The organism is Rhodopseudomonas palustris (assembly GCF_013415845.1).
Lineage (GTDB): Bacteria > Pseudomonadota > Alphaproteobacteria > Rhizobiales > Xanthobacteraceae > Rhodopseudomonas > Rhodopseudomonas palustris_F.
On the sequence record NZ_CP058907.1, the window covers coordinates 4,662,286 to 4,718,797 of the forward strand.

54 protein-coding genes (2 of these 54 running past the window's edge) are annotated in these 56,512 nt (G+C 65.5%); 27 read left to right on the forward strand and 27 right to left on the reverse strand.

Going from position 1 to position 56,512, the window contains the following annotated elements:
* The 6 genes in view from nuoG to HZF03_RS21320 are tightly spaced (each overlapping or abutting the next) and all read right to left on the reverse strand, a layout consistent with a single transcriptional unit that may run on beyond the window.
* Positions 1–2,234, reverse strand: partial view of an NADH-quinone oxidoreductase subunit NuoG gene (nuoG, locus tag HZF03_RS21295; protein ID WP_119018960.1) — the 5' portion only. The gene continues 400 nt to the left of window position 1, outside the view; the window shows 2,234 of its 2,634 coding nt (coding positions 1–2,234); the start codon lies at positions 2,232–2,234; its stop codon lies beyond the left edge, outside the window.
* The gene (locus tag HZF03_RS21300; protein WP_119018961.1) at positions 2,231–3,517 is read right to left on the reverse strand and encodes a complex I 51 kDa subunit family protein; all 1,287 of its coding nucleotides are present in this window, start codon (positions 3,515–3,517) and stop codon (positions 2,231–2,233) included. The genes nuoG and HZF03_RS21300 overlap by 4 nt, the downstream gene beginning before the upstream one ends.
* A complete protein-coding gene (gene nuoE / locus HZF03_RS21305; protein ID WP_011159796.1) occupies positions 3,514–4,002 on the reverse strand; it encodes an NADH-quinone oxidoreductase subunit NuoE in 489 nt (162 codons plus the stop codon). Before nuoE ends, HZF03_RS21300 begins: the two co-directional genes overlap by 4 nt.
* Positions 3,999–5,744: an NADH-quinone oxidoreductase subunit C/D gene (gene nuoC / locus HZF03_RS21310; RefSeq protein WP_119018962.1), complete on the reverse strand. Its 1,746-nt coding sequence runs from the start codon at positions 5,742–5,744 to the stop codon at positions 3,999–4,001. The genes nuoE and nuoC overlap by 4 nt, the downstream gene beginning before the upstream one ends.
* Positions 5,741–6,367: a NuoB/complex I 20 kDa subunit family protein gene (locus tag HZF03_RS21315; protein WP_119018963.1), complete on the reverse strand. Its 627-nt coding sequence runs from the start codon at positions 6,365–6,367 to the stop codon at positions 5,741–5,743. Before HZF03_RS21315 ends, nuoC begins: the two co-directional genes overlap by 4 nt.
* The gene (locus HZF03_RS21320; protein WP_011159799.1) at positions 6,364–6,753 is read right to left on the reverse strand and encodes an NADH-quinone oxidoreductase subunit A; all 390 of its coding nucleotides are present in this window, start codon (positions 6,751–6,753) and stop codon (positions 6,364–6,366) included. The genes HZF03_RS21315 and HZF03_RS21320 overlap by 4 nt, the downstream gene beginning before the upstream one ends.
* A gap of 444 nt (positions 6,754–7,197) precedes the next feature.
* Here HZF03_RS21320 and HZF03_RS21325 point away from each other — a divergent pair, with 444 nt between their 5' ends.
* The 4 genes from HZF03_RS21325 to HZF03_RS21340 all read left to right on the forward strand — a co-directional run bounded on the left by HZF03_RS21325 (position 7,198) and on the right by HZF03_RS21340 (position 13,324).
* Complete coding sequence (locus tag HZF03_RS21325) at positions 7,198–8,997, forward strand: glucan ABC transporter ATP-binding protein/ permease (RefSeq protein ID WP_119018964.1); 1,800 nt, start codon at positions 7,198–7,200, stop codon at positions 8,995–8,997.
* A gap of 169 nt (positions 8,998–9,166) precedes the next feature.
* Positions 9,167–10,633, forward strand: a complete 1,467-nt coding sequence (locus HZF03_RS21330; protein WP_119018965.1) for a D-alanyl-D-alanine carboxypeptidase family protein — start codon at positions 9,167–9,169, stop codon at positions 10,631–10,633.
* Between the two features lie 271 nt (positions 10,634–10,904).
* Positions 10,905–12,596: a long-chain fatty acid--CoA ligase gene (locus tag HZF03_RS21335; protein ID WP_119018966.1), complete on the forward strand. Its 1,692-nt coding sequence runs from the start codon at positions 10,905–10,907 to the stop codon at positions 12,594–12,596.
* A 242-nt stretch (positions 12,597–12,838) separates the two neighbouring features.
* Positions 12,839–13,324: a peroxiredoxin gene (locus HZF03_RS21340; RefSeq protein WP_119018967.1), complete on the forward strand. Its 486-nt coding sequence runs from the start codon at positions 12,839–12,841 to the stop codon at positions 13,322–13,324.
* A 150-nt stretch (positions 13,325–13,474) separates the two neighbouring features.
* Here the strand turns inward: HZF03_RS21340 and rnhA are convergent, their stop codons facing one another.
* From rnhA to ispH, 3 genes are all read right to left on the reverse strand, one after another.
* A complete protein-coding gene (rnhA, locus tag HZF03_RS21345) occupies positions 13,475–13,942 on the reverse strand; it encodes a ribonuclease HI (protein ID WP_011159804.1) in 468 nt (155 codons plus the stop codon).
* The gene (locus HZF03_RS21350; protein ID WP_012497493.1) at positions 13,939–14,922 is read right to left on the reverse strand and encodes a homoserine kinase; all 984 of its coding nucleotides are present in this window, start codon (positions 14,920–14,922) and stop codon (positions 13,939–13,941) included. The genes rnhA and HZF03_RS21350 overlap by 4 nt, the downstream gene beginning before the upstream one ends.
* A 101-nt stretch (positions 14,923–15,023) precedes the next feature.
* Entirely contained in the window at positions 15,024–15,986 is a 963-nt protein-coding gene (gene ispH, locus HZF03_RS21355) for a 4-hydroxy-3-methylbut-2-enyl diphosphate reductase (RefSeq protein WP_011159806.1), read from the reverse strand.
* A 259-nt stretch (positions 15,987–16,245) separates the two neighbouring features.
* On the opposite strand from ispH, the gene HZF03_RS21360 reads away from it, so the two are divergent.
* Positions 16,246–16,962, forward strand: coding sequence for a DUF1013 domain-containing protein (locus tag HZF03_RS21360; RefSeq protein WP_012497495.1), 717 nt, complete (start codon positions 16,246–16,248; stop codon positions 16,960–16,962).
* A gap of 257 nt (positions 16,963–17,219) precedes the next feature.
* Here HZF03_RS21360 and HZF03_RS21365 read toward each other — a convergent pair whose 3' ends face one another.
* Both HZF03_RS21365 and HZF03_RS21370 read right to left on the reverse strand, forming a co-directional pair.
* Positions 17,220–17,597, reverse strand: a complete 378-nt coding sequence (locus HZF03_RS21365) for a hypothetical protein (protein ID WP_119018968.1) — start codon at positions 17,595–17,597, stop codon at positions 17,220–17,222.
* A 586-nt stretch (positions 17,598–18,183) separates the two neighbouring features.
* Entirely contained in the window at positions 18,184–19,137 is a 954-nt protein-coding gene (locus tag HZF03_RS21370; RefSeq protein WP_119018969.1) for a hypothetical protein, read from the reverse strand.
* A gap of 353 nt (positions 19,138–19,490) precedes the next feature.
* Between HZF03_RS21370 and HZF03_RS21375 the strand changes: the two genes are divergently transcribed.
* From HZF03_RS21375 to HZF03_RS21390, 4 genes are all read left to right on the forward strand, one after another.
* Complete coding sequence (locus HZF03_RS21375; RefSeq protein WP_119018970.1) at positions 19,491–19,730, forward strand: hypothetical protein; 240 nt, start codon at positions 19,491–19,493, stop codon at positions 19,728–19,730.
* Positions 19,731–20,520: 790 nt separating this feature from the next.
* The gene (locus tag HZF03_RS21380) at positions 20,521–21,069 is read left to right on the forward strand and encodes a DNA alkylation repair protein (protein WP_234906864.1); all 549 of its coding nucleotides are present in this window, start codon (positions 20,521–20,523) and stop codon (positions 21,067–21,069) included.
* 205 nt (positions 21,070–21,274) lie between these two features.
* Positions 21,275–21,700, forward strand: a complete 426-nt coding sequence (locus tag HZF03_RS24405; RefSeq protein WP_119018972.1) for a hypothetical protein — start codon at positions 21,275–21,277, stop codon at positions 21,698–21,700.
* Between the two features lie 495 nt (positions 21,701–22,195).
* Entirely contained in the window at positions 22,196–22,456 is a 261-nt protein-coding gene (locus tag HZF03_RS21390; protein ID WP_234832270.1) for a hypothetical protein, read from the forward strand.
* A gap of 15 nt (positions 22,457–22,471) precedes the next feature.
* On the opposite strand, the gene HZF03_RS21395 is transcribed toward HZF03_RS21390, so the two are convergent.
* Positions 22,472–23,470 carry an AraC family transcriptional regulator gene (locus tag HZF03_RS21395; protein WP_119018974.1) on the reverse strand — a complete coding sequence of 333 codons (999 nt, stop codon included), beginning with the start codon at positions 23,468–23,470 and terminating at the stop codon, positions 22,472–22,474.
* Positions 23,471–23,987: 517 nt separating this feature from the next.
* Between HZF03_RS21395 and HZF03_RS21400 the strand changes: the two genes are divergently transcribed.
* Positions 23,988–25,166: a TadE/TadG family type IV pilus assembly protein gene (locus HZF03_RS21400; protein WP_119018975.1), complete on the forward strand. Its 1,179-nt coding sequence runs from the start codon at positions 23,988–23,990 to the stop codon at positions 25,164–25,166.
* Between the two features lie 189 nt (positions 25,167–25,355).
* Positions 25,356–25,829 carry a BLUF domain-containing protein gene (locus HZF03_RS21405; protein WP_104512901.1) on the forward strand — a complete coding sequence of 158 codons (474 nt, stop codon included), beginning with the start codon at positions 25,356–25,358 and terminating at the stop codon, positions 25,827–25,829.
* A gap of 12 nt (positions 25,830–25,841) precedes the next feature.
* Here HZF03_RS21405 and HZF03_RS21410 read toward each other — a convergent pair whose 3' ends face one another.
* Complete coding sequence (locus tag HZF03_RS21410; protein WP_234832271.1) at positions 25,842–26,744, reverse strand: LysR family transcriptional regulator; 903 nt, start codon at positions 26,742–26,744, stop codon at positions 25,842–25,844.
* 95 nt (positions 26,745–26,839) lie between these two features.
* Between HZF03_RS21410 and HZF03_RS21415 the strand changes: the two genes are divergently transcribed.
* From HZF03_RS21415 to HZF03_RS21425, 3 genes are all read left to right on the forward strand, one after another.
* Positions 26,840–27,481, forward strand: coding sequence for a YceI family protein (locus HZF03_RS21415; protein ID WP_119018976.1), 642 nt, complete (start codon positions 26,840–26,842; stop codon positions 27,479–27,481).
* A gap of 72 nt (positions 27,482–27,553) precedes the next feature.
* Positions 27,554–28,144, forward strand: coding sequence for a malonic semialdehyde reductase (locus HZF03_RS21420; RefSeq protein ID WP_119018977.1), 591 nt, complete (start codon positions 27,554–27,556; stop codon positions 28,142–28,144).
* 42 nt (positions 28,145–28,186) lie between these two features.
* Positions 28,187–28,990: a DODA-type extradiol aromatic ring-opening family dioxygenase gene (locus tag HZF03_RS21425; protein ID WP_119018978.1), complete on the forward strand. Its 804-nt coding sequence runs from the start codon at positions 28,187–28,189 to the stop codon at positions 28,988–28,990.
* A gap of 241 nt (positions 28,991–29,231) precedes the next feature.
* On the opposite strand, the gene HZF03_RS21430 is transcribed toward HZF03_RS21425, so the two are convergent.
* Positions 29,232–29,864, reverse strand: coding sequence for a class I SAM-dependent methyltransferase (locus tag HZF03_RS21430; protein ID WP_119018979.1), 633 nt, complete (start codon positions 29,862–29,864; stop codon positions 29,232–29,234).
* A gap of 82 nt (positions 29,865–29,946) precedes the next feature.
* Between HZF03_RS21430 and HZF03_RS21435 the strand changes: the two genes are divergently transcribed.
* From HZF03_RS21435 to HZF03_RS21465, 7 genes are all read left to right on the forward strand, one after another.
* Entirely contained in the window at positions 29,947–30,774 is an 828-nt protein-coding gene (locus HZF03_RS21435; RefSeq protein WP_234832272.1) for a type III effector HopAG1, read from the forward strand.
* Complete coding sequence (locus tag HZF03_RS21440) at positions 30,774–31,331, forward strand: cyclin-dependent kinase inhibitor 3 family protein (protein ID WP_119018980.1); 558 nt, start codon at positions 30,774–30,776, stop codon at positions 31,329–31,331. The genes HZF03_RS21435 and HZF03_RS21440 overlap by 1 nt, the downstream gene beginning before the upstream one ends.
* A gap of 132 nt (positions 31,332–31,463) precedes the next feature.
* Entirely contained in the window at positions 31,464–31,913 is a 450-nt protein-coding gene (locus HZF03_RS21445) for a phosphate-starvation-inducible protein PsiE (RefSeq protein ID WP_119018981.1), read from the forward strand.
* Positions 31,914–32,248: 335 nt separating this feature from the next.
* On the forward strand, positions 32,249–32,404 hold the full coding sequence (gene pufB, locus HZF03_RS21450; protein WP_011157052.1) for a light-harvesting antenna LH1, beta subunit: 156 nt from the start codon (positions 32,249–32,251) through the stop codon (positions 32,402–32,404).
* Between the two features lie 12 nt (positions 32,405–32,416).
* A complete protein-coding gene (locus tag HZF03_RS21455) occupies positions 32,417–32,617 on the forward strand; it encodes a light-harvesting protein (protein ID WP_011159826.1) in 201 nt (66 codons plus the stop codon).
* A 468-nt stretch (positions 32,618–33,085) separates the two neighbouring features.
* Positions 33,086–33,304 (forward strand): hypothetical protein, encoded by a 219-nt coding sequence (locus tag HZF03_RS21460; protein ID WP_011159827.1) that lies wholly within the window; start codon positions 33,086–33,088, stop codon positions 33,302–33,304.
* Between the two features lie 779 nt (positions 33,305–34,083).
* On the forward strand, positions 34,084–35,043 hold the full coding sequence (locus tag HZF03_RS21465) for an IS110 family RNA-guided transposase (protein ID WP_119018982.1): 960 nt from the start codon (positions 34,084–34,086) through the stop codon (positions 35,041–35,043).
* 129 nt (positions 35,044–35,172) lie between these two features.
* Here the strand turns inward: HZF03_RS21465 and HZF03_RS21470 are convergent, their stop codons facing one another.
* From HZF03_RS21470 to HZF03_RS21480, 3 genes are all read right to left on the reverse strand, one after another.
* Positions 35,173–36,777: a hypothetical protein gene (locus HZF03_RS21470; RefSeq protein WP_119018983.1), complete on the reverse strand. Its 1,605-nt coding sequence runs from the start codon at positions 36,775–36,777 to the stop codon at positions 35,173–35,175.
* A gap of 37 nt (positions 36,778–36,814) precedes the next feature.
* Positions 36,815–38,107 carry an adenylosuccinate synthase gene (locus tag HZF03_RS21475; protein ID WP_012497510.1) on the reverse strand — a complete coding sequence of 431 codons (1,293 nt, stop codon included), beginning with the start codon at positions 38,105–38,107 and terminating at the stop codon, positions 36,815–36,817.
* A 295-nt stretch (positions 38,108–38,402) separates the two neighbouring features.
* A complete protein-coding gene (locus HZF03_RS21480) occupies positions 38,403–38,714 on the reverse strand; it encodes a PilZ domain-containing protein (RefSeq protein ID WP_012497511.1) in 312 nt (103 codons plus the stop codon).
* A 390-nt stretch (positions 38,715–39,104) separates the two neighbouring features.
* Between HZF03_RS21480 and HZF03_RS21485 the strand changes: the two genes are divergently transcribed.
* The 3 genes from HZF03_RS21485 (at position 39,105) to HZF03_RS21495 (ending at position 41,927) form a co-directional block, all read left to right on the forward strand.
* Positions 39,105–39,929 carry an aldo/keto reductase gene (locus HZF03_RS21485; protein ID WP_119018984.1) on the forward strand — a complete coding sequence of 275 codons (825 nt, stop codon included), beginning with the start codon at positions 39,105–39,107 and terminating at the stop codon, positions 39,927–39,929.
* A 434-nt stretch (positions 39,930–40,363) separates the two neighbouring features.
* Positions 40,364–40,840 (forward strand): Cys-tRNA(Pro) deacylase, encoded by a 477-nt coding sequence (ybaK, locus tag HZF03_RS21490; RefSeq protein ID WP_107345882.1) that lies wholly within the window; start codon positions 40,364–40,366, stop codon positions 40,838–40,840.
* 157 nt (positions 40,841–40,997) lie between these two features.
* Positions 40,998–41,927: a DMT family transporter gene (locus HZF03_RS21495; RefSeq protein ID WP_119018985.1), complete on the forward strand. Its 930-nt coding sequence runs from the start codon at positions 40,998–41,000 to the stop codon at positions 41,925–41,927.
* Positions 41,928–41,939: 12 nt separating this feature from the next.
* On the opposite strand, the gene HZF03_RS21500 is transcribed toward HZF03_RS21495, so the two are convergent.
* Complete coding sequence (locus HZF03_RS21500) at positions 41,940–42,353, reverse strand: DUF1330 domain-containing protein (protein WP_119018990.1); 414 nt, start codon at positions 42,351–42,353, stop codon at positions 41,940–41,942.
* 232 nt (positions 42,354–42,585) lie between these two features.
* Here HZF03_RS21500 and HZF03_RS21505 point away from each other — a divergent pair, with 232 nt between their 5' ends.
* A complete protein-coding gene (locus tag HZF03_RS21505; RefSeq protein WP_119018986.1) occupies positions 42,586–43,491 on the forward strand; it encodes a DMT family transporter in 906 nt (301 codons plus the stop codon).
* A 15-nt stretch (positions 43,492–43,506) separates the two neighbouring features.
* On the opposite strand, the gene HZF03_RS21510 is transcribed toward HZF03_RS21505, so the two are convergent.
* A complete protein-coding gene (locus HZF03_RS21510) occupies positions 43,507–43,650 on the reverse strand; it encodes a hypothetical protein (RefSeq protein WP_165858145.1) in 144 nt (47 codons plus the stop codon).
* Between the two features lie 10 nt (positions 43,651–43,660).
* Here HZF03_RS21510 and HZF03_RS21515 point away from each other — a divergent pair, with 10 nt between their 5' ends.
* Positions 43,661–43,825: a hypothetical protein gene (locus HZF03_RS21515; RefSeq protein WP_165858146.1), complete on the forward strand. Its 165-nt coding sequence runs from the start codon at positions 43,661–43,663 to the stop codon at positions 43,823–43,825.
* Between the two features lie 136 nt (positions 43,826–43,961).
* Here the strand turns inward: HZF03_RS21515 and HZF03_RS21520 are convergent, their stop codons facing one another.
* Entirely contained in the window at positions 43,962–46,154 is a 2,193-nt protein-coding gene (locus tag HZF03_RS21520; RefSeq protein WP_119019053.1) for a methyl-accepting chemotaxis protein, read from the reverse strand.
* A 131-nt stretch (positions 46,155–46,285) separates the two neighbouring features.
* Entirely contained in the window at positions 46,286–47,257 is a 972-nt protein-coding gene (mbfA, locus tag HZF03_RS21525; protein WP_119019054.1) for an iron exporter MbfA, read from the reverse strand.
* A gap of 180 nt (positions 47,258–47,437) precedes the next feature.
* On the opposite strand from mbfA, the gene HZF03_RS21530 reads away from it, so the two are divergent.
* Positions 47,438–48,793, forward strand: a complete 1,356-nt coding sequence (locus tag HZF03_RS21530) for an esterase-like activity of phytase family protein (protein ID WP_012497518.1) — start codon at positions 47,438–47,440, stop codon at positions 48,791–48,793.
* Positions 48,794–48,988: 195 nt separating this feature from the next.
* Here HZF03_RS21530 and HZF03_RS21535 read toward each other — a convergent pair whose 3' ends face one another.
* The 6 genes from HZF03_RS21535 to HZF03_RS21560 all read right to left on the reverse strand — a co-directional run.
* A complete protein-coding gene (locus HZF03_RS21535; RefSeq protein WP_011159839.1) occupies positions 48,989–49,327 on the reverse strand; it encodes a hypothetical protein in 339 nt (112 codons plus the stop codon).
* An 83-nt stretch (positions 49,328–49,410) separates the two neighbouring features.
* Entirely contained in the window at positions 49,411–51,096 is a 1,686-nt protein-coding gene (locus tag HZF03_RS21540) for a methyl-accepting chemotaxis protein (RefSeq protein ID WP_119019055.1), read from the reverse strand.
* 206 nt (positions 51,097–51,302) lie between these two features.
* On the reverse strand, positions 51,303–52,988 hold the full coding sequence (locus HZF03_RS21545; protein WP_011159841.1) for a methyl-accepting chemotaxis protein: 1,686 nt from the start codon (positions 52,986–52,988) through the stop codon (positions 51,303–51,305).
* A 244-nt stretch (positions 52,989–53,232) separates the two neighbouring features.
* Entirely contained in the window at positions 53,233–54,822 is a 1,590-nt protein-coding gene (gene serA, locus HZF03_RS21550) for a phosphoglycerate dehydrogenase (RefSeq protein ID WP_011159842.1), read from the reverse strand.
* 169 nt (positions 54,823–54,991) lie between these two features.
* Positions 54,992–56,164, reverse strand: coding sequence for a phosphoserine transaminase (locus HZF03_RS21555; protein WP_119019056.1), 1,173 nt, complete (start codon positions 56,162–56,164; stop codon positions 54,992–54,994).
* A 237-nt stretch (positions 56,165–56,401) separates the two neighbouring features.
* Positions 56,402–56,512, reverse strand: partial view of a hypothetical protein gene (locus HZF03_RS21560; protein WP_080518848.1) — the 3' end only. The gene runs 276 nt beyond the window's last position; the window shows 111 of its 387 coding nt (coding positions 277–387); the start codon falls outside the window, past its right edge — the gene reads right to left on this strand; the stop codon is at positions 56,402–56,404.

The window sequence follows — 56,512 nt, forward strand, 5'->3', positions numbered from 1 at the left end:
CGCGTCACGTTGTTGGCCGAGTGCAGACCGGAGGTCTTGTAGCTGGTGATCAAAGGCGCCGGCACCGCGGTGCCGCGCGCGCCCTTGATACCGAAGGTCAGCGGCCCGTCCTGATCGACCGGAATCACCGCGTCGGCGAATTGCCCGGCGCGGTCGTCCGCGGTGCGGCCGGTATAGGGTCGCGGCGCGCGCGTGACCTTGCCGTCGGCCATTCCGAAATCTTCGCCAGGTGCGGCGTCAGCCACCGCCACGAGGTCGGGCCGTTCGACGATCAGATCGCCGATCAGCGCATCGAGCCCATGCCAGTCACCGGCGCCGAACGCATCCAGCCTGCGCCAGCTTGCCGGCGCGGACTCCTGTGGCGCCACCGCGGCGAAGAAGCGTTGTGCACGGCCTTCGTAGTTGACGAAGGTACCGGTCGCCTCGGTGAAAGGCGCCACCGGCAGGGCAACTGCGGCACGCGCCGTGGTCTCGTTAGCCATCGAGTCCAGTGCGACCACGCCCTTTGCGGCGGCAAACAGTCGCTCGACGCCGGCGCGCGGCGCGCGGTCGAACAGATCGTTCTCGAGCACGATCGCCGTCTTGGCACCGCCGCGTTCGAGCAGAGCAGCAGCGCTATCGAGGCCGTCGCCGCCGAGCAGCGCCAGACCGATGCTGTTGGCCTCCGGGGCCAGCAGCACGATCCGCGCCTTGACGCCGAGCGCGGCGACGATGCGCGCCGCCGCTTCGATGATCTCGGGCGACATCAACGCACAGCCGGCGACGATCAGCGGGCGCTCGCCGTTCGCCAGAATTTCAGCCACCCTTGCGGCTTCGGAATGCTCCTCGACCGCGTCGCCAGAGCCTGCGCCGAGCGCGGCCGCAACGCTGTCGCCGAATGCAGCGATGCCTTGCGGATCGAGCCGCAGCGACAGCGCGGCGAGATCGTCGAGCGCATCGGGCAGCGGCGTCGCCAGCACGATCGGCGAGCGGCGCCCCTCGCCGGCGGTGCGCACAGCCGGATCGAGGAAGGCGTGCACGCCCTTCTGCGCGGCGAGCTCGCGCTCGGCGCCACGTGCGGTCTGGCGCAGCGCCAAAGCGAGCCTTGGGGCGGTGCCGGTGAGATTTTCGCCGAGCACCAGCACAGCGTCGGCGTGCTCGACTTCGTGCAGCGACGCTATCTTGGCAGGCCCTGCGCGCAAGATTTCGACGATGCGACGCACCAGGCCGGCTTCGACATCGGAAACGCCGGCGAAGAACCGCTCCGGCCCGACCAAGCGCTGCAGCGCGTAGTTGGCCTCCAGCGAGGCGCGCGGCGAGCCGATCCCGATCGCGCCTTCGGCCACGATGGCATGGGCGGCGGAAGCGGCCTCGTGCTCGCTCGCAGGCGCACCTCCGATCAGCGGTTGCCGCAGCCGATGCTCGGAGACGACATGCAGCGGGCCGTAGCGGCCGCGATCGCAGATGAAATAGCCGTTGAGCGCGCCGTGGTAACGGTTCTGCACCCGCTTCACCCGGCCATCGCGCTGGTCGACCAGGATGTTGCAGCCGACCGAGCAATGCGGACAGATCGACGGCGTCGCCCGCATGTCCCATTTGCGCGAGTAATCCCGCGACCAGCCCTTGTCGTTAAACACGCCGGTCGGGCACACTTCGGCGAGATTGCCGGCGAACGGGCTTTCCAGCGGGCCGTCCTCGGCGCGGCCGAAGTACACGTTGTCGTGGGCACCGAACGCGTCGAGATCGCGCCCGCCCGCATAGTCCCGATAGAACCGGGTGCAGCGATAGCAGGCGATGCAGCGGTTCATCTCGTGCGTCACCAGCGGCCCGAGATCCTGGTTGCGATGGGTGCGCTTGGTGAATTTGTAGCGGCGGTCGATATGGCCGGTGGCGATCGTCATGTCCTGCAGATGGCAGGAGCCGGCCTCTTCGCACACCGGGCAATCATGCGGATGGTTGACCATCAGCCATTCGATCACCTGGGCGCGGAACGCCACGGCTTCCGGATCCGTCACCGACACCCGCTCGACGTCGGCAACCGGCGTCATGCAGCTCATGACGATGCGGCCTTCGGTGTCGTCCGGACCGTCATAGACCTTCACGGCACATTGCCGGCAGGCGCCGACCGAGCCGAGCGCGCCGTGCCAGCAGAAATACGGTACGTCGATGCCGTGGGTCAGGCACGCCGACAGCAGATCCTCGCCGTCCTTGGCTTCGATGACGCGGCCGTCGATCTCGATCTTTTTCTTGGTCATACGCGGCCCACCGGACAGAAGCCCTGCAGGTGGGCCGTGAAGATGTCGCCGAAGCGCTCGAGGCCACTGCGCAGCGGCGTCAGCGCGCCGGTATTGAGATCGCAGTAGCTGCGACCCGACGGGCCGGACAGCGCGACGTGCTGGTGCAGCACCTCGATATCGCCTTGCGTGCCCTTGCCGGCTTCGAGCGCATCGAGCAGCTTCGACACCCACGGCAGGCCGTCGCGACACGGCGTGCACAGCCCACAGCTCTCACGCGCGTAGAACCGCATGTGACGCCCGATCGCCGCCACTGGACAGGCGCGATCGTCGAGCACAATCAGCGCGCCGGTGCCGAGCGAACTGCCGGCCTTCTTGGTGCTCGTGAAATCGAGCGGCACGTCGAGTTCGGCCTTCTCGAAGAACGCCGTGGCGCCGCCGCCTGGCTGGAATGCCAGCAGCCCGCGACCATTGCGAATGCCGCCGGCACGATGCAGCAGCTCACGCGCGGTCGAGCCCATCGGCGCTTCGATCAGTTGCGGACGCTCGACGCAGCCGGAAATGCCATACAGCTTGGTACCGCCTTCGTCGGTGAATGACAGCGATCGGTACCACTCGGCGCCATTCTCGATGATCGACGGCACCGACGACAGCGTCTCGACGTTGTTGACGGTCGTCGGTCGCCCCCACAATCCGCTGACGGCCGGATAAGGCGGACGATGCCGCGGCACCGGACGTTCGCCCTCGATCGCAGCGATCAGCGCGGTCTCTTCGCCGACAATGTAGCGGCCGGCGGAGGCATGCACCCGCATCGTCAGGTCGAAGCCGGAGCCGAGAATGTCGCGGCCGAGCAGCCCGGCGGCTTCGGCTTCCGCAATCGCGCGGCTCAGCGCAGTGGCGGCGGCGCGATATTCGTCACGCACCAGGATGATCACTTCGGTGGCACCGATCGCATAGGCCGCGATGGTCGCGCCCTCGATCAGTTGATGCGGCAGCGCCTCCATCAACAGCCGGTCCTTGAACGAGCCGGGCTCGGTCTCATCGCCGTTGACGCAGAGATAGCGCGCGCCTGGACCGGCTCTCTCACTGCCGGTGCGCATGAAGCGCCATTTGTTGGCGGTCGGGAAGCCGGCGCCGCCGCGGCCGCGCAGGCCAGCAGCCTCGACCATCGCGATGATCGCTTCCGGGCTGTGCCGCTTGAGCGCGAGCGACAACGCCGCATAGCCGCCGAGCCCGCGCCAGGCAGCAAGGCTGTGCGGCTGACGGTCGGCGCGCGCGCGGCCGGTGAGCGGCTTGTCGCTCATGGCGTGCCTCCCACCGAGACGCCACCGATCAGGGCGTCGAGATCGTCCGGCGTCAGCGGGCCGACCAGCTTACGCTCCGGACCGACCAGCGCCACCGGGGCGCGATCGCAGCCACCAACGCAGCAGATGTTGATCAGCGTGAACTTGCCGTCCGGCGTGGTTTCGCCAAAGCCGATGCCGAGCTTGCTCATCACCGCGTCGCGCACCGCATCGCCGCCGCACAGATAGCAGCTCAGCCCGTCGCACAGCAGGATCACGGTGTCGCCAACCGGCGAGCGAAAGATCTGGCTGTAGAAGGTCGCGAGCGCGTCGATCTCGGCAGGCGTGACGCCGAGCACATCGGCTGCTTCCTTCAGATGCGCGTCGGACACCCAGCCTTCGGCTTCCTGCACCAGCTTCAGCGCTTCCACCATCGCGGCCTTCGCGCCGCCATGGGTGGCGGCCGCGTGCTGGATTGCGGTCTTGAGGGCGGGACTGAGGCTCATCGGTCGACGTCCGACATCACGTAATCGATGCTGCCGAGATAGGCGACGAGATCGGCCACCATCATGCCGGGGGCGACTGCGGAAATCATCTGCAGATGCGCGAATGACGGGGTGCGAATCCGGGTGCGATAGCTTGACGGCTCGCCGTCCGAAATCAGCGCGAACTGCGTCAGGCCGCGTACGGTCTCGACCTGGCCGGTGTATTCGCCCGGCGGCAGCACCGGTCCCCAGCTCGTGCTGACGAAGTGATGGATCATGGTCTCGATGTCGTGCAGCATCCGCTCGCGCGGCGGCGGTGTGGTCAGCGGATGATCGGCCTTGATCGGGCCGGACGGCATGTTGTCGACGCACTGCCGGATGATCTTCAGCGACTGCCGGATCTCTTCGACCCGCACCACCGTGCGGTCGTAGCAGTCGCCGGCGTGACCGACCGGAATCTCGAAGTCGAAATTCTCGAACCCCGCATAGGGCCGCGCCTTGCGCACGTCCCAGGCATAGCCGGTGGCGCGCAGCCCCGGACCGGTGACGCCCCAGTCCAGCGCCATCGCGGTGTCGTAAGCCGCAATGCCCTTGGTGCGCGCGCGGAAAATCTCGTTGCGCAGCACCATGCCTTCGTAGTCGTCGAGCCGCGACGGCATCCAATCGAGAAATTCGCGGACCAGCCTGTCCCAGCCGTCCGGCAGATCCATCGACAGTCCGCCGATACGGAAGAAGCCGGGATGCATCCGCGCGCCGGTGATCGACTCGATCACCCGGTAGCCGCGCTCGCGGTCGGTGAACATGTAGAACACCGGCGACATCGCCCCGGTGTCCTGCGCCATGGTGCCGTAGAACAACAGGTGATTCATGATGCGGAACATTTCCGACAGCATGATCCGCACCGTCAGCGCGCGGTCCGGCACCTTGATGCCGCAGGCCTTTTCGACAGCCTGCAAGTACGGCATCTCGCCCATCACGCCGCCGAGATAATCGACGCGATCGGTGTAGGGCAGGAAGTTGTGCCAGGTCTGGCGCTCGGCCATCTTCTCAGCGCCGCGATGGTGGAAGCCGATATCGGGCCGCGCCGCGACGATCTCCTCGCCGTCGAGCGCCAGCACGATCCGGAACACGCCGTGGGTCGCCATCGAATGCGGCCCGTAGTTCAGGATCATCAGCTCGACGCCGTCGCGATGCGTCGGCAGGCCGAACTTCTCCGGATCGGCGGCGAGCGCGTGTTCCTTGGCGTCGAACAGCGACGCGGTCATGTTGAACAGCGGCCGCTCGGTGGCGCGACCCGGCTGGGTCTTGCGCATCGGGTGGCCTTCCCAGCCCGGCGGCAGCAGGATGCGCAGCGAATGCGGCTGGGCTTCGAACTCGACACCGAACATGTCGTAGGCTTCGCGCTCGTACCACGGCGCGTTGGGAAACACCGAGCCGATCGACTTCGCGCGCGGATATTCGGCATCGAGCGCGATCTTGATCCGGATGTCGGCATTGCGCTCGTGCGACATCAGATGGCTGGCGATGGTGATGCCGGACGGCGGCAGGCCTTCGCGATGCTTGCGCGCGGTCTCGTCGATCGCCCACAGGTCGACCAGCATCCTGAACGGCCGGTCGATCTCCTGCCTCAGGAAGCGATGCACGTCGATCGTCGCATCCGGCCGAATCCACACGGTCGGAGACCGATCGACAGTCATTTGCTCGCCCAGCACCGCATCCTTGAAGCGCGCGCTGAGCTCGGTGACGAGTTCGGATGCGCTCACAATGACTCCGGCGGATCGAGCAAGGTCTGCGCCATGCGTTCGTCGCGGCGCTGATCGCGCCGGCGCGGCGCATCGAAACCGAGGCCGGCGGTATTGCCGACGGTGACGCCGAGCGGACGCCGCTCGCTGCCGACCTGTTGCTGCAGCATGATCAGCGCGTCGAGCACCGCCTCGGGGCGCGGCGGGCAGCCGGGGATGTAGACGTCGACCGGAATGAAGCGGTCGACGCCCTGCACCACCGAATAGATGTCATACATGCCGCCCGAACAGGCGCAGGCGCCCATCGCGATCACCCAGCGCGGCGCGCGCATCTGCTCGTACAGACGCAGCAGCGGCGCAGCCATCTTGTGAAACACGGTGCCGGACACGACCAGGAGATCGGCCTGGCGCGGCGAAGCACGGATCACCTCGGCGCCGAACCGCGCCTGATCGTAGACCGGCGTCAGCACCGTGACCTGTTCGACGTAGCAGCACGACAGCCCAAAATTGAACGGCCACAGGCTGTGCTTGCGCGACCACGCGGTGAGATCTTCGAGCGTGGTGAACAGGCTCGACAGCGCCATATGTTCTTCGACTGAGCGCTGTTCGTCCGGCATGCCCGGATGTTGCGGCTTCATCGTCATCGGCGCTTGCCCTTGACCCAGTCGAGCGCTCCGTCGAGCCACAGATACACCAGCGCCAGCAGGAGCACGCCGATGAACACGGCGGCTTCGATCAGGCCGAGCCAGCCGGCGTCGCGCGCGGCGACCGCCCAGGCGAACAGGATCGCGGCTTCCATGTCGAAGATCACGAACAGCGCGGCGATCAGGAAGTACGGCGCGTTCAGCGGCCCCTGCTGCGGCTGTGCCGGCAGCACGCCGCCTTCGTAGGGCACGTCGGGCCGTGCACCGGAGCGCTTCTCGCGCAGCCAGGCCGCGACCACGATGATCGCCGCAACGATCCCGGCCGACAGCGCGACGTGGATAGCGAGTGCGGCGCCCGAATTGATCGGAAGGGTCAGATCACCCACCGGCAAGGCTCCAACAAACAGCGGAAGAGCGGATCACGAAGCGATCCGACGTGGGGTGTAGAAGTCGGGTTGTTAACGCATCGTCACCATGCCATCCGACCCGTCAAGGCTGGTTGACGCGGATCAACTCCGCGACCACGACAATGTGAGATTCCCGCTGTGATTTCCTGTACTTGGAACCCGGTAGAGGAGATCGGAAAGCCCCGCGGGGCAGTGCTTAGGCGGCTGTTGCCGACGCTTGCTTGGTCTCCGAATCGGGATCGTCCACCGTCTGCGGCACGTTGCCACGTTGAGCGACGATGGCCACACGGCGCGAACGCCGGTGATTGTCCGAGGCGCACCGCTTATCGGTCCGATCGACGGTGGCCCGTGGACGAATGCGCGAACACATTTCGCCCGAGGCTGAAATGATCTAACGATAATTGTTCCGTCCTGGGCTGGCCGATGTCGCTGTTTCATCTCTACACCCGCGTGCTGCAACTGCTCGGCAAGGAGGCGCGGCTCGGCTGGATTCTCGCCGTCGCCAATCTGCTGCTCGCCACCGCGCAATTCGCCGAGCCGATCCTGTTCGGCCGCATCGTTGACGTGATGAGCGGCAATCTCGCCACCGGCGCGCTGGTGCCGGAGACGCGTTCGCCCTGGCCGCTGCTCGGCGCGTGGGTCGGCTTTGGCCTGTTCACCATCATGTGCTCGGCGCTGGTCGCGCTGCAAGCCGACCGGCTGGCCCATCGACGACGCCAGGCGGTGCTGACCAGCTATTTCGAACACATCCTGCAACTGCCGATCAGCTTCCACACCGGCACCCACTCGGGCCGGCTGATGAAAGTAATGCTGCAAGGCACCGACGCGCTGTGGCGGATGTGGCTCGGCTTCTTCCGGGAGCACTTCGCCGCCATTCTGTCGCTGGTCGTGCTGCTGCCGCTGTCGCTCTATATCAACTGGCGGCTGGCGATCCTGTTGTTCGTGCTGTGCATCGTGTTCACGGTGCTGACCACGCTGGTGGTGCACAAGACCTACGGCATGCAGGGTGAAGTCGAGGCACAATACAGCGACCTGTCGGCGCGCGCCTCCGACGCGCTCGGCAATGTCGCGCTGGTGCAGAGCTTCGTTCGCGTCGACGCCGAGGTGCAGGGGCTGCGCAACGTCTCCGGCCGGCTGCTTGAGGCGCAGATGCCGGTGCTGTCGTGGTGGGCGCTGGTGACGGTGATCACCCGCGCCTCCACCACCATCACGGTGCTGTCGATCTTCGCGCTCGGCATCTATCTCAATCAGCAGGGCCTCACCAGCGTCGGTGAGATCGTGATGTTCGTCTCGTTCGCGACGCTGCTGATCCAGCGGCTCGAACAGGTGGTGAACTTCATCAATAACGTGCTGATGGAAGCGCCCCGCTTGCGCGAGTTTATCGCGGTGCTCGATACCGTGCCGGCGGTGCGCGACCGAGCGGACGCGATCGATTGCGGCCGGCTGTCCGGCCTGGTCGAATTCCAGAACGTGTCGTTCTCTTATGACGGAAAACGGCCGGCCATCGAGGATCTGAGCTTCACCGCCCTGCCCGGCGATACCATCGCGCTGGTCGGCGCCACCGGCGCCGGCAAGTCCACCGCGATCGCGCTGTTGCACCGTGCCTTCGATCCGCAGTCCGGCGTGATCAAGGTCGACGGCATGGACATCCGCGGTATCACGCTGGCCTCGCTGCGGCGGAACATCGGCGTCGTGTTTCAGGAAGCTCTGCTGTTCGACCGCTCGATCGCCGACAATCTGCGGGTCGGCAAGTCGGACGCCACGCCGGAAGAACTGCGCCTCGCCGCGGAACGCGCGCAGGCGCTGGAGTTCATCGAGCGCAGCGACCACAAATTCGACACCAACGCCGGCGAGCGCGGCCGCATGCTGTCCGGCGGCGAACGGCAGCGACTGTCGATCGCCCGCGCGCTGCTGAAGGATCCTCCGATCCTGATCCTCGACGAGGCCACCTCGGCGCTGGACGCGGTGACCGAAGCCAAACTCAACCTCGCGCTCGACGAGGTGATGAAAGGCCGCACCACCTTCGTGATCGCGCACCGGCTGTCCACCATCCGTGATGCCACACGTATTCTGGTGTTCGACAACGGCAAAGTGATCGAAAGCGGAACGTTCGATGAACTGGTGGCGCGCGGCGGCGCATTCGCGCAATTGGCACGGGCGCAGTTCATGGTGCAGGAGAACGCGCGCTCGGCGATGAGCTCGGCAGCCGACGCACAACTCTGATCGGTCGAATTTCAGCCCTTTTCGTCCCCGATTACCCGGGGCCAAGCCCTGTTCTGCGGGCGCGAGCCGGTATAGGGTCGGGTTTGCTGGGGCCACCGCCTGAAAACCCGAACTTCACCGTGCCGAGATCTCGTCGGCGCGACGGAACTCACAGGACCGGAATCGGAACGTGCCTTTCATCACTGCACAGCCTCGCCGCTCATCCTCGTTTTTGACCATCGTCGTGGCAGCGTTGTTGTCGCTGACCGTGCTGCCGCGCGTCGCGAACGCCGAAGCGCTACTGTTGATCGAGGCCGATACCGGCAAGGTGCTGCAGGCCGACAATGCTACCTACCCGTGGCATCCGGCGTCCGTCACCAAGCTGATGACGCTGTATGTGACACTGCAGGCGGTGAAGCAGGGCCGCCTCACCCCGGACACGCTGCTGACGGTGTCGCCGATCGCCTCGGCGCAATCGCCATCGAAGATGGGCTTCCGCGCCGGCACCCAGGTCACCGTCGACAACGCGCTGAAGATGATGATGGTGAAGTCGGCCAACGACATGGCCGTGGTGTTGGCCGAAGGCGTCGGCGGTTCGATCGACGGCTTCTCGGCGATGATGAACGATACCGCGGCGCGGCTCGGGATGACGCAGACCCACTACGTCAATCCCAACGGCCTGCCCGCCGACGAGCAGGTGACCTCGGCGCGCGACCTCGCGATCCTGGCCCGCGCCATCATCCGCGACCTGCCCGAATACGAATACTACGTCCACATTCCGGCGATCCGCTTCGGCAAGCGGGTGACGCGGAACTTCAACAAGCTGATCGGCCGCTATCCCGGCGCCGACGGATTCAAGACCGGATTTATCTGCGCCTCGGGCTACAACCTCGTGGCGAGCGCCACGCGTAATGGTCGCCGTCTGATCGCCGTAGTGCTCGGCGCCAATTCCGGTCAGGATCGCGCCGTGAAGGCCGCGCAACTCTTGGAGCGCGGGTTCTCGACCAACACGCTCGCCTGGCTGACGCCGTCGCTCGGCACCGTCGACAATCTGGCGCCGATCGCCGCCGCGCCCCCGGATCTGCGCGACGAAATGTGCGGGCCGAAGCGCAAGCGCCCGGCCAGCGACGAAGACGAAACCGTCGCCAATGCGCTGTCGGGCAATCCGGTGATGTCGATGTTCCAGCCGCCGGCGCTGCGGCCGGTCGACATGGTCGCCGCCGAACCCGAACCGACCCAGCCGGTGCTGGTCTATACCGGCCCGACCCGCACCGGTCCGGCGCTGATCGCGGCGGAGACCAGCGACGCCGAGCGGCAGGCCGTCAAGCCGGCCAAGAAGAAGAAAGCCCGGGTCGCGAAGAAAAACGACACCGCTTCAGAAGGTCAGGAAGCCAGCGTCGACCAGGCCGCGCCGAAGGGCACGAAGCCGCGTACCGCGGTGATCGTCGATACCAACAAGCCGGCTACCAAACCGGCTGCTGGCGCCAAGCCCACTGCGGGCAAGCCCACTGCGGGCAAGCACACCGGCGCCAAGCACGCCACGGCGAAGCCAGAAGCGGCCGCCGACAAGCCGGCTGCACCGACGAAGCCGAAGCCGAAGGCCGCTGCGAAGCCGGCATCGAACAGCGCCACCAGCGACGCCAAACCGAAATCCTGATCGCCTCGCAGCAGGCTTCATTGCCCTGTTGCTGCCGTAGGTTGATTCCATTGACCGCCGCCGCACTGCGGCGTGCGGCCGCTTGCGTTCGGAGTTGGCTTCGCTCAATACTCCGCGCAACGGGAGGTCGGACACGGTTATCGAGTACTTCTTTCGCAGCGCAGCAAACAACCTGCGGCGTCTTTCGGCGAATTCGCCGTGCCCGACCGATATGCAACAATCATAACGCACGGAGCGATGCGCTTCGGGCAGGCGACACGAGGAACACACCATGGAGCGGATCTGGCTCAAGCAATACCCGCCGGGAGTCCCGGCCGACATCGACGTGACGCAGTATCCCTCGCTGGTCGACCTGTTCGAGGAAAGCTTCCGTAAGTACGGCGACCGCAAGGCCTTCATCTGCATGGATAAGGCGATCACCTATCGCGAGCTCGACGAGATGTCGGTCGCGCTGGGCGCCTACCTGCAGGGCAAGGGTCTTCAGCAGGGCGCGCGCGTCGCGCTGATGATGCCGAACGTGCTGCAGTATCCGGTGGCGATCGCCGCGGTGTTGCGCGCCGGCTTCGCGGTGGTCAACGTCAACCCGCTGTACACGCCGCGCGAGCTCGAGCACCAGCTTAAGGATTCCGGCGCCGAAGCCATCATCGTGCTGGAGAACTTCGCCCACACCGTCGAGCAGGTGATCGCCCGCACCCCGGTCAAGCACATCATCGTCGGTGCGATGGGCGACATGCTCGGCTTCAAGGGCGTGATCGTCAATCTGGTGGTCCGCAAAGTGAAAAAGATGGTGCCGGCGTTTTCGCTTCCCGGTGCGGTCTCGTTCAACGACGCGGTCTCGGCCGGCCGCGGCCAGAAGTTCACCAAGCCGGCGATCGGTCCCGAGAGCGTCGCCTTCCTGCAATACACCGGCGGCACCACTGGCGTCTCCAAGGGCGCGACGCTGCTGCACCGCAACGTGGTGGCGAACGTGCTGCAGAACGACGCCTGGCTGCAGCCGGCGCTCGCCAAGCCGCCGCATGTCGACCAGCTGTTCATCGTCTGCGCGCTGCCGCTGTACCACATCTTCGCGCTGACCGCGTGCTACCTGCTCGGGATGCGCGCCGGCGGCGTCAACCTGCTGATCCCGAACCCGCGCGACATCCCGGGCTTCATCAAGGAACTGATGAAGTATCAGGTCAACAGCTTCCCGGCCGTCAACACGCTGTACAACGGCCTGCTCCACGCGCCGGGCTTCGACAAGGTCGACTTCTCCAAGCTGAAGATCTCCAACGGCGGCGGCATGGCAGTGCAACGTCCGGTCGCTGAAGCCTGGCTGAAGATGACCGGCTGCCCGATCGCCGAAGGCTACGGCCTGTCCGAGACCGCGCCGGTGCTGACCTGTAACCCCGCGACCGTCACCGAATTCAACGGCACTATCGGACTTCCGATGCCGTCGACCGAGCTCTCGATCCGCGATGAAGAGGGCAAGGAAGTGCCGTTCGGCACCGCGGGCGAGATCTGCGCCAAGGGTCCACAGGTGATGTCGGGCTACTGGAATCGTCCCGACGAGACCGCGCTGGTGATGACAGCCGATGGCTTCTTCCGCACCGGCGATATCGGCGTGATGTCGCCCGACGGCTTCACCAAGATCGTCGACCGCAAAAAGGATATGATCCTGGTCTCCGGCTTCAACGTCTATCCGAACGAGGTCGAGGAAGTGGTCGCCAGCCATCCCGGCGTGCTGGAATGCGCGGTGATCGGCGTCCCCGACTCGCGCACCGGCGAAGCCGTCAAGGCGTTCGTGGTGAAGAAGGACCCGGATGTCACCGCCGAGGACATCATCAAGTTCTGCCACCACGAACTGACCAACTACAAAGTGCCGCGGCAGATCGAATTCCGCACCACGCTGCCGAAGACCAATGTCGGCAAGATCCTGCGCCGCGAACTGCGCGACGAGAAGAAGAGCAACCAGGCGGCGGCGTAACGCCAGCCCTTCTCTTGCCCTCCACGTCATTCCGGGGCGCGGCCGAACGGCCGCGAACCCGGAATCTCGCAGTTACTGTGCCCGTGTCAGATTCCGGGTTCGCGCTACGCGCGCCCCGGAATGACGGCGTGACACGTTGAGCGCGCCGCCGCCGACCCGCACAAACACCTGCCCGATCCCGCAATATTGTCACTGTCATACCCGCGGGCTAGAAATCATCCGCACAACAGGGAGAGATACCGATGACGATCAAGGTTGGCGACCGCCTGCCCGACGCGCAGTTTCGGGTAATGACCGAAGACGGTGTGCAGGTGAAGACCACCGACGATATCTTCAAGGGCAAGAAGGTGGCGCTGTTCGCCGTTCCGGGCGCTTACACGGGAACCTGCCACAAGATGCATCTGCCGAGCATCTTCCTCAACGCCTATGCGATGAAGGACAAGGGCGTCGACACCATCGTGATCGTCTCGGTCAACGACGCCTTCGTGATGAGCGCCTGGAAGCGCGACACCGACCAGCGCAACGAAGCGATCTTCCTCGGCGACGGCAATGCCGACTTCACCAAGGCGATTGGCATGGAAATGGACGGCTCGGGCTTCGGCCTCGGCACCCGCTCGCTGCGCTATTCGATGGTGGTCGAAGACGGCGTGGTGAAGACCCTCAACCTCGAGCCGAATCCCGGCAAGGTCGAAGTCTCCGGCGGCGACACGCTGCTCGGGCAGTTGTGAACTGATAGCGGGCGCCCTTCGCCCCAACGACCAACGTCATCGCCCGGCTTGTCCGGGCGATCTCGTATTCCAGGGCGTTCGTGCTGAACTAACAGGCTCTCTGGGATACTGGATCACCCGCATGCGCGGGTGACGACGACGGTGAAGCGATTACTTCACCCGCGACTTCATCCGGTTCTCAGTGAGGCCATCCCGCGCCAATTGATCGGCGCGCTCGTTTTCGGCGTGGCCGGCGTGGCCTTTGACCCAGTGCCAGCGGATGCTGTGGGTCTTCAGCGCGGCGTCGAGGCGCTGCCAAAGATCGACGTTCTTCACCGGCTTCTTGTCGGCGGTCTTCCAGCCGTTGCGCTTCCAATTGTGAATCCAGCTGCCGATGCCGTTCTTCACATATTGGCTGTCGGTATAGAGATCGACGGAACACGGCCGCGTCAGCGCTTCGAGCGCCGAGATCGCCGCCAATAACTCCATCCGATTGTTGGTGGTGTGGGGCTCCCCGCCCTTCAGCTCTTTTTCGACGTCGCCGAATTTGAGGATGGCGCCCCAGCCGCCGGGGCCGGGATTCCCGGAGCAGGCGCCGTCGGTGTGGATGATCACCGGCTTCTGGTCGGCCTCGCTCACGCCACCGCCCCTGCGATCTCGACACCATAGTCGCGAATCCCGGCGACATTTTGCTGGAATCGCAGCTTGCGGACGTACTCCATCGGGTCCTTCGGCTTCACCAGCGCGCCTTCCGGCACGTTGAGCCAGTCGACCAGCCGGGTCAGCAGAAAGCGCAGCGCGGCGCCGCGGGCGAGCAGCGGCAGCGCGGCCTGCTCGGCGGCATCGAGCGGACGCTCGCGCGTGTAGGCGCTGAGCAGCGCCCTCGCCTTGGTGACGTTGAAGGCGTGGTCGGCCTCGAAGCACCAGGCGTTCAGGCAGATCGCCACGTCGTAGGCGAGTAGGTCGTTGCAGGCGAAGGTGAAGTCGATGATGCCCGAAACGTCGTCGCCGATGAAGAACACGTTGTCCGGGAACAGGTCGGCGTGGATCAGCCCCTGCGGCAGATCGGACGGCCACACCCCGCTTTCCAGATAGCTCAGTTCAGCGGCCAGAAAATCGCGCAGGCCCGGCTGCACCTCGTCGGCGCGCGCCTCGGCGGCGGCGAACAGCGGCCGCCAGCCGGCGACCGACAGCGCGTTCGCGCGCTTCATCGCAAAGTCGCGGCCGGCCAGATGCATCTTGGCGAGCGCCTGGCCGACGCCGGCGCAATGCACCACGCTCGGTTTGCGCGGCCACACCCCGTCGAGGAAGCTGATGATCGCCGCCGGACGGCCGGCGAGCGTCGCCAGCGTACGGCCTTCGCGATCGGCGACCGGCTGCGGGCAATTGATGCCGCTGTCCGCCAGATGCGTCATCAGCGACAAAAAGAACGGCAGATCGTCGCGGGCGACGCGCTTTTCATACAGCGTCAGGATGAAATAGCCGCGCGAGGTGTGCAGCAGGAAGTTGGAGTTCTCGACGCCTTCGGCGATGCCTTTGTAGGACAACAAGTCGCCGATGTCGTAGCGGCTCAGGAAATCCGCAAGCTCGTCGGCGGCGACGTCGGTATAGACCGCCATGGCGTGATCCGATCAGAAGGAAAAAAGCTGGCGGCTTCCTAGACCAAGACGGGGCGCGATGAAAGGGCACCCCGGGGGGAGGCCCCCGGGTCTTGCCGCGGTTATTCCGCGGCGTCGGGGCGCAGCACCCGCGGCACCGGGAAGAACTCGTTTTCTTCCGCCGCCGACACCGTCTCGACCGACAGGTCGAACCGCTCGGCGAAGGCGCCCATGATCTCCTCGACGATCACCTCGGGGGCGGAGGCCCCGGCGGTGAGGCCGAGCACCTTGATGCCCTCGAACTGGCTCCAGTCGAGATCCGAGGCGCGCTGCACCAGCACCGCGACCTTGCAGCCCTCGCGCTCGGCGACTTCGCGTAGCCGCTGCGAGTTCGACGAATTCGGCGCGCCGACCACGATCATGGCATCGACCACCGGCGCCACCTTCTTCACCGCCGCCTGGCGGTTGGTGGTGGCGTAGCAGATGTCTTCCTTGTGCGGCCCGGAGATGTTCGGGAAGCGCTCGCGCAGCACGGTGACGATGCCGGCGGTGTCGTCGATCGACAGCGTGGTCTGGGTGACGAAGGCGAGGTTGTTGGGGTCCTTCGGCTGATACGCCTCGGCATCGGCCGCGGTCTCGATCAGCGTCACCGCGCCGGCCGGGAGCTGGCCGAGGGTGCCGACCACTTCGGGGTGGTGGGAATGGCCGATCAGCAGGATCTCGCGGCCGCGCTTGAAATGGATCGCCGCCTCGCGGTGCACCTTGGTGACCAGCGGGCAGGTGGCGTCGATCGAGAAGAAATTCCGCGACAGCGCGTGTTCCGGCACCGATTTCGGCACGCCGTGGGCGGAGAACACCACCGGCGCCTTGGTGTCCGGAATCTCTTCCAGCTCCTCGACGAAGATCGCGCCCTTGGCGCGCAGGCTGTCGACCACGTATTTGTTATGGACGATCTCGTGCCGGACATAGACCGGGGCGCCGTACAGCGCGAGCGCCCGTTCGACGGTATCGATCGCCCGCACCACGCCGGCGCAGAACCCGCGCGGCGAGCACAACACGATTTTCAGCGGCGATTTGGCGAGCATTGGCAGCGATCCGGGGGCCTGGGCGCCGAGCAGAACCGGCGGAAAACGGGCGCACGCCAACGGCGTTGCGCAGCGGTCGAACGGGGTAGGAATTGGGCCGGGTTTGCGGCACTGTCAAGGCCGGATCACCTGCACTTTAGCAAGGCTCCTTGCGCGGCAAGCCCCGGACAGCATATATAAGCGGCAATTCCCGTCATCCTCGACGACCCGCCTTGCCTCAGGACGAATCCGGAGGGGCAAGGGACAAAGGAGATTTGCCATGAGCAACGCACCGCTGATGCCGAAGGCCACCGCCGTCTGGCTGCTCGACAACACGGCGTTGACGTTCGATCAGGTCGCCGACTTCACCAAGATGCACGTCTTGGAGGTCAAGGCGATCGCCGACGGCGACGCCGCCCAGGGCATCAAGGGCATGGACCCGATTTCGACCGGCCAGCTCACCCGCGACGAGATCGAAAAGGGCGAAGGCGATCCGGACTACCGCCTGAAGCTGGCCGAGAGCAAGGTGGTGCTGCCGCAGGCCGCCAAGAAGAAGGGCCCGCGCTACACCCCGGTGTCGCGCCGCCACGAGCGCCCGAGCGCGATCCTGTGGCTGGTGCGCAACCATCCGGAGCTGAAGGACGCGCAGATCATGCGCCTGGTCGGCACCACCAAGACCACGATCGCTTCGGTGCGCGACCGCACCCACTGGAACGCCGCGACCCTGACCCCGATGGACCCGGTGACGCTCGGCCTGTGCTCGCAGCTCGACCTCGACTTCGAGGTGCAGCGCGCCGCCAAGGAAAAGCCGATCGACCAGCAGTACGGCGGCGCCACCCTGCTGCCGGCCTCCGAGACCACCCGCAAGGAAGCCGAGTTCGAAGCGGCGACCTCCGGCAAGAGCCAGGAAGACCTCGACGTCGACGCGGTGTTCGCCAAGCTCAAGACCATCGGTGGCAAGAAGCACGACGACGAGGACGAAGAAGGCGGCTTCTGAGCCGCCGACCCTCACGGTCATCGCCCGCGCAGGCGGAGGATGACGGATCGAACGCGTTGCGGCTCCGCGGCCGGCATCAGCGCGAAGCGCCCTCCTCACCGTCATCGCCCGCGCAGGCGGGCGACCCAGTATTCCAGAGCGCACGTTGCTGATCGCGGACGCTCTGCAATACTCGATCCTCCGCCTGCGCGGAGGATGACGGACCGGCCGCGTTGCGGCTCCGCGGCCGGCATCAGCGCAAAGCGGCCTCCTCATCGTCATCGCCCGCTCCCCGCCTTGCGTCCACCGCGCATCCGCTCGCCGTGCTGCCGCCGCGCCAGCGCCTGATCGCGGCGGCGGCGCTGCAGGTTGGTGTACAGCGTGTCGATGATCTTCCACTGTGGCTCGGTCGGCGGGTCCATCGGCACGACGGCGCAGAGCATCGGCGTGCGGCAGCCGCGCGCCCGGCGGCAGTCCTTCACTGGGCAGCGCTTGTGCGCCTGCGCTTCATCTGCCAGCGCGCGCTGCAGCGCGCGGCGGGCCGCCAGCATGTCGATTTCGAGCCGAAGCTGCGCCCGCTCGGCGCTGGCTTGCTGCTCGAGCGTATCCAGCCGCGCGTGATCCCAGCTGAGGTGTTCGGTCGGCCAAGTCGGCATCGCTCCCTCCTGATGCTGATACCAGCGGGCGCGCGCGCATGCGGCGGCGTTGCCCGCAAAAGCCTTGCGTGAGTGGTGGGTTCAGGGGGCCTCCGGTCGGCCATCGGGCCGAGGGAGGTGGAGCGCCGAAAGACGCGCCTTTGGTAGTACCCGCGGCCTCATGCCTCGGATCGCCGAAGCGCGAGCGCCGCGGAAACGTCTTTCGACGCTCCACCGTGGCGACTTTTGGCTGAAGGACCGTGCTTCCGGGACACGGCGAGCTTGCGGGCTTTCCCCGGCCTCTACCGTACCCGTCCAGCCTCTGTCGCGGCGGCCGCTCGTAGTAGCGGCGGACGGCGACCCTCAGCCTCCCGGAGGTCCAGGGCGACGTCCACCCCACACCCGCAGGCGCCACACCCCGCCCCGCGACGACCAGCGTCCCGGCAACGCGCCCCTCGATGGGGCGGGATGAATAGGAATATAATCCGGGCGCGGAATGTTGTCAAACGACAAGTCGGGAGCGCCTAGCCCGTAGGCGATTAGCGCAGCGTCATCCGCCGTTTTCATTGCCCCCGCGCATCGGCGGGTTAGGCTTCGGTTAATTCGCCTACGTGCTTAGATACGGCGCGTATTCTGGATCAGCTTCCCATATTTGTTTGTGCCCGGAAGGAACAGAGAAGAACGGGAAACTCCATCTGACATCGCGCCCCTCAGCATGTGCCCGCAGCGTCAGGTCAAAAATAACAACCCCGTCCGTCGGAAATACGAACTCCGCCCTCTCGCGAATTTCGTCAAAATCCAAACAAGCGCTCAAGCCACGACATGGGTCGTACGAGGCGGGAGCAATCACTTCAACCGAAGCGAATCGCAAGCTCCGGAAACTCACTCCAGGAACCTGATGTATGTCACGCAGGTCATGGAGGTCATTTTCAACGATTAGGAGATTTTGGCGGCTAAGGCAGCAATTATCCAGAATAGCATCTGCAAGGAGACAGATCGCGCGGACATAGGCTCCCTGCTCCGCATGGCTCAAGGTCAGCGCCCGCTCCTTACTCACTATGCTGAGAGCATCGTCATCGACGGAAAACGCACCCGAATGGATCACCTTGTTGCGAAATGGCATAAGCACTTTGTAAAGCGCCCAGAACGCTTTTGAACCCGTAGTCCACGCCGAAAGAGCGAACGGTTCGCTCAGAGCGCCTCGACCTGCAATCTTTTCATAATCTATAACTTTCTCTTTGAACGCCCACGCCTTCGAACCGTTCGCTCGCAGTATCCATTCCACAATCAAATCGTGCATCTTGAAGGTCGACGCGAACGCCAGAGGCCGAAATTGCGAAAGCGCGGACCGCACAGCCTCAGCACTGATACTGGCGTAACCAAATGCTGCGACGGTTACAGGACGCAGTCCGTCGACGGTCTTTTCCTTGGAGAGATCAATCACCAACTTTGCGTGACTTTCCTCCGTTTGATCGAAAAGTTTCGTCCTGATAAATTCAAGCGCTCCTCGCTCATACGAAATCATCTCGGAAAGTAAACTAGCGTCTCCTGCAAACAACATGGTGAATACCCCTGAATGAATGCGAGATCAGTTGAATCGGCATTGGTCACGCAAATTTCCAGGATAGCTTGCCACATTCATCGCGCAACATCGATCGACAGCAAGTGTAGCCCGAAAGCGCTTAGCGACACCCGGGACCTGCGACGATCTCTGCATGAAGCCCGTAGGGCGGATTAGCGGCAGCGTAATCCGCCGTCTTCACTGGCGTCGCGCATCGGCGGGGTACGCCTTCCGCCCTACGTGCTGCGCTCGACACGGCGGCGAGATTTTTTCGACCGACATTTAACCCAACGTCGAGTTGCACCTCTGCTCCATCGCGTGCCAGCCTGAACCGATTGATTTGGAGTTTGAGCATGGCGGTATTTCTTAAGATCGTTTCAGGTGCCTACCTCATCCTGGTTTGGCTGTCGTTCTTCATCGGGCTGCAGGCGCCTTTGTCCCGCGAATTGCAGATGGCTCCGGGCGGCGCCACCATCCTGCTGTTCCTGATCGCAGTGCTGCTGTCGATCCCCGGTGTCGCGCTGTTCGCGTTCGGCCAATTGGTCGGCGACGTCAGGGCTATTCGCAATTCTTGCCGGCAGCCGCAGCAGTAACTCGGTCCCGCACGATACGTGAGCACCTACGATCTGCCGCGTCTCTATCGATCTTTCGGAACTCCTATCGAGGGCCAGCCCGTAGGGCGGATTAGCGAAGCGTAATTCGCCGTCTTCATTGGCGCCGCACATCGGCGGGTTACGCCTTCGGCTAACTCGCCCTACGCTCTGATCGCGTCGCGGCGGCGATCCTTGCCACAACGCCGAGATTCCGGGTTCGCTCGCCTCGCGAGCGCCCCGGAATGACCTGCTTAGCCTCGGTGTACAATCCTCTCTCCCCGTCATTCCGGGGCGCGCGGAGCGCGAGCCCGGAATCCATACTCACGAGGGATGCTGTGAGGGCGCGGCGTTGCATCGCGGCGGCAGAATACAAACGACGGTGGTTATGGATTCCGGGCCTGCGCGCCGGTGGCGCGCATCCCGGAATGACGCGGGGAGAGGACGTCGTTTCGCGATGCTCTGGACATGCGAACCGCCCGCCCCCCGTTGCTGCCCCGCATTGACAGTCCTCAGGGCGGATGAGCGCAGCGTCATCCGCCGTCTTCGTTGGCGTCGCGCATTGGCGGGTTACGCCTTCGGCTAACCCGCCCTACGTGCTCGGCGGCTGCAAGATATTGCACGACATCGCACCAAACGATTCAAAGCTCGGGCACATGGAAGGGCGGCCACGATCGCGGTAGTGTGCCGCGAAGCTCAAACCGAGACCACGATGCGGACCACAACGGCAATCATCGAACGGGCCAGGCGCACCGCGAACGGGTTCAAGGATCTCGAACTGGCGGCCGACGAGGTGATCGCGTCCGGCGATGCGGCAGGAGCGAAAGAGATCGCGCTGGAGCTGTTGCGATCCGAGGTCCATCAAGCCCGCTGTGTGGCAACGTTCATTCTCGGGCGTCTCGCGGCTGGCGATGGCGATGCGCTCGCCGTGCTGAAACAGCGCGTCAGTTTGGACGACGATTGGCGCGTGCAGGAGATTTTGGCCAAAGCGTTCGACCGGTTCTGCGCGGACACCGGCTATGAGGCCGCGCTGCCGACCATCCGGGAGTGGTTGTCGGCGACCTCCGCCAACACAAGGCGCGCCGTGACCGAGGGGCTGCGGATATGGACGGCGCGGCCTTACTTCCGCGCCCATCCCGAAGCCGCCGTCGCGCTGCTGTCGCCGCTGCGGAACGACGACAGCGAGTCCTTGCGCAAGTCGGTCGGCAACGCCCTGCGCGACATCAGCAAGAAGCACCCCGATCTGATCCGCAGCGAAGTCGCGACCTGGACTCTGGACCAGCAGGGCGTTCGACAAGTCCACAAGCTGGCCACGCGCCTCCTGACATCCCCTGCTGCATAAAGCCCGCCTTGGGCGCGGACGGCAGGATCAGTGCAGCGTCATCCGCCGCCTTGCCGGCGCGGCAATGCCATTACAGTTTGACTCAAATAGTTCCGATCCGCTGCACTGTCCGAGCAACGATCTTGTAGCACGATCCGATCGTACGCCTTTCGTAACGGATTGTCGGAATGATCGTGCCCTGCGTCAAGATTTGATCGGAGTTATTATGCGTCACGCCCTTCTTTGCCTTCTCCTCGGAGCCCTTTCCTTTTGCTCCAGCCTAGTTCGCGCCGAGCCGACTTCTTTGACATCTTTGCCGGGTGAATGGCTCCAGGTGGATTCAAACGCTGGCCACTGTGCTGATTGCCGCATCGTGATTGAAGAGAGCGGGAGCGATTTCACTGTCAAAGCGAACAACGGCTGGTCGGCTGTCGTTCGACAGAGCTTCGAAGGAAAGCCTTATGTGGCTGGAAAGGGAAGTTGGCGTCCGAATATCCGAGGCTTCTACGGAGGAAAGCAGTTCTATCTCAACCTCGGCATGAAGGATGACCATCTTCTCATGCTGATGACGGTGCCGCGCCCAGACGGCAGGACGAACAACATTAAATCGATATTCAAAAGACATGAAGTGTCTGACGGGAAGCAAACGTAGCCGTCGGACGGATAACCGCAGCGTGATCGGCCCTCTTCATTGACACCGCATATCGACGGGTGACGCCTTCGGCTAGCCTGCCCTACGTGCTCCTGTCCGCCGCAACTCACTGCCCGTATCGCCCTCACCCCAGCCCTCTCCCGCAAGCGGGAGAGGGGGCGCGCCGCGATATGGGGAGACGCCGGTTTCGCTTAGTTCGACCCATCTCCGAATCCTGATCGTGCAATCCTCTCTCCACGTCATTCCGGGGCGCGCGGAGCGCGAGCCCGGAATCCATACTCACGGGGGATGCGGTGAGGTCGCGGCGTTGCATCGCTGCGGCAAAATACAAACGGCGGTGGTTATGGATTCCGGGCCTGCGCGCAGGGGCGCGCATCCCGGAAATGACGCGGGGAGAGGACGGCGTGTCGCGAGACGCTGCAGGTGCGGAGCGCCCCTGCCCCGCGGCGCTGCCCCGCATTGACAGGGCTGCGGGGTGCGGCCGAGACTTCGGCCATGGTGTATTTCTGGCTTCTGATCGCGATCGTGGTCACCGGCGGCGTGGCGGCGATCGTCAACGACACCGCTTATGGCGGCGCGCTGTTCGACTCCTCGACGGTGGTCGGCGTCGCGATGCTGTCGGCGCTGACGCTGTTCGTCGGCCGCGGCATGCTGCGCGGGACCACCACCAGCCAATGGCTGAACCACGCCCTGATCTGGGCCGCGATCGTGCTCGCCGTGGCGGTGGCGTATCGGCTGTGGCCGATGCTGAGCTGAGGCGCTCCGGCGCGGCTATCGAACGCCGCGGAAACGGCGTCCCCTTGCCAGCGTATCTGACGGATTCTCGCCGAACGTCTTGCGATAATCCTTGGCGAAATGACCGAGATGCGGAAAGCCGCATTGCACCGCGATGGCGCCGACCGAGGCGTCGCCGCCGGCCTCCAGCAGCAGCTGCCGCACCCGCTCCATCCGAACCCGCTTGGCAAAGGCCATCGGCGAATAGCCGCGGGTGCGCTGAAACGCCTTGAACACGGTGCGGGCGCTCATGCCGGTCAGCTCCACCAGCTTCTCGATCGTGAGCGACTCGTTCCAATTGGCCTCGATGTACTCCTCGACCAGCTTGGCGTGGCGCGACGCGGCGTCCTTCTCGGCGACGCCGAGATAGCTGCTGAAATTGTGTTTACAGGCGTGCAGGAAGGCGACCGCGGTCGCCTGCTCGAGCTCGGCCAGATATTGCGACGGCAACGACACCTTGGTGGCGTTCAGCGTGCCGCCGAAGAACAGCGTCAGCTGGCGCAGATTTTCCGAGTGCGGATAGTCGTTGTCGGCCACCGGCTCGAATGCGAGCGGCGCATTCGGCTTGCCGCCAAGCAGCCCGGCGAGCGTCCGTTCCAGCGCACTGAGCCGGACGCCGAGAAACAGCTGTTCGAACTCGGCATCGAACTGATAGTCGCGCCCCTGACCGGGCGGACAAATGCACGACTGCCGGGCATTGGTGGCGACCCGCCGATTTCCGACCATGGTGATGGCGCTGCCGCTCAGCGCGAGCTGCAGGCCGACGAAATCGTCCGGCGGCAGCCGCAGCCGCGACGGCACGGTCGCCCAGCTATAGGCCATCTCGATATCGCTCAGCCGGACGAAATTGAGCCGCGCCCTGAAGCCGTCGCGATCCGAGACCTCGACCGAGGCATCGCCGAACACAGACTTGAGTGCGGATTCGAAATCGGTCGGATTGGAACCGCGCACCATGGGAAACCGATCGAGCGGCTCCCCGAGTAGATCAATCTTCATCGCTCAAACCAAACCCATCCTGGGAATATAGCGCATTCCTGCTCCGCAGGAGCGCCTCAACCGCGACCGAGCGACGCATATCAGGCCGCATCCGATGCAGCGATCGGACGAAGGATTCATTGCGGGAGGAAGGATCGCGGCCAGCGTGCCCAACAGCTTGCTACCGACTACCAGTCTCCGCCGCAGCACGACGGCGGGATGATTCGGACGCCTGCCGCGACGCTGATTCCGGTCGCGGGCGGCGACTGGATAACGGGGGCACTGGGTGAGAGAAACACGCGCCGATTGCTCACATCCGAGCAATCGAGTCAACGTAACTACGCGTGCAGTTTTCAAGTCCATCTCAATCATCGCGGGACTAACAGTCGCAATTCGTCGCATCCGCCGCCGAACTACCTGATCGGCGCTTGAATGTCATCCCGGCGGAACCTTAACTGCAACGCGCCTCGCGCGCAGTCAGCGCCACTCAGCAAGATGCGCCCCGCAACCGCACCGACCGACGAACAATTCCGCCATCATGAAACCCCGCTTCCTTCGCGACCGATCCGCCAACGTCGCAGTGATCTTCGCCATCGCGCTTATTCCCCTGCTGGGCGCCGTCGGCAGCGCGGTGGACTACACGATCGCGTCCAATCAGCGGATGAAGATGCAGACCGCACTCGACTCTGCGGTGCTGGCCGGCGTGCTGGAGCCGACCGACGCGGCGAAGATCGCGCGGGCGAACGCGGCCTTCACGGCGAACTTCCAGCCGAGCTGGTCGGCGGCGACCGCGAGCTTCACGGTGAACGGCGGCGAGCTCAGCGGCTCGGCGAACTCGACGGTGCCGACGCAGTTTCTCGGCGTGCTCGGCATCAAGACGATGACCATCGCGGCGCAGTCGGCGGCGGTTGCGACATCGAAGCGCAAGGTGTGCATCCTGCTGACGGCTTCGCCGGACGCTCAGGCGTTTCTGGTCAATTCCGGCGCCAAACTGACCGGACCAACCTGTGAGATCCACGTCGCCTCGACAGCCGGCGTCGCCGGCATGATCAATTCGGGCACGACGCTGGACGTCGGCAAGGTCTGCATCAAGGGAAGCGCGACGCAGAATGGCGGACCTTACCCGGTGGCGTCGACCGGCTGCGCGGCGATCGCCAATCCGTTCGTCGGCGCCTTGCCGCCGGTGTCGGCACCGGGCTGCAGCTTCACCAACCAGACCTACAGCGCCGGCAACGTCACGCTGTCGCCGGGCACCTATTGCGGATCGACCAATTTCAACGGGTCGGGAACGCTCACGCTCAGGCCGGGCCTGTACGTGATCAAGAACGGCGCGATGATCTTCAACTCCGGCTGGACCGTGTCCGGCACCGGCGTGACGTTCTATCTGGCCGACCAGAACGCCACGCTCACCTTCAACGGCAACGTCACCGCCAAGCTGTCGGCGCCGAGCAGCGGCAGCTATGCGGACATCCTGATGTTCGAGCCGGACGGGCTCAACCGCACCAACCTGCCGATCAACGGCACTGCCGGCAGCAGCTGGACCGGCATGATGTACTTGCCGAGCCGCGACGTCACCATCAACTCGGTGTCGAATGTCGTCGCCGACTCGGTGACCATGGTATTCGCCACGCTGACGCTGAACGCGACCAACTGGTCGATCCAACCCAGCCCCTCCGCCCCCGCCGCCACCCTGACCGGCGCGCGGCTGTCGCGATAGCCGGGCGGCCGAGAGCCGCAGCATCCGGGAGCTTTCAGCCAGTGGGCTTTCAGGCGCTGGCGCGCCGGCATGGCGGGAAGGAAGCGCCGAGGTGATTTGACGCCGCGCAAGGAAGCTTAAAGCACAGCCCTCCTCAATGGCGTGGGGAGGATTGGCTGATGGCTTGGCTCCGTCTAAACCAGCGCGGTGATGAGTGATTCTGCGCATTTATATCGATTGCTGTATGTCAGCGAGAATCGGATCGAGGGCGATGTCGCGCATGTCACCCGTGAGATCGAAGGCATCCTCGCCACCTCGCGCCGCAACAACGACGCGCTCGGCCTGACCGGCGCCCTGATCTTCAATTGCGGCTTCTTCGCCCAGGTGCTGGAAGGCCCGCGCGAGACCGTGGAGCGGATCTTCGAGGTGATCCGCCACGACCCGCGCCACAACAAAATCCAGGTGATGTCGGCCGCCGAGGTCGCGGACCGCGAATTCCCGAACTGGACCATGGCCTATATCGGCCGCTCCCCGAGCTGGGAGAAGGCGCTCGGCTGGATCAAGGACGACACCCACTTCGCCCCCGACGAACGCTGCGACCGGCTGTTCAAAATCGTCATGGAAATGGCCTACGACGCCGAACTGTCGCCCGACCGGACGTTCGCGGCGCCGGGCAAGAGCTGAGGGCGCGGCGCCTCACTCGCGCGGGCTCTGGGCGCGGAGGTAGTTCAGCATCCACTGGGCGGCGGGGCCGAGCGGGCGGCCGGCGAGGTGCGCGGCGGTCATCACCAGCCGCGCGGTGTGGTCTTCGAATTCGAGCGGCTGAATCAGCTTCAGCCGGCCGGCTTCGACATCGTCCGCCACCAGATGGGTCGGCATGCTGCCCCAGCCGAGCCCCGCCAGCAGCATCGCGTGCTTGGTGCCGAGATCGGCCAGCCGCCAGGTCTGCGTCGACAGCACGCCGTAGTCGCGCCCCTCGGTCAGCGCCGAGCGGTCGGTGAGCACGAGCTGCACGTAGCGGCGCAGCACGTCGGTCGGGATCGCGCCCTCGATCGCGGCGAGCGGATGATCCTGCGCCACCACCGGCAACAGCTGCACGGTGGACAGCGGATAGCGCTTCAGCTCGGGCTGATCGCTGAACGGCTCCGGCACCAGCCCGATCACGCAGGTGCCGTTCAGCACCAGTTCGGCCGAGGCGCCGAGCGACTGCACGAAGATCCGCGGCGGCACGGTGGGAAACGCGTCGGTGAAGGCGCGCAGCGCATCGACCATCCGCGGCATCGGAAACATCGAGTCCAGCACCAGCGTCAGTTCCGGCTCCAGGCCACCGGCGAGGCTGCGGGCCTGATCGCGGAACGCCGCCGCCTCCTCGGCGATCCGCCGCGCCCGCGCCAGCAGCGCGCGGCCGGCCTCGGTCAGCACCGGCCGATAGCCGGAGCGATCGAACAGCGCGACGCCGATCTGCTGCTCCAGCTTCTGCACCCCGTAGGTGACGGCCGACTGCGCCCGCCGCAGCTTGCGGGCGGCGCCGGAGAAGCTGCCTTCGTCCGCCACGGTGAGCAGCAGCTGGAGCTGGTCGAGGGTGAGGCCGTCATTCATCATCGAAATTTTAGATGAAGATCAGCAAAACTTCATCTCTTTCTTAGTCGGGCGGGCGCTCTTAAGTCAGGGGGAGAGCCAAACTGGAGGACGACATGATCCAACGACGCCTGCTGTTTCCGATCCTGGCCGCCGCCCTGGTGGCCGCGCCCGCCGTGTTCGCCGAGACCGCGCCGAAGGCCGCCAAGGCCCAGGCGGTGAAGACCGAGCCGGTGAAGGTCGAGAGCGGCACTTACGCGATCGACCCCGACCACACCCAGGTCGGCTTCGTGGTGTCGCATATGGGCTTCTCGGAATTCCGCGGCCGGTTCGGGGAGGTCTCCGGCACGCTGCAGCTCGACGGCGCCAATCCGGCCAAGAGCAGCTTCGACATCAAGCTGCCGACCGCCTCGGTGAACACCCCGGTCGACAAGCTGACCGAGGAGCTGAAGGCCGCCGACTGGCTCGACGCCAAGGCGCATCCGGAGATCGTGTTCAAGTCGCAGAACGTCACCGTCACCGGCCCGCGCCAGGCCAAGGTGACCGGCGAGTTGACGCTGCACGGCGTCACCAAGAAGGTGACGCTTGACGCCCGCCTGCACGGCGCCGGGGTCAATCCGCTGAACAAGAAGGTGACGGTCGGCTTCGATCTCACCGGCACGATCAAGCGCAGCGACTTCGGCGTGACGAAATATGTGCCGCTGATCAGCGACGAGGTCGGCCTGGAAATCAGCGCCGCTTTCGAAAAGCAGAACTGATCGTCGCCTCCCGCGCTCGCCGCATCCGGCGGCGGGCGCGCCTCCCCTCGCCTCAGATAAGAACCCCACCCCATGAGCTCGACGCTGCCCGATCCGCACCTCGACCAGCTGTTCGTCCAGGCCCGCACCCACAATGCCTGGACCTCCAAGCCGGTGACCGACGACACCATCCACGCGCTGTACGACCTTTTGAAATGGGCGCCGACCGCAGCCAACAGCAATCCGGGCCGCTTCGTGTTCGTGCGCAGCGCCGAGGCCAAGGCGCGGCTGCTGAAGAGCGTGGCGCCGGGCAATGTCGACAAGGTGAAGGCGGCGCCGTGCTGCGTGATCGTGGCCTACGACACCGAATTTCACGACCTGTTGCCGCAGCTGTTTCCCGCCCGCGACATGCGCAGCGGCTTCGTCGGCAAGCCGGAGCTGATCACCGAGACGGCGAAGCGCAACTCGGCGCTGCAGGGCGCCTACATGATCCTGGCCGCGCGCGCGCTGGGGCTCGATGCCGGCCCGATGTCCGGCTTCGACCACGCCGCGCTCGACGCCGAGTTCTTCCCCGACGGCCGCTGGAAGTCGAACTTCCTGTGCAACATCGGCTACGGCGACGCCGAGAAGCTGTTCCCGCGCAATCCGCGGCTCGCCTTCGAGGACGCCTGCCGCGTGCTGTGACGCGGCCGCTCAACACGATTTCAGATCAGGGAGATTGCGACGATGCCCCGTCAACCCACCATCTTCCTGTCGCACGGCGGCGGCCCCTGTTTCTGGATGGAGCCGCCGCGGCGGTTCGGCCCACACGCCTATGACGGCCTGCGCAGCTATCTGTCCGGCGTGCTCGCCTCGCTGCCGGCGCGGCCGCGCGCGATCCTGGCCGTATCCGGCCATTGGGAAGCCGCGCTGCCGACCGTCAGCACCTCGGCCGCTCCGCCGATGCTGTTCGATTACTACGGCTTTCCCGAACACACCTACCGGCTGAGCTATCCCGCGCCGGGCGATCCGGCGCTGGCGAGGCAGGTGCAAGAGCTGCTCGGCGAGGCCGGCATCGCCACCGCGAGCGATGCGGCGCGCGGCTTCGACCACGGCGTGTTCGTGCCGATGCTGATCATCGATCCGGCGGCGCAGATTCCGGTGGTGATGCTGTCGCTGCAGCAGGATCTCGATCCCGTGCAGCATCTGGCGATCGGCGCCGCGCTGGCTCCCTTGCGCGACGACAACGTGCTGATCATCGGCAGCGGCAACAGCTTCCACAACCTCTCGACCTTCTTCGACGGTCAGGAGGCCGAGTCGGTCGCGTTCGACGACTGGCTCACCGAAGCCGCAACCGCGCCCGAGGCCGCGACCCGTAACCAGCGCCTGACGCATTGGGCCAGCGCCCCCGGCGCCCGCGCCTGCCACCCGCGCGAAGAACACCTGATCCCGCTGATGGTCACCGCTGGCGCCGCCGGCTCCGACCCCGGCCGCCGCGTGTTCCACGACGCCATCGGCAACAAGCGAATTTCGGGCTACGCGTTCGGGTGACGCACCGAGTCATTCCGGGGCGCACGCATCAGCGCGTGAACCCGGAATCTCGACGTGCTCGTTCACGCGACCGCCGCACGCTTCGCGGCATCTTCCTTCGTAACAACTGCGAGATTCCGGGTCTGCGTGCTTTCGCACGCATCCCGGAATGACGGCGGGTGGAGAGGAGCACGCTTGGCTCCACCGAGTCATTCCGGGGCACGCGCGTCGGCGCGTGAACCCGGAGTGTCGATAGGGCGAACTACCCGCCGCCTGCCCCCCACACATGCACCCCCCACACGCCTTTGTGCGCGGGCGGGGTGCCGAGATAGCGCAGGGTCGGCATCTCGTCGAAGATCCGGCGTTCGCGCGGGTTCTTGTAGATCACGTAGTACTCGGCGCGGCGCAGCTTGAGCAGATTGTCGCGCACTCGCTGCATGATCTGGTGCGAGAACGGGTTGAACAGATACAGCACGAACGGCTCGTCCTGGAACGCGTAAGCGCCGGCGTCGCCGTGCACCACCGAGATAGTGTCGAAGCCGGCCGCTGCGGCGTTGGCCTTCGCGGTCTGCGCCAGCTCCTCGGCGAATTCGACGCCGATGCAGGATTTGAAGCCGAGCTCGGCGGCGACGATCAGCATCCGGCCCTTGCCGCAGCCGAGGTCGACGAAGCGATAGAGACGCGGATCGAGCCCGACAAACGCCAGCGCGTCGCTGAGCGCCGATGGATCGCTGGCCTGATAGCGCTCGCCGAAGCGGCGGCTGTCGTGGCTGATGGTGAGCCCGTGCAGCTCGACGGTGGAGCGGGTGTCGGTGCCGTATTTGGCATCCCAATCGATGGCAGTCCGCTGCGCGTCGCGCCCGGTCAGCAGGTCCAACAGCTTCGAGAACGACATCGCCTCGCCTCCCGGGTTCGTCAGCGTTTGGTCGATGTTGCGCAGGCCAGCGGCGGCGCTACGCTAATCGGCGGGCGACGCGATGTCGCTTGATTTCGCGCAAATCGCGGCGCGGGCGATCAACCTCGGGGAGTCGATGGCGGACAACAGCGATACTGCGCCGGGCCTGCGGAATGCGGACGGCTGGACGGCGATCGGCGGCCAGGCTGGCTCCAATGCCGGCGGCCTGTTCGCCGACCCGCACGGCCGCACCTGGTACGTCAAAACGCCGTCGAGCAACGATCATGCGCGGAGCGAGGTGCTGGCCAATCGGCTGTATCGGCTCGCCGGCACGAATGTCGCCGAGGTCGAGCTGGTGACGCGGAGCGGCAGCCTCGCGGTCGCAAGCGGGATGGTCCGCGGCGCCTCGCTCGGCGAAGCGCTGGCCTATCCGGAGAACGGCGTCGCCGCCGAGGTGTGCCGCGATTTCGCGGTCGATGCCTGGCTCGCCAATAGGGACGTGCTCGGCGTCGATCTCGACAACGTGCTGGTGACCCGCGACGGCGGCGTGGTGCGGATCGACCAGGGCGGCGCGCTGGCCTATCGCGCCCGCGGCGCGCGCAAGACCGACTTCGGCAGTGAGGTGATCGAGTTCGACACGCTGCGCGACGCCCGCACCAATGCGGTGGCGGCCAGCGTGTTCGGCGCGATGGCAAGACACGCACTCGCCGCTTCCGTCGCCAAGGTGGCACGGCTGACCGAGCCTGCAATCTCTGCGGTGGTCCGCGATGTGCTCGGCGACACCGACGACGCCCGCACGCTCACTGCGCTACTCTTGGCACGGCGCGACGACCTGATCCGCCGCGTTTCGGCGAGCGGCGCTGCGCCCGCGGTTGCCCGCGTCCGCGCGCTCGACACCATGGAGGAGTGATGGCGCCGCTGCGCACCAGCCAGACCCATCCGCTGCAGATCGCCGAAGTGCGCGCCGGGCCGGACCACGGCCGCATCGGCATCACCTTCTGCCCCGGCAAGCACGATCATTCGGCGCTGACCGGCGGCTGGGCCCGCGATCTTGCCGCCGACCTCAACGCGATCCAGGCCTGGGGCGCACGGCTGGTGATCACGCTGGTCGAGCCGCGCGAACTGGAGCTGCTGAAAGTGCCGGAGCTCGGCCTTGAGGTGGAGCGCCGCGCGATGCAGTGGCTGCATCTGCCGATCCCGGACTATCACCCGCCGACCGCGGAGTTCGAACGTCGCTGGGCAACCGAGGGCCGCCTGATCCGGCAGCGGCTGCGCGCCGGTGACGACGTCCTGGTGCATTGCAAGGGCGGGCTCGGCCGCGCCGGCATGATCGCGGCGCGGCTGCTGGTCGAACTCGGCGTGCCGCCGACCACCGCGATCGCGCAGGTGCGCGCCGCCCGCGGCCGCGGCGCGATCGAGACCAGCGCCCAGCAGGCGGTGGTCGAACGGGCACAACCGATTCCTTGATTGGCAGCGGCGGCGCGATCCGCCGCAGCGGCGTTTTTCCGCAGCGCGTGACCGTGTCAAAGACGCTTCACGCCCGATCCGCTAGATGCGCCGCTTCAAGGCGCAAGCCGCGCCGCAACCGGATCCTGCCGAATGAACGACCTGCCGCCGCCCACCCCGCCGATGCCGCTGATCCGCAAAGGCTTCCAACTGATCGAGAACGCCTTCCTGCTGCTGATCGGCACCTTCGCCGTGGTGGCGATGGCGCAGGAAGTCTACGAGACCGTGCTGAACGTCCGCGTCACGCTGAAAGAGCTGCTGCTGATGTTCATCTATGTCGAAGTGATCGCGATGGTCGCGGTGTACTATGAGAGCAAGAAGATCCCGATCACGCTGCCGATGTTCATCGCCATCACGGCGATCTCGCGACTGCTGATCCTGCAGGGCAAGGACCAGCCGCCGGCGAATCTGCTCTACGAGAGCGGCGCGATCCTGATTCTGGCGATCGCCTGCGCGGTGATTTCCTACCGCCCGCCCCGACATAGCCACCACGATCACGGGCACGCCAAGTCCGCTCATCCCGGGCAAGACCAGCAGATCTGACCGGCCGCGGAAGATGGCACCGTCTGTCCGTTCTGTACGATGGCCACTGTCCGGCATGAACCGGACAGGGGTCAGTGTCATGTCAAGTTGACAAGGGGCACTGTCACGATAATGTGACTGCGCGAGAGAACGCCGTGATCGGCACCGCCACTCCAGGTTGGAGCGGCACCGAAACGGAGGTCTCAACCGGAAGCGAATGGTCCGGATGACGCGCGACAGTCCTGAGGGGGGCCTCGCGAATTGGTCAGACGGACCAGACGACCCGGTCGCTGCTAGCGGCACTTTACGCGTGCGAACAGCACGCATTGATCGAAGTCTCTCAGGAGGTTTTTACAATGGCAGACGATCCGAACAAGGTCTGGCCGACCGGTCTGACGATCGCGGAATCGGAAGAGCTCCACAAGCATGTGATCGACGGCACGCGCATTTTCGGCGCGATCGCCATCGTCGCTCACTTCCTGGCGTATGTTTATTCGCCCTGGCTGCACTAAGGAGTAGATGCAATGAATCAAGGTCGTATTTGGACCGTTGTGAACCCGGGCGTCGGCCTGCCGCTGCTGCTCGGCAGCGTCACCGTCATCGCGATCCTGGTGCACTATGCTGTTCTCAGCAACACCACCTGGTTCCCGAAGTACTGGAACGGCGCCACCGTCGCCGCCCCGGCCGCTGCGCCGGCGCCGGCTGCTCCGGCCGCCAAGAAGTAAGCTTCTTACTTCTTCGAAGCTGACAAGACGCCCGTCGTGACCTCTCGTGCGGAGGTCCCGGCGGGTGTTTTGTATTTGGCGGCATCTTGAGGGCCGCAGCATGATGCGACGACAGGCTGATGACCGCTGCATGTCGCGACAGGCGCGCCTCCTCGCCGAGTCACGCACTCCGATTGCGCGTATGACGCACAACGCGAAGACTCGCGTCGGTTGAATTCACACGCTTCCGGCACTGCCGATCGAATCCGCGTCACCACACCGCGACATCGGGCTTGGATTTGGTCGAAATTGGAACGAGTCGAGGCTCGGGCCAAATTGCGTTCGTTATTGTGCCGCAATGGTTTTTGCGATTCATGACAGCGCCTTGGATCGCGGAAAAATCGTCCCCGTCATTGCAACTTCATCGCCGCTCCGCACTTGGGCCGCATTGGCCCGACATGGTGCCTGCCGTAACTGAAGGAGACGACGATGACTGCCAACGAACCGCCGAAGTTCGATCCCGAATACGTCGCGACGCTGCGCGAAGTGCTCGATATCGCGGTCGAGCAGATCGCGGCGGAGCACCGCACTCCGGCCACCAAAGCGATGATGGCGCAAATCATCGTGCAGAACGCCGCCCGCGGCGTCACCGACGCACACGAACTGGTCGACGACGCCGTCCGCGCCGGCTCGATCGGCGCGCCATAATCCAATCGTCACGCTTCATCCCCACGCGCCGCGGCCTTCGCGGCGCGTTTTGATTCGGAGGAACGCGATGGCACGCACAACGCCGCGCGTTCCTCATCAAGCCGTGTCATTCCGGGATGCGTGCGAAGCGCGCAGACCCGGAATCTAGAGATTGTAGCGAAGGAAGAAGCAGCGAGGTGCGCGGCGGCGCCACTCCATGCGACGTCGAGATTCCGGGTTCACGCGCTGATGCGCGTGCCCCGGAATGACTCAGCGGGGATAGGTCAGCCGCCGAATGCCACGCGCGTCCCTCACCACACACCGTCATTCCGGGATGCGTGCATCAGCACGCAGACCCGGAATCTCGCGGTTGTAGCGAAGGAAGAAGCAGCAAGGTGCGCGGCGGCGCCACGCCATGCGACGTCGAGATTCCGGGTTCGCTCGCTGACGCAAGCGCCCGGAATGACTCAGCGGGGGTCGTTCAGCCGCCGAACGCAACGCGCGTCCCTCACCACACACCGTCATTCCGGGATGCGTGCGTCAGCACGCAGACCCGGAACCTCGCGGTTGTAGCGAAGGAAGAAGCAGCGAGGTGCGCGGCCGGCGCCGCGCCATGCGACGTCGAGATTCCTGTATCTGCGAGGTGCTGGTGCATAGTCAGCGCGACGGAGGCTGCTCGGTAGATTCCCGGCCGATCATCTCGCCGTAACCCGGTGCGGGCGCCTCTGTCGGTGTTGCTTGATCGAACAGTCGCACGGGCATTGCCGTTGCGGTGATCGCCCGCATACAGGACCGATCCCATGACGATTGCAGTGCCGCTTGCGGTTGCGGCCGGCGTCGATGCCGGCCAACGTTTCCTCGATGTCGCGCTGGCTCCGTCGGGCCAGACCTTCCGGATGCCTAATCTGGCCGAGGGCATCGCCGAGATCATCGCCCGCCTCGAACGCTCCGGCGTCAGGCGGGTGGTTCTGGAGGCGATCGGCCCCTATGCCGAACCGCTTGTCAAAGCGCTTTCGGTCGCCGGATTCGAAGTCGGTATCGTCAATCCGCGCCGGATCAAGGCGTTCCGCGAGGCCGAAGGCGGTCGCGCCAAGACCGACAGGCTGGACGCGCGGCTGATTGCGCGCTTCGCTCTGATCATGCCCGAGACCCTGCGCCCCCTGCCCACCGACACCCAACTCGAGCTTAAAGCGTTGTCGCTCCGACGCCGCCAGCTCACCGAGATAATCGCGATAGAGAAGACCCGGATGAAGCAGGTCCGTGGCACGCTCCTGCTCGATAGTCATCGGGCCGCGATCACCGCGTTGTCGGCCCAGTGCCAAGCCATCGAGGCCGAACTCGCCAAGCGCATCGGCGACGACGCCGAACTCCGCCGCGTCCTTCACATCCTCAAATCGATCCCCGGCATCGGCGAACGGGTGGCTACGCTCCTCATTACCGACCTACCCGAACTCGGCCAGCGCGATCGCAAGGCCATCGCCAGCCTCGCAGGGCTCGCGCCCCACGTCAGCCAATCCGGCGCAGCGCCACCTCGCGCCGCCATCGCCGGCGGGCGTCCTTGCGTTCGCGCCGCCCTCTACATGGCCGCCCTGGTCGCCGCCCGCCACCACCCCAAGCTCCGCGACGACTACAACGCCCTTCGCCTGCAAGGAAAACCCGGAAAGGTCGCGCTCATCGCAATCGCCCGAAAACTGCTCGTCACAGCCAACGCACTCGTCAAAGCCGACACGCCATATCAAGGCAAGACGCTTGACACATGAGACAGTCGCCGGGTTCACGCGCTGATGCGCGTGCCCCGGAATGACTTGGGAAGGTCGGGAAAGTGCTCGAAGAGGGCGGAAGCGTGCCGGCGCCGCGCCGCTCAGGCGCGGGCACCGTGGCCGTTCTAACTACTCGCCCCAGGCCTTGAAGGCGTCGTTGAAGGCGCGTTCGCCGGGGCCGCCTTTTTCGATGGCGATGATGGCGCGGCGGCCGTTGCTATAGACGATCGGCACGTCGAACCAGGAGCGCTCCTTGAGGAGCTGCAGGTTGCGGGCGCGGTCGGCTTCGACATTGCTGAGGCCGACCAGGAAGAACCCGTCGGTGACCTTGACGGCGAGCCCGGCGAGCGGCGTGCCGCGCGACTGCTCGTTCGACTTCATCAGGATGCCCGGCACATTGGAGACGCCGCCGCCGGGGAAATCCGCGGGCAGGATGAAGGTCAATTCCGCGGTGTGGCTCGCCGGCAGCGAGGTGTCGGTGTTGCGGCGGAACGACATCGTCATCTTGAACGCCCGCTCGGGCACCTCGATGTCGGCGCGCACCGCGATGTCGGCGCCGCCCTTGGCGCTGGCGCCCTTCACCTGCTCGGTCTTCCACACCACCGTGCCGACGTACTGCTTACCCTTCGGATCGTTGGGATCCTCGTCGTACAGCACCACGCGCTGCGCCACCGGCGCAGCCTGCTCGGTCGAGGGCTGACCGACCCGGTCGGTGATCTTCGGCCGCTCGGTCGACGGCGCCGGCGTTGCAGGCGCCGCGGTCTGGGTCGAGGGCGAGCGCATCATCGACATCAGGCTCGACACCATGCCCGGTCCCCATACCAGACCGGCGCCGATCAGCATCGCCACCACGCCGATCACCAGCGCGGTGCGCAGCGGGAATTTCGACGGCTTGCGGCTCCCCTTCAGCTTCGGCTCGGCCTGCGCACGCGGGGCAGCCGGCGGCGGCGTGTAGCGCGCCGCCTCGTCAGGCGATTCGTCGTAGGAGTACGGCGCCTCCGGATCGGAGCGGTTCTCCATCGTCGGCTCAAGCCGGTCGAATTCCGGCGACGGCGCGACATTGGCGTAGGTCTTGCGCGCCGAGCGATTGGCCTGCGCGGCGGCGCGGCCGAGATCGTCAAGATCGGCGGTGACGTCGCGGAAGCCGCGCAGCCCCGGCGAATTGGCGGGCGGCGGCGGCTGGTTCGGCAGCGGGCCACGACGCGGCGGCGCGGCGGGACCACGGCCGGGCAGCGGCGGCTCCGGCGGAATCGGTGGCGGATCGACCCGCAGCGTGCGGGACGGCCTGGACTCGTCCGTGTCTTCGGCGGCAACCGGGTCTTCGGGATTGCGCGGACGCACCGAGGACGGCAGCTCCGGCTCCGGCATCGAATTCGGCGGAGCGCCGCGATTAACCTGTGGCGGCGGATCGCCCGGACGGCCGAGCGGACGGCTCGACGCACGCAGCGCATCGCCGGGACGCGGCGGGTCGCCCGGACGGCCGCGGCCCTTGAGCTCGGCGCGCGAGGCATCGCGGGCGCGCTGCGCGGCCTCGGACTCGACCTTGCGCACCGCCTCTTCGAGCGCCAGGCGCTCGCGGGTGATTTCGGATTCGGTGAGCGGCGGCTGCACGCCGCGCAATTGCGCGATCAGAGCCGCGCGCGCCCGCTCATAGATCGCGCGACGTTGCTCGCCCGGAGCGCTCGGATCCAGGCTCGAAATAGCGCGTGCGATCAGCGGATAGTAATCAGCCATCTCGACTCAATTTACGATGTCTTTCGGTAACATCTTATTAAGCCTCGAACGGGTTCTGCACCAGGATTGTGTCCTCGCGCTCCGGGCTGGTGGACAACAATGCCACCGGACAGCCGACCAGTTCCTCGATGCGGCGAACATATTTGATCGCCTGCGCCGGCAGCTCCGCCCAAGAGCGGGCATTCGCGGTCGGCTCCTTCCAGCCTTCGATGGTTTCGTAGATCGGCTCGACCCGCGCCTGGGCGCCCTCGCCGGCAGGCAGGTAATCGATTTCCTTGCCGTCGAGCTTATAGCCGACGCAGACCTCGACGCTGTCGAAGCCGTCGAGAATATCGAGCTTGGTGAGCGCCAGGCCGTGGATGCCGCAGGTCCGCACCGTCTGGCGCACCAGCACCGCGTCGAACCAGCCGCAGCGACGTTTGCGCCCGGTGTTGACGCCGAACTCCTTGCCGCGACGACCGATCTCTTCGCCGATCTCGTTGGTCAGCTCGGTCGGGAACGGACCGGCGCCAACGCGCGTGGTGTAGGCCTTGCAGATGCCAAGTACGTAGCCGACCGCGCCCGGGCCCATGCCGGTGCCGGTCGCCGCCTGCGCCGCGACGGTATTCGACGAGGTGACATACGGATAGGTGCCGTGGTCGACGTCGAGCAGCGCGCCTTGCGCGCCCTCGAACAGGATGCGCTTGCCTTCGCGGCGCTTGATGTCCAGCAGCCGCCACACCGACTCGGCGTAGGGCAGAAGATGCGGCGCCATCGCCGACAGATCGGCCAGGATCTGGCCGGCGTCGATCTCCGGCTGGCCGAGGCCACGGCGCAGCGCATTGTGATGCGCCAGCAGCCGTTCGATCTTGGTGGGCAGAGTGTCGAGGTCGGCGAGGTCCATCAGCCGGATCGCGCGGCGACCGACCTTGTCTTCATAGGCCGGGCCGATGCCGCGCTGGGTCGTGCCGATCGCGCCGGCCTTGGCGGCATTCTCGCGGGTGGCGTCGAGTTCGCGATGCAGCGGCAGAATCAGCGTGACGTTCTCGGCGATACGCAGATTCTCCGGCGAGATCGCGACGCCCTGGCCCTGCAGCTTCTTCACCTCATCGAGGAAGGCCTGCGGATCGAACACCACGCCGTTGCCGATCACCGCCAGCTTCGACGGCCGCAGCACGCCCGAGGGCAGCAGCGCCAGCTTGTAGGTCTGGCCGTTGATCACCAGGGTGTGGCCGGCATTGTGACCGCCCTGGAATCGCACCACGATGTCGGCCTGCTCCGAGAGCCAATCGACGATCTTTCCCTTGCCTTCGTCGCCCCACTGGGCGCCGACCACGACGACATTGGCCATTTCGAGAAGGTTCCCCTGCCACTCTATCGGATGAAGCACGATCGCGGCGCGCCGGTGGCGACGATGACGGATCGGGCTTGCGCGCCCAGGCAAACACGGCCGTGGCCGCTCGCATACGAGGCACGGCACCGGATAACGGATGCAGGCTTGCGACGCAAGCGAAACGCCTGCGCCACGGCGCTGCAACGCATTGTATCCCCTCTGAAATCCGTCACCATCCAAACCCGCCAAAGCGGGGCTGATGCGCTCGGCCGCGACGACCGTCGATCGACCCGGACGCAATACCGTTTTGGCGTCAAACGCTGGCCCGCTGGTTCGGCGCCCGCTTGGCCCCCTTGCGGAGGACGATGAAGCGGACCCCGATGGTATCGCCCTCGACCCGCACCAGCTCGCAGCGCCGATAGGCGGTGCCGTTCGGTGTCAGCACCAGGAAAAACTCGCGCAGATTCAACCCGGCCATCGATGTCTTCAGGATCAGCTTGGCGCCGGTCTGCGAGATGTCGGCGATGGCGCAATCGCGGCGCCAAGTGCCGTCGACCGCGATCATCACCGAATCCATCGCGGTTTCGAACCGGACACGCGGATCTTTGCGGTCGCCATAGGTCACGCTCGGCTCCGTGCAATTTCTGGCGCCGCAACGACGTTGTCGCGGCCAATCGTTTTGCTCTGAAATCCTCAAGTCGAACCCGCCGACGGCAGCCACTCGCGGGCTCGGCTTCGCGCAAGCAAAGCAGGCCCCTGGAACGATCACTCCCGTCGGTTGTGGCGAAGCGTAGTTCACAACCACTTCCAATTCGTAAAATGTGATGCATATGTTTCGCATTCGCATTCACGATGCGTTGACCTATCCGCTGTGCTGACGCGATCGGCTCCGGCACTGGCGGCCGCGCGGATTTTTGGTTCTGATCGGATCAGAACCGGGGCCTCGTCTGGAATTGATGTGTTTTGTTCACGCGAACCGGTGTCCACTTCGCGGCGGAACGCTCCAGGAGACCGCATGGACAGCATCAAGACTCAGGGACTCAACGTGCCCAAGCTCGGGCTCGGCACTTTCAAGCTGCAGGGCAAGGACTGCCACGAGGCGGTGCTGACCGCGCTCGGCCTCGGTTATCGCCATATCGACACCGCCGAGATGTACGCCAACGAGGATTTCGTCGGCGACGCGCTGGAAGACACCGACGTGCCGCGCGATCAGATTCATCTCACCACCAAAGTGTGGTGGACCAACCTCGCGCCGGACGCGATCCGCAAGGCGTTCGACCAGAGCCTGCGCAAGCTGAAGACCGACTACGTCGACTTCTATCTGATCCACTGGCCGGCGCCGGACATGAACCTCGGTGCCGCGCTGGAAACGCTGCTGAGGATCAAGGACCAAGGCGGCGCACGCGCGATCGGCGTCTGCAACTTCCCGGTGGCGCTGATGAAACAGGCAGTGGAGGAGATCGGCGCGCCGATCGCCTGCAATCAGGTCGAGTATCACGTGCTGCTCGGGCAGACCAAGCTGCTGCCTTATCTACAGAGCAAGAGCATTCCGCTCACCGGCTACGCGCCGCTGGCCCAGGGCCGGCTCGCCTCTTATCCCGAGCTGCAGGCGATCGCCGACAAGCACGGCGCCACTGCGGCGCAAGTGGCACTGGCCTGGCTGCTCGACCAGGAGGGCGTGATGGCGATCCCGAAAGCGCGCAGCGAAGCCAACCAGCGCAGCAATCTCGGCGCGCTGAAGATCAAGCTCGACTTCGACGACCGCGCCGTGATCGCCAAGCTGCCGAAGAACCAGCGCTTCGTCACCCCGGCGTTCTCGCCGAAGTGGGATGCGGAGTAAGCGGCGGGCTGATCGCTGCAACAGAGCCGGGCACGTATTAGCCCCTCGCCATTCCGGGGCGCTCACGCCAGCGAGCGAACCGGAATCCAGAAGTGCAAGTCCACTCTCCCCGCCCCACACCTCCAGATTCCGGGTTCACGCGCTGTCGCTCGCGCCCCGGAATGACGGTGTGAAGTAATAGCCGCCGTGGGTGTCGTCGCCCCAGATTCGTCATTCCGGGGCGCGCGCAAGCGCGAACCCGGAATCCGGAGATGCTGGCCGGACAGCCGTGCCCCATGGCCGCGAGAGTCCGGGTTCGCTCGCTGGCGTGCGAGCCCCGGAATGACGGTGCGGGGGACATGATGGCGTTGCATTGCGTCGGCTTGCGCGCAGTGACAATGTGCGCGCCGGCGCATGCTGGTGCGCCGTCCTGCTACCTGCCCCGAGTCCCCGCCATGTCGAAATCCACCCGCGCCACCCAGATGCTGGAGAAGCTCGGCGTCGCCTTCAAGCTGCACAGCTATGAGTACGATCCGAACGCCGAGGCGATCGGGCTTGCGGCGGCAGCGGCTGTAGGAGTGGAGCCGAAGCGGATGCTGAAGACGCTGATGGCCGAGCTCGATGGCAAGCCGGTGTGCGCGGTGATCGCGTCCGACAAGGAAGTCAGCATGAAGAAGCTGGCGGCCGCGCTCGGCGGCAAGAGCGCCAAGATGATGAAGCCGGCCGATGCCGAGCGGCTGACCGGCTATCACGTCGGCGGCATCTCGCCGTTCGGGCAGAAGAAGCGCGTGCCGGTGGCGATCGACGACGCCGCGCTCGCCGAAACCACCGTGTATCTCAACGGCGGCCAGCGCGGCCTGCAGATCGAGCTCGATCCCAACGCCGCCGTCACCGCGCTTGGCGCCGTGGCGCGCCCGATCGCAGCGGACTGACAGGCCGGTTCGCCGCCGCGCATGCTCGCGATGCGTGCAGGCTGCTTGTGATCTGTGCAAAAACCCGTATTGCTGGGCCAAATCTCAAAGGGAGGCGGCGTTCTGCTGATGCGGGCATGGCCGGGCGTGCGCGCCGCTTCCGAGCACCGGGCCTGCTATGACCACCACGACGCCGCCCGCTGAAGCGCCCCGCTTCGGCTGGATCTCAGACCAAGCCTATCTGCTGCTCAGCCTGACGTCGCTGTTCTGGGCCGGCAACGCCATTGTCGGCCGCGCCATCGCCGGCCACTTCCCGCCGGTGACGCTGTCGTTCCTGCGCTGGACCTGCGCGTTCCTGATCGTCGCGCCGTTCGCCTGGCGTCACCTGATCGCGGACTGGAAGGTGATCCGCCGACATCTGCCGCTGATGGTGTCGGTGTCGGTGATCGGCATCTCGACCTTCAACACGCTGCAATACACCGCGCTGCAGTACACCTCGGCGCTCAACGTGCTGCTGCTGCAATCCACCGCTCCGCTGTTCGTGGCGCTGTGGGCGCTGATCGTGCTGCGGATGCGGCTCACGCTGACCCAGGCGATCGGCATCGGGTCGTCGATGATCGGCGTGGTGGTGATCATCCTGCACGGCAACATCGCCGAACTCGCCGCGATCGATCTCAACCGCGGCGACGTGCTGTTCGTCTGCGCGCTGGCGAGCTTCGGGCTGTACACCACGCTGACCCAGAAGCGGCCGCCGATGCACGCGCTGTCGTTTCTCGGCTTCACCTTCGGCTGCGGCGCGCTGTTTTTGATTCCGCTCGAAATCTGGGAGCTCAGCACCAAGCCGCTGCCGGCAGTCGATTGGCGCAATCTCGGCGCGCTCGCTTATGTGGCGGTGTTCCCGTCGATCCTGGCCTATCTCTGCTACAACCGCGGCGTCCGGCTGATCGGCGCCAACCGCTCGGCACCGTTCTTCCATCTGGTGCCGTTGTTCGGCTCGGCGATGGCGATCCTGTTTCTCGGCGAGCAGCCGCACCTCTACCACGCCGTCGGCTACGCGCTGGTGCTGACCGGCGTGGTGATCGCGGCGCGCAAGCCGAAGACGGCGTGAGCGCCCCGGCGCTCACTTCACCGGGATGTGAAACTTGCTGAACGCCTCGCGGGTGCAGATGATCAGGTGGTCGGCGCAGGCGTTGCGCCGATGCGGCTCGCACTGGCTGAGATATGCCGGCGACCGCATCATCGCCATGAACGCCGCGACCGTCGGGTAATACACCAGCGAGACATAGTCCCAGGGCGCGGGATCGGAGCGCCCGAGCGCGATGCCCTTGGCGTTGCCGTTCCACAGCAGCATGCCGCCATGCTCCTTGATCAGCGCCACCTTCTGGGCGCTGTAGCGCAAGTAAGCATCCCAGCCGGTGCCGTCGCCGTCTCCGGACTGCTCGTTGAACCGCAGCAGGTTCACCATCACCACCGGACCCGGATCGTCCCGGTCGAGCGCCGTCAGCCCTTCGATGTTCAACTCGTCGATACTCATCTTCGCCCCACTCGATCCGTGCGCCAGCATGCGCGGATCGCCGGCGACGTGGTAGCCGATTCTTTGCCGCGGCCAACCGCGCCGCAGCAACGCTTCCACCCGCGCGGCGCATGGAACTCACCGCACGCGCAAACACTCGCGACGCATGCCAGCAATCCGCCGCGCGCCTCTTTTGCGCCGACGTGAATTCAGGCACGAAGACCAAAATGGTTCCCTTGCCCTGGCCCTCGATTTGATCGCCTGGTCCCGCTCCGCTTTCGGCTGGCTCGCCCACCAGCCCTATCTGCTGCTCAGCCTGACCTCGCTGTTCTGGGCCGGCAACATCGTACTCGGCCGCGCGGTGGCCGGCCATGTGCCGCCGGTGACGCTGAGCTGCGCGCGCTGGGTCGGCGCGATGCTGCTGCTGTTGCCGTTCGCCTGGCCGCATCTGCGGCACGACTGGCGCAAGCTGCTGCACCACTGGAAGCTGATGATCGTGCTGTCGGCGACCGGCTTCGCGATCAACAACGCGCTGTCGTATTGGGGGCTGCAATACACCCAGGCGCTCAACGCGCTGCTGATGCAGTCCTCCGGGCCGCTGTTCGTGGCGCTGTGGTCGCTGCTGCTGTTCGGCGTGCGGCTGACCTGGATGCAGGCGGCCGGCATCGCTCTGTCGCTGCTCGGCGTGCTGACCATCATCCTGCGCGGCGACTTCGCGGCGCTGGCAGGCATCGAACTCAACCGCGGCGACCTGATGGTGGCCGGCGCGCTGTGCGCGTTCGGGCTGTATTCGGCCTTGATGCCGAAGCGGCCCGCAACGCATCCGCTGTCGCTGATCGTGGTGACGACCGGCTTTGGCGCACTGCTGTTGCTGCCGTTCAGCGCCTGGGAATACGCCAGCGGCGTGCGGCCGAGCGCCGACTGGCTCAGCGCCGCGACGCTCGCCTATGTGGTGATCTTCCCGTCGATGCTGGCGTATCTCTGCTTCAACCGCGGCGTGGCGCTGATCGGGCCAAACCGCTCGGCGCCGTTCCTGCATCTGATGCCGGTGTTCGGCTCGGTGATGGCGATCGTACTGCTCGGCGAAAAGCCCGAGCTGTTTCACCTCGCCGGCTACACCATGGTGGTCGCAGGCGTGTTCATCGCCGCCCGGCGGTGACGGAACGCACAGCCGTCAGGCCGCGCGCACCGTATGCATGAACTTGCCGACTTCGAGCTTGAGCCGGTTACTCTCGCCGGCGAGCGACTGCGCAGCATGCAGCACTTCGCCGGCCGCAGCCCCGGTGCCGCTGGCGCCGTAGCCGGCGATGTCTCTCAAGATCCGTGTAATGCTGCCGTTGATCGTTCTCGCGCTCGCGGCCACCGCCATGACGCTCGCCGGTTTCGAGCGCGCGACGCGGTGGATTTCGATGGTGGGGTTCGCCGTTGAACGCCGGGCATCACGCCAATCGCGGCGACTCGACACTACCTACGCGCGTATCAATCTTCGTTAATCGCAAGCTACGTATGAGTCCTTAGCGACGAAAGGCGAAGACCTCTGTCGCTTGTTACTTAAACCCTCAAAATACTGCGGCGCCGCCGTGCGAGACGGCGGCGCCGAGCGCGTAACCGCAACTGACGACAGCCAGGTCAGGCGGCGCGGATGGTGTCGAGGAAGCGCGCGACTTCACGCCGGAGCAGATTGCTGTCGCCGGCGAGCGACTGCGCCGCCGCCAGCACCTGCGACGACGCACTGCCGGTCTCGCTGGCACCGCGTTGCACGTCGCTGATATTGCCGGTCACCTGACTGGTGCCGCGCGACGCCTGCTGAATGTTGCGCGAAATCTCGCGGGTCGCGGCGCCCTGCTGCTCGACCGCGGACGCGATCGACCCGGCGATCTCGGAGATGTGGCCGATGGTGTCGGTGATCTCCTTGATGGCCGTCACCGACTCGCCGGTGGCCGACTGGATGCCGCTGATCTGCGCGCTGATCTCGCCGGTCGCCTTGGCGGTCTGCTCGGCGAGCTGCTTGACCTCAGCGGCCACCACGGCGAAGCCGCGGCCGGCCTCGCCGGCACGCGCCGCCTCGATCGTGGCGTTGAGCGCCAAGAGGTTGGTCTGGCCGGCGATGGTGTTGATCAGCTCGACGACGTCGCCGATCCGGGTCGCGGCCTTGGCGAGCTCGCCGACGCGGTCGTTGGTCTTCTGAGCCTGGTTGACCGCCTCATTGGCGATACGCGAGGACTCCTGGACCTGCCGGCTGATCTCGTCGACCGAGGCCGACATCTCCTCGGTCGCCGTGGCAACCGACTGCACGTTCGACGAGGCTTCCTCGGACGCCGAGGCGACCATCGAGGTGAGTTGCTGCGAACGCTCGGCCGTCGTCGTCAGCCGGCCGGCCGAGACTTCGAGTTCGGTCGAGGCCGACGACACCGTTTCGACGATCTTGCCGACCGCGGATTCGAACTTGTCGGCCATGTCGTTCATGTCGCGACGCCGCGCCAGATCGGCACTGGCCTGATCCTCCGCACGCTGCGCGATACTCCGCTTGAGCTCGCCCTGCATGGTGCGCAGCGAGGCGGCGAGCACGCCGACTTCGTCGGCCTGTTCGATCGCCAGCTTCTGGTCGAGCTCGCCCTTGGCGATGCCGTCCGCAAAGGTGGCGCAATCGCCGATCGGACGGGCGATGCTGCGGGCTGCGAACGCGATCACCGTAATGGCGAGCACAACAACCAGGATGCCGGCGCCAAGCTGCCAGAACATCGCCGAGTTGGCGCGCTCGTTCAGCGCGGTGTCGAGCTCATGGGCCGAGGCCAGCACCACTTTGCGCGGCACCGAGATCAGCACCGACCACGGCGTGCCGGTCCGTCCCACCGAGATCGGCGAGTACACCTCGACGTTATCCCACTTCGGATCGTCGAGCACCGTGCCCTTGCCTTCCTTGACGATCGCCAGGCTCTCTGACCAGCGCGGATCGGCGCTCGACGCCGCCTTGCCGATCGATTCCGGATTGGCGCTGTTGGCGACGATCAGGCCGGTGTCGTTGAGGATCGCGACCTTGCCCTTGCCGCCGAACAGCGAGCGGTTGGCCTGGGTGGCGAGCTTCTGCACGAAGTCGAGATTGTAGTCCGCGCCGGCGACGCCGACGAACTTGCCGTCGATCTTGATCGGCACCGACATGGTGGCGAGGAACACCGCCTTGCCCTGCACGATGTAGGGCAGCGGGCCGAGGATGTTCTCCTTGCCGGTTGCCTTCGGATTGATGAACCACGCGCCCTTCACCAGGCCGTTCGGGTGCCGCTCCTGGCTGTCGTATTCGACCAGCGGCTGCACCGCGATCGAACCGCTGGCGCTGCGGGTCCAATATGGCAGGAAGCGGCCGGTGCTATCCGAACCCATCGTCTGGCGCCCCTTGAACGCCACGTCGTTGCCGTCGAGCGCGTTCGGCTCCCAGGCCGAGTAGGTGCCGTTGAAGGCCGGGTTCTGCTCCAGCGTGTTCTTGAGCACCGCGTTGAGCTGCAGGCGGCGGTTGCCGTCGGTGGTGCCCGCATTGTTCGGATCGGCCAGCACCTCGAAGGCGTGCGCCATGTTGCGCGCGGAGTCGAGCCCGAGGTCAAGCTCGGCCTTGATCACCGAGGCTTCCGAGGTGGCGCGGTTGAGCAGGCTTTCCTTGGTCTGCTGATCGACCAGCTTCATCACCTCGGCGGTGACGTAGTGGTGCGTACTCTGCGCCGACAGGACGCTGTAGCCGATCAGGATCAGGCTGGCGCCGGTCAGGCAGAGGCCCGCGACCAGCGCAATCTTGACCTGAATTTTGCGGATGGATTTGAACGAGAACGACATGAGGCACTCCTAGGAGAGCCCCATGCTGATTGCCGGCTATTTGGAATTGTTTAAGCAAACGCCTCGTGCGGTTACGAGGAAAGCCGGTTCCCGACTAAGACTTAGGTCTAACATCGCGTGTAGCACCGCGACTAAGCACCGCCGATCAGGATGCCGACGCCGAGCACGATGACGCCGCCCAGCACGATCTGGAACACCGCGTGCAGGAACGGCGTGTCCATGTATCTGGCGCGGACGTAAGCGATCACCCACAGTTCGACGAACACGACCAACGCGGCGATCCCGGTCGCGATCCAGAACGCGTTGGCCCAACTATCAGGGACGAGATACGGCAGCGTGTGACCGAGGCCGCCGAGCGTGGTCATCAGTCCGCAGATGCCGCCGCGCAGCCACGGCGAGCCGCGCCCGGTCATCGAGCCGTCGTCGGACAGCGCTTCGGCAAAGCCCATCGAGATGCCGGCGCCGATCGAGGCGGCGAGACCGACCAGGAAGGTCTGCCAGTTCTGATGGGTCGCGAAGGCGGCGGCGAACAGCGGTGCCAGCGTCGACACCGAGCCGTCCATCAGGCCGGCGAGTCCCGGCTGGACGTATTGCAGCACGAACATCCGCCGCGCGGCGTGATCCTCGGCGCTGCGCGCATCGGGGGTGAGGATCTTGTCGGTGAGCTGGGTGGCGCGCTGCTCGTGGCGCTTCTCGAACTCGGCGAGGTCGGACAGCAGCTTGCGGATGTGGACGTCGGTGGCGCGTTCGGCGGCACGCTCGTAGAAGCGCTGCGCCTCGAACTCCATCGTCTCGGCTTCTTTGCGGATGCGGTCGAGCGGCAGATTGCGGGTCAGCCAGATCGGGCGGCGGCGGATGAAGCCTTTGACGTCCTCGCGGCGGATCGGCGGCAGATCCGGCCCGAACCGCTGTTCGTACATCCGCAGCAGCATGTGGCGGTGGCCCTTCTCCTGCTGCGCCATCTCGGTGAACACGCGCGCGGAATCGGGGTAGCGCTCGGCCAGATCCTCGGCGAACGCGAGATAGATCCGGCTGTCTTCCTCCTCGCCCGAGATGGCGACGGCCAGGATTTCACGCTCGGTGAGGTCGGAAAACGCCTTCATTTCAGCACCCGCAAGTTTAGAACGCTTCTAAATAGGATCGCCGGCCAGGGGAGTCAAAGCCAAGCTCGGCGGCGGGTAGCCAATTGGTCGCAGGGGCCGTCATCGTCGCTTCATCGATCCGTCAGGCCTCTGTGACCGAGCGCCGCCACAAGACCGGCTTTCCATTCCAGGAGGCTGTTCATGCGAAAACTACTGCTCGGCTCGGTCGCGGTCTTTGCGCTGGCGACGTCCGCCGCGCTGGCGCAAACCGAAGGCGAATTTCCCGCGACCCTCGCTGGCCATGCGGTGCTGCCGGCGACCTCGTTCGTCGATGCGCCGGCCGATGCGCCGGCGGATCTGAAGACCTCGGGCAAGTACACCACCGGACAGCGCGTCGAGGCCCAGGGCAGCGTGATGGGCAAGTCCAACGGCCGTCCGACCGGCGTGTCGGTGCCGTTCAAGGGCCAGCCGCTGCAGGGCCATTCCGGCATCAAGGCGATGCCGGACGGCACCTTCTGGGTGCTGACCGACAACGGTTTCGGCTCGCGCTACAACTCGGCCGACTCGATGCTGTATCTGGACAACTACAAGATCGACTGGGCGACCGGCGCGGTCGACCGCAAGCAGACCGTGTTCCTGCACGATCCAGACAAGAAGGTGCCGTTCCGCATCGTTCACGAGGACACCGACAAGCGCTATCTGACCGGCGCCGACTTCGACACCGAAGGCTTCCAGATCATCGGCGACCGGTTCTGGATCGGCGACGAGTTCGGCCCCTACATCATCGAAGCCGACCTGACCGGCAAGATCGTCGGCGTCTACGACAGCATGGCCGACGGCAAGCCGATCAAGTCGCCCGATCATTGGTCGGTGCAGTCGCCCGGCGCGCCGGGTGCAACCTACACCGGTGTCAACCTGAAGCGCTCCAAGGGCTATGAAGGCTTCGCCGCCTCCAAGGACGGCAAGTTCCTGTACGGCCTGCTCGAAGGCCCGCTGTGGGACGCCGACAAGAAGGATTGGGAAAAGGTCGACGGCAAGGAAGCCTCGCGCATCCTCGAATTCGATGTCGCGCAGAAGAAGTTTACCGGCCGCTCCTGGCACTACGTGTTCGAGCAGAACGGCAACGCGATCGGCGACTTCAACATGATCGACGCCACCCACGGCCTGGTGATCGAGCGTGACAACGGCGAAGGCACCAAGGACAAGGCCTGCCCCGAAGGCAAGACCGGCACCGACTGCTTCAATGATCTCGCCAAGTTCAAGCGCGTCTACAAGATCGAGCTGACCGATGCGAACGCCGGCAAGCCGGTGAACAAGATCGGCTTCATCGATCTGATGAAGATCCGCGATCCGGACAAGAAGGCGAAGAAGCCGCTGACCGACGGCGTGCTGGCTTTCCCGTTCTTCACCATCGAGAACGTCGACAAGGTGGACGACCGCCACATCATCGTCGGCAACGACAACAACCTGCCGTTCTCGTCGAGCCGCGATCCGAACAAGGCCGACGACAACGAGTTCGTCCTGCTCGAAGTCGCCGACTTCCTGAAGGCGAAGTAAGCGCTGAAGGCGAAGGAACTCACTGTGTCGTTCCGGGGCACGCGCATCAGCGCGTGAACCCGGAACCTCGCGGTGCCGATCCAAGGGGCCGCTTCAACATCTCCAGATTCCGGGTTCGCGCCTGTCGGCGCGCCCCGGAATGACGTTGCGATAGGAGGTCACCGCTTCGGCGCACGAAGCCCGCGCCCGTTGTCGTCACGCCGGCGGCGACATCCAGCGGGTCAGGCGCGCGAACATGCCTTTGGTCGGCACAGCCGGCGGCGTGTCGTCGGCGGATTCGAGGCGGCCCAGAAACTGTTCGAGAAACCGCGCATCGCTGATTTCGATCACGACGAAATCCGTATCTCCGGTCGAGACCGTGTAGACGTAGCGTAGGCCGGTCGCACGCGGCGGCGCGCCGACGCCGGCCAGATCCTTGGCGATGGTCACGCCATCCGGATCGATGTCGCGGGCGATCAGCGCGCGGGTGAGCCACGCCAGATTGCCGACGAATTCAGGTTCGAAAGCGACGGTGCCTTGCAACATCATGGGCATGCGTTGTCTCTCGTCCTTCAGCGCATCCCCCCAGCAGAGAATTGTCACCGCTGGAGGCGAAAAGGTTCAAGCCCGGCGCGCGATCACGCGGCGCGGATCTTGCGCAGGAAATCGTCGACCGCCGATTGCAGTGCACCCGACTGGCTGTCGAGCGCGCGGGCATGCGACAGGACTTCCGAAGCCGCGTCGCCGGTCGCCTGGGCGGCGGAACTGACGCCGCCGATATGATCGCTGATCTCGCTGGAACCGGCCGCGACCGATTGAATGTTGCGTGCGATTTCCTGCGTCGCAGCACCCTGCTGCTCGACCGCCGTCGCAATCGCCACGGTGATCTTGTTGATCTCGCCGATCGTCGCGGTGATGCCGCCGATCGACTCCACCGCACTCGCGGTCGAGGACTGCATCGCAGCGACCTGCGCGGAGATTTCTTCGGTCGCCTTCGCGGTCTGGCTCGCCAGCGCCTTCACTTCGCTCGCCACCACCGCAAAGCCGCGGCCAGACTCGCCGGCGCGCGCCGCTTCGATCGTGGCGTTGAGCGCCAGCAGATTGGTTTGCGACGCGATCGAGTGAATCAGTTGCACGACTTCGCCGATCTTCTCGGCACTGACCGAGAGCTGCATCACCGTCCCGTTGGTCTGCTCCGCATCGCTCACCGCTTTGCTCGCAACCGAGCGCGACTGGTCGACCTGACGGGAAATTTCCTGCACCGAACTCGAGAGCTGCTCGGAGGCCGACGCCACGGTGCCGACCATGCCGGATGCCGAATCCGAGGCCGCACCAACCGCCGCCGCACGCGTCGATGCATCGGCCGCGGTCGAGGTCATCGACTGCGCGGTGCTTTGCATGTACCGCGTGGCGTCGGCTACGCTCCGCACCACGCCATTGACGCTGCGTTCGAAATCATCGGCGATGCTCTGCATCAGCGCGCTGCGCTCGGCCGCGGCGCGGCGCTGCGCCTCCTGCTCCTGCTGTTCGAGCCCGCGGATACGGATCGCGTTGTCCTTGAACACCTGCACGGTCTGCGCCATCGCGCCGATTTCGTCGCCGCGGTCGACGCCGGGGATCGGCGCGTCGAGCTGCCCTTCAGCCAGCGACGTCATACGGGTGCCGAGCGCGCCGAGTGGCTGGGTGATGCTGCGGCTGATCAGCCACGCCACCAGGGCACATACGACGCCGATGCCGACGATAACGACGCCGAGCCAAGTCAGAAGCGGCTTCAGCTTGGCGTTGATGTCCTGCAAGTAAACGCCGGTGCCGACGAACATGTCCCAGCCGGGAATCGCAGCGGCATACGACACCTTGCGCAACAACTCGCTGCTGCCGGGCTTCATGAATTCGTAGATCAGCGTCACGTCGCCCTTGGCGGCAACGCCGTCGCGTAGTTCGCGCACGATCTTGCGGCCCCCGGTCTCGACGTCGAGCCGGTTGGTGCCGATCATTTTCGGATCCGACATCACGACGACCGATCCGTCCATTTTGTAGGCGAAGAAGTAACCGTTGGTCCCGTCGTAGGTCATGCTTTGGGCGCGCTGCTGGAACTCGGCGATCGCCTGCTCCTTGGTGAGCTTGCCGGCCGCGACCTGCTTCTGCAGACCGACCGCCATGTTCAGCGCGCTTTCGACCAGTGCCTTGGTCTGCTCGAACCGCTCGTTGCTCATCTCCCGCTGTAGCATCGACGCGGCAAACAGGCCGGACGCCACCAGGCCGAGCATCGCCACGCCGACCAGGATGCCCAGCTTCGGCGAGATCCGCAGATTCGTGAACTTCACAGCGATCAGCTCCTACGCATTTCGAGACTAGCTGTGAGGAGCGTTACGAGCTCAGGGTGTCCAATCGGTTTAATAGTTCACTCGTAGGAACCCGAGGGTTGTTTCCCTGACCTGCTAAGGCCTTAGAAACAACGACGCCCCTGGCAGACCGTCGGATCTGCCAGGGGCTAAAGAATTGCGATCGCGGGAGCCGAAGCTCCCGCGAGTTAGGCGGCGCGGACCTTGCCGAGGAAGTCGTCGACCGCGCGGCGGAGTTCGCCGGACTGGGCGTCGAGCTCTCGGGCGTTGGCGAGCACCTGGCTGGCGGCCGAACCGGTGGCGCTCGCCGCTTCGGTGACGCCGCCGATATGCATGCTGATCTCGGTGGATCCCGCCGCCACCGATTGGATGTTGCGGGCGATCTCGCGGGTCGCCGCGCCCTGCTGCTCGACCGCGGTCGAGATCGCCATGGTGATCTCGCTCATCTGCGCGATCGTCGCGGTGATGCCGCCGATCGACTGCACGGCGTCGTTGGTCGAGGACTGCATCGCCGCGACCTGCGCGGAGATTTCTTCGGTCGCCTTCGCGGTCTGGCTGGCCAGCGCCTTCACCTCGCTGGCGACCACCGCAAAGCCGCGGCCGGATTCGCCGGCGCGGGCGGCTTCGATGGTGGCGTTGAGCGCGAGCAGGTTGGTCTGCGACGCGATCGAGTGGATCAGCTGCACCACCTCGCCGATCTTCTCGGCCCCGGTCGCCAGCAGCTTGACGGTCTGGTTGGTGAGCGCGGCGTCGTCGACCGCCTTGCCGGCGATCTCCCGCGACTGCTCGACCTGGCGCGAGATCTCGGTGACCGAGGCCGACAGCTCCTCGGCGGCCGATGCCACCGTGCTGACGTTGTTGGAGGCGCTGGCCGAGGCCGACGACACGGTCGCAGCGCGGGCGCTCGCATCGGTCGCGGTCGCGGTCATCGACTGCGCGGTCTGCTGCATGCCGGAGGTCGCGGTGGCGACCGACTGCACTACGCCGTTGACGCTGTGCTCGAACTCGTCGGCGAGCTGCTCCATGGCGGCGCGGCGCTCGGCTTCGGCGTGCTCCTTGGCGGCTTCTTCTGCACGCTCGAGGTCCCGAATCCGCAGTGCGTTGTCCTTGAACACCTGCACAGTCTTGGCCATCTCGCCGACTTCATCGCCGCGTTCGATGCCGGGGATCGGCTGCTCCAGTTCGCCATGCGCCAGCGAATCCATCCGGGCGCCGAGCTTGGCGAGCGGGCGGGTGATGCCGCGGGCGATCAGCACCGCGAACAGGCCGGCGACGATGGCGATCGCGAAGATCGCGCCGCCGAGGGTCCAGAAGATCGGCTTCAGCTTGGCGTCGACGTCGTCGAGATAGGCGCCGGTGCCGACGAACATGTCCCAGCCGGGAATTGCCAGGCCGTAGGACATCTTGCGGATGTTCTCTTCGGTGCCGGGCCGGCGGAAATCATAATACAGCGTGACGTCGCCCTTCGTAGCGACGCCGTCGCGCAGCTCGCGCACCAGATAGCGGTCGCCGGTCGGCGTGTTCATCCGGTTGGTACCAATCGCCTTCTTGTCCGGGGTGGCGATGGTGACGCCGTCCATGGTGTAGGCGAACAGATAGCCCTGACCGTTGTCGTAGGTCAGCATCGCGGCATCGCGGGCGAACTGGGCGACGGCCTGCTCCTTGGTCAGCTCGCCGGCCTCGACCTTCTTCTGCAGGCCGATCGCGAGGTTGCGCCCCATCTCGGTGATGGCTTTGGCCTGCTCGAACCGGGCGTTGAGCATCTCACGCTGCATCATCACACCGGCAAGGATACCGGCCACGCACAGACCGATCATGGTACCTGCAACCAGCAGGCCCAGCTTCGGCGTAATACGAAGATTACTGAATTTCACGGACTTCTCCCGAGATGCGCCACCGCGCGAGAACTTTGCGCCTCGTACAACTACGCAGAAAATCTTCCCGGACAGTTACTGCAGTGCACTCAATCATCCATTTTGCGAACTTGTCATCCACTTCACGCGCAGCGTGCAAACAAAAGCCCTCCCCCCGTTACCGGGGAGAGGGCTTGATGTCGTCGTGCTTGGGATCAAACGCTGCGGCTGGGCTGCTCCGCAGCGGTTGCGATCCGACGGTCGATCAGAACGTCAGCGCCTTGACCTGCTTGACCTGCGGCAGGGCCTGGACCTTCTCCAGCACCTCAGTCGGGGCCGGACCGTCGATCGTCACCAGCGCGATGGCGTCGCCGCCTTCGGTGTGACGGCCGAGGTTGAAGGTCGCGATGTTGACCTTGGCGTCGCCGAGCAGGCTGGCGAACTTGCCGATGAAGCCCGGCTTGTCCTCGTTGGTGACGTAGATCATCGAAGAACCGAACTCGGCGTCGACGCGGATGCCCTTGATGTCGACCAGGCGCGGCTTGCCGTCGGCATAGACCGTGCCGGACACCGAGCGCTCCTGCTTCTCGGTGGTCACCGTCAGGGTGATCAGACTCTCGTAGTCGCTCTCGGCGGCGCGGACGACTTCATCCACCACCATGCCGCGCTCCTTGGCGATCACCGGCGCCGACACGACATTGATGTCGCCCAGCATCGGGCGCAGCAGGCCCGACAGCACCGCCGAGGTCAGCGCCTTGATCTTCATCTCGGCCACTTCACCCTCATAGGTGATGGTGACCTTGGTGATGCCGGTCTCGGTGAGCTGGCCGGCGAACGAGCCGAGCTTTTCGGCCAGTTCGATGAACGGCTTCAGCTTCGGGGCTTCTTCGGCGGTGATCGACGGGAAGTTGATCGCGTTGGTGATCGCGCCGGTCAGCAGATAGTCGCTCATCTGCTCGGCGACCTGCAGCGCGACGTTCTCCTGCGCTTCAGTCGTCGAGGCGCCGAGATGCGGGGTGCAGATCACGTTCGGCAGGCCGAACAGCACGTTCTTGGTGGCCGGCTCTTCGGAGAACACGTCGAACGCCGCGCCGGCGACGTGGCCGGACTTCAGCGCTTCGGCGAGCGCGTTCTCGTCGACCAGACCGCCGCGGGCGCAATTGATGATGCGAACGCCCTTCTTCATCTTCGCAATGGCAGCCGCGTCAATGATGTTCTTGGTCTTGTCGGTGAGCGGGGTGTGCAGGGTGATGAAGTCGGCGCGCTTGAAGATGTCTTCGAGCTCGACCTTCTCGACGCCCAGATCCTTGGCGCGCTCCGGCGACAGGAACGGATCGAACGCGATCACCTTCATCTTGAGGCCGAGCGCGCGGTCGGCGACGATCGAGCCGATGTTGCCGCAGCCGATCACGCCGAGGGTCTTGGCGGTGATTTCAACGCCCATGAAGCGGTTCTTTTCCCACTTGCCGGCCTGGGTCGACGCGTCGGCGGCGGGGATCTCGCGGGCCAGCGACAGCATCATGGTGATGGCATGCTCGGCGGTGGTGATCGAATTGCCGAACGGGGTGTTCATCACGATGATGCCCTTGGCGGTCGCCGCGGGAATCTCGACGTTGTCGACGCCGATGCCGGCGCGGCCGATCACCTTGAGCCGGTTGGCCTTCTCCAGGATCTTCGCGGTCGCCTTGGTGGCGGAGCGGATCGCGAGGCCGTCGTAATTGCCGATGATCTCGGCGAGCTTGTCTTTGTCCTTGCCGAGGTTCGGCTGGAAATCGACGTCGATGCCGCGATCCTTGAAGATCTGCACGGCGGCTTCCGACAGCGCGTCGGAAATGAGGACTTTGGGAGCGGTCATGGGATTTCTCCTACACCCTCCCCTTGAGGGGGAGGGTCGGCGCGTAGCGCCGGGGTGGGGTGAAAGCGTCGAGAATGGAAATTGGAGTCCGAGGGCGGGGAGAGTCTGTCACCCCACCCCGCCGCACCTACGGTGCGTCGACCCTCCCCCTCTAGGGGAGGGTGACTACTCAAGCCGCCTGAGTCAGCGAGGCCTTGGTGGTCTCGAACGCCCAGTCCAGCCACTGCGTCAGGGCCTGTACGTCGGCGGTTTCGACCGTCGCGCCGCACCAGATCCGCAGGCCCGGAGGGGCATCGCGGTAAGCGCCGAGATCGAAGCCAGCGCCTTCCTTCTCGACCGCCGCAACCAGCTTCTTGGCGAAGTCGGCCTGGGCTTCCGGAGACAGCGCGGTGATCGCAGGATCCACCACCTTGAGGCAGACCGAGGTGTTGGAGCGGATCGCCGGATCCTTGGCGAGGAAGTCGACCCACGGGGTCTTCGCCTGCCAGTCGGTCAGCACCTTGGTGTTGGCGTCGGCGCGGGCGATCAGGCCCTTGAGGCCGCCCACGGACTTCGCCCACTGCAGCGCGTCGATGTAGTCCTCGACGCACAACATCGACGGGGTGTTGATGGTCTCACCCTGGAAGATACCCTCGATCAGCTTGCCGCCCTTGGTGAGGCGGAAGATCTTCGGCATCGGCCAGGTCGGCGTGTAGCTCTCAAGACGGGCGACGGCGCGCGGCGAGAGGATCAGCATGCCGTGCGCGGCTTCGCCGCCGAGCGCCTTCTGCCAGGAGAAGGTGACGACATCGAGCTTGGCCCAATCGAGCGGCTGCGCGAAGGCGGCCGAGGTGGCGTCGCAGATGGTCAGGCCTTCACGGTCGGCCTTGATCCAATCGGCGTTCGGAACGCGGACACCCGAGGTGGTGCCGTTCCAGGTGAAGACGACGTCGGTGTTGCAATCGACCTTGGAGAGGTCGGGAATTTCGCCGTAACCAGCCTTGAGCTTGGTGACGTTCGGGAGCTTCAGCTCCTTGGTGACGTCGCCGACCCAGCCGTCGCCGAACGATTCCCAGGCGAGCGTGGTGACCGGCCGCGGCCCGAGCAGCGACCACAGCGCCATTTCGACGGCGCCGGTATCGGAAGCTGGGACAATGCCGATCTTGTAGTCGGCGGGGACCTCAAGCACGTCGCGGGTCAGGTCGATCGCGAGCTTGAGCTTGGCCTTACCGACCTTCGCGCGATGCGAGCGGCCGAGCGGGGCGTCCTTGAGATTTTCGGGGGACCAGCCGGGGCGCTTCGCGCAGGGGCCGGAGGAGAATTGCGGCGCATTGGGCCGCGAAGCGGGCTTCGCTACAGTCATAGTCTATCCTTCCAGATAGCTGCCTCTCGGTGGGGAGAGGTTTCCCGCTGCTGGGGATAGTCCTTTGGCCTCGAAAGTCAAGGAACTTCGCCATCCGGGAGATCACGGACAGCTTAGACTTTCGAAAGCCGGCGCTTCGGCCCGAATACGACGAGACCATGACGAGCAGGAACGAACAACGCGCGCCGGCTGGAATGGCCGACGCGCGCTGGAAATCAGTAAGTTCAGACTGACCTGTTACTTGCCGACCTGCCCGGGATGGCCGGGGCTGCTGGTGGAATCACCTGGCAATCCACTCGGCGACGCGCCTGTGCCGATGCTGCCCGGCGTCGACGTGTTGGGAACGCC

Bases quoted from the DNA above. Each gene is read 5' to 3' on its own strand.
- HZF03_RS21400 (WP_119018975.1), top strand. From the start codon at position 23,988: ATGAAACCCCGCTTCCTTCGCGACCGATCCGCCAACGTCGCAGTGATC.
- HZF03_RS21485 (WP_119018984.1), top strand. From the start codon at position 39,105: ATGGACAGCATCAAGACTCAGGGACTCAACGTGCCCAAGCTCGGGCTC.
- HZF03_RS21520 (WP_119019053.1), bottom strand. From the start codon at position 46,154: ATGTCGTTCTCGTTCAAATCCATCCGCAAAATTCAGGTCAAGATTGCG.
- HZF03_RS24405 (WP_119018972.1), top strand. From the start codon at position 21,275: ATGCGTCACGCCCTTCTTTGCCTTCTCCTCGGAGCCCTTTCCTTTTGC.
- HZF03_RS21495 (WP_119018985.1), top strand. From the start codon at position 40,998: ATGACCACCACGACGCCGCCCGCTGAAGCGCCCCGCTTCGGCTGGATC.
- HZF03_RS21440 (WP_119018980.1), top strand. From the start codon at position 30,774: ATGGCGCCGCTGCGCACCAGCCAGACCCATCCGCTGCAGATCGCCGAA.
- HZF03_RS21420 (WP_119018977.1), top strand. From the start codon at position 27,554: ATGAGCTCGACGCTGCCCGATCCGCACCTCGACCAGCTGTTCGTCCAG.
- HZF03_RS21530 (WP_012497518.1), top strand. From the start codon at position 47,438: ATGCGAAAACTACTGCTCGGCTCGGTCGCGGTCTTTGCGCTGGCGACG.
- HZF03_RS21360 (WP_012497495.1), top strand. From the start codon at position 16,246: ATGAGCAACGCACCGCTGATGCCGAAGGCCACCGCCGTCTGGCTGCTC.
- HZF03_RS21425 (WP_119018978.1), top strand. From the start codon at position 28,187: ATGCCCCGTCAACCCACCATCTTCCTGTCGCACGGCGGCGGCCCCTGT.
- pufB (WP_011157052.1), top strand. From the start codon at position 32,249: ATGGCAGACGATCCGAACAAGGTCTGGCCGACCGGTCTGACGATCGCG.
- HZF03_RS21405 (WP_104512901.1), top strand. From the start codon at position 25,356: ATGAGTGATTCTGCGCATTTATATCGATTGCTGTATGTCAGCGAGAAT.
- HZF03_RS21315 (WP_119018963.1), bottom strand. From the start codon at position 6,367: ATGACGATGAAGCCGCAACATCCGGGCATGCCGGACGAACAGCGCTCA.
- HZF03_RS21445 (WP_119018981.1), top strand. From the start codon at position 31,464: ATGAACGACCTGCCGCCGCCCACCCCGCCGATGCCGCTGATCCGCAAA.
- HZF03_RS21390 (WP_234832270.1), top strand. From the start codon at position 22,196: ATGGTGTATTTCTGGCTTCTGATCGCGATCGTGGTCACCGGCGGCGTG.
- HZF03_RS21555 (WP_119019056.1), bottom strand. From the start codon at position 56,164: ATGACTGTAGCGAAGCCCGCTTCGCGGCCCAATGCGCCGCAATTCTCC.
- HZF03_RS21455 (WP_011159826.1), top strand. From the start codon at position 32,417: ATGAATCAAGGTCGTATTTGGACCGTTGTGAACCCGGGCGTCGGCCTG.
- HZF03_RS21475 (WP_012497510.1), bottom strand. From the start codon at position 38,107: ATGGCCAATGTCGTCGTGGTCGGCGCCCAGTGGGGCGACGAAGGCAAG.
- HZF03_RS21535 (WP_011159839.1), bottom strand. From the start codon at position 49,327: ATGCCCATGATGTTGCAAGGCACCGTCGCTTTCGAACCTGAATTCGTC.
- ispH (WP_011159806.1), bottom strand. From the start codon at position 15,986: ATGCTCGCCAAATCGCCGCTGAAAATCGTGTTGTGCTCGCCGCGCGGG.
- HZF03_RS21470 (WP_119018983.1), bottom strand. From the start codon at position 36,777: ATGGCTGATTACTATCCGCTGATCGCACGCGCTATTTCGAGCCTGGAT.
- HZF03_RS21395 (WP_119018974.1), bottom strand. From the start codon at position 23,470: ATGAAGATTGATCTACTCGGGGAGCCGCTCGATCGGTTTCCCATGGTG.
- nuoE (WP_011159796.1), bottom strand. From the start codon at position 4,002: ATGAGCCTCAGTCCCGCCCTCAAGACCGCAATCCAGCACGCGGCCGCC.
- HZF03_RS21465 (WP_119018982.1), top strand. From the start codon at position 34,084: ATGACGATTGCAGTGCCGCTTGCGGTTGCGGCCGGCGTCGATGCCGGC.
- HZF03_RS21365 (WP_119018968.1), bottom strand. From the start codon at position 17,597: ATGCCGACTTGGCCGACCGAACACCTCAGCTGGGATCACGCGCGGCTG.
- HZF03_RS21430 (WP_119018979.1), bottom strand. From the start codon at position 29,864: ATGTCGTTCTCGAAGCTGTTGGACCTGCTGACCGGGCGCGACGCGCAG.
- HZF03_RS21410 (WP_234832271.1), bottom strand. From the start codon at position 26,744: ATGAATGACGGCCTCACCCTCGACCAGCTCCAGCTGCTGCTCACCGTG.
- HZF03_RS21460 (WP_011159827.1), top strand. From the start codon at position 33,086: ATGACTGCCAACGAACCGCCGAAGTTCGATCCCGAATACGTCGCGACG.
- serA (WP_011159842.1), bottom strand. From the start codon at position 54,822: ATGACCGCTCCCAAAGTCCTCATTTCCGACGCGCTGTCGGAAGCCGCC.
- HZF03_RS21370 (WP_119018969.1), bottom strand. From the start codon at position 19,137: ATGTTGTTTGCAGGAGACGCTAGTTTACTTTCCGAGATGATTTCGTAT.
- HZF03_RS21500 (WP_119018990.1), bottom strand. From the start codon at position 42,353: ATGAGTATCGACGAGTTGAACATCGAAGGGCTGACGGCGCTCGACCGG.
- HZF03_RS21300 (WP_119018961.1), bottom strand. From the start codon at position 3,517: ATGAGCGACAAGCCGCTCACCGGCCGCGCGCGCGCCGACCGTCAGCCG.
- ybaK (WP_107345882.1), top strand. From the start codon at position 40,364: ATGTCGAAATCCACCCGCGCCACCCAGATGCTGGAGAAGCTCGGCGTC.
- HZF03_RS21415 (WP_119018976.1), top strand. From the start codon at position 26,840: ATGATCCAACGACGCCTGCTGTTTCCGATCCTGGCCGCCGCCCTGGTG.
- HZF03_RS21335 (WP_119018966.1), top strand. From the start codon at position 10,905: ATGGAGCGGATCTGGCTCAAGCAATACCCGCCGGGAGTCCCGGCCGAC.
- mbfA (WP_119019054.1), bottom strand. From the start codon at position 47,257: ATGAAGGCGTTTTCCGACCTCACCGAGCGTGAAATCCTGGCCGTCGCC.
- HZF03_RS21375 (WP_119018970.1), top strand. From the start codon at position 19,491: ATGGCGGTATTTCTTAAGATCGTTTCAGGTGCCTACCTCATCCTGGTT.
- HZF03_RS21515 (WP_165858146.1), top strand. From the start codon at position 43,661: ATGCTGCCGTTGATCGTTCTCGCGCTCGCGGCCACCGCCATGACGCTC.
- HZF03_RS21350 (WP_012497493.1), bottom strand. From the start codon at position 14,922: ATGGCGGTCTATACCGACGTCGCCGCCGACGAGCTTGCGGATTTCCTG.
- HZF03_RS21435 (WP_234832272.1), top strand. From the start codon at position 29,947: ATGTCGCTTGATTTCGCGCAAATCGCGGCGCGGGCGATCAACCTCGGG.
- HZF03_RS21340 (WP_119018967.1), top strand. From the start codon at position 12,839: ATGACGATCAAGGTTGGCGACCGCCTGCCCGACGCGCAGTTTCGGGTA.
- HZF03_RS21325 (WP_119018964.1), top strand. From the start codon at position 7,198: ATGTCGCTGTTTCATCTCTACACCCGCGTGCTGCAACTGCTCGGCAAG.